This is a genomic window from Corynebacterium callunae DSM 20147, assembly GCF_000344785.1.
Taxonomy (GTDB): Bacteria; Actinomycetota; Actinomycetes; order Mycobacteriales; family Mycobacteriaceae; genus Corynebacterium; species Corynebacterium callunae.
On the sequence record NC_020506.1, the window covers coordinates 1,038,090 to 1,094,409 of the forward strand.

Genomic DNA, 56,320 nt, shown 5'->3' on the forward strand with positions numbered 1-56,320 from the left:
GCAGGCGTTGGATGGTGCCTGAGGTGAGTCCTTCGCGCAGTTGTACGCGCTTTTCGTGGGGGGTGCGGTTGCTGGAATATAGTCCACTCATTAGAGCAGTCCCTTCGGGGTTTCAGGTGCCTTGGCAAGAACTTCTGGGGCCAGCTCAATGTTGAGCTCGCGCAGGTCAGCAAGGTTTGGTAGTGATTGCACAGCGGTGAGGAAGCGCTCTTGCTCGGCTTCGGAGATAACGCCAGCAGCCAGGGTCTTGAACTTGTTGATGTACTGTTCACGAGCAAACGGGCGAGCGCCATATGGGTGAGCGTCTGCCACTGCGATTTCATCTTCCATGACACTGCCGTCCTTGAAGGTGATAACAGCGCGGGCGCCGAAAGCCTTCTCCTGAGGATCGGTGGAGTGATAACGCCTGGTCCACTCGGCATCTTCAACAGTGGAAATCTTCTTCCACAGCTCTATGGTCTCTGGGCGGTGTGCGCGCTCAGGGGAGTAGGAGGTCTCGTGGTGCCATGCCTGATCTTCGAGAGCTACTGCGAAGATGTACATGATGGAGTGGTCCAAGGTTTCGCGGGATGCATCTGGATCAAACTTCTGTGGGTCATTGGAGCCGGTGCCGATGACATAGTGGGTGTGGTGGCTGGTGTGCAGCACGATGGATTCGATCTGAGTGGTGTCCTCGATCTGTGCACCCATGCGGCGAGCTAGATCGATTGGTGCCTGGGACTGGTATTCCGCGGAGTGCTCCTTGGTGAAGGTATCCAAGATTGCGCGCTTTTCTTCGCCAGCTGCAGGCAGTGGAATGGTGTACTCATGGTCTGGTCCGGAGAGCAGCCATGCGATAACACCATCTTCACCTTCCCAAATTGGTGATGGTGCACCTTCGCCGCGCATTGCACGGTCAACAGCTTCAATAGCCATCTTGCCGGCAAATGCTGGGGCGAAAGCCTTCCAAGAGGAAATCTCGCCCTTGCGGGACTGGCGGGTGGCGGTGGTGGTGTGCAGTGCCTGGCCAATTGCCTGGTAGATGGTATCTACATCAAGGTTGAGCAAGGTGCCGATACCAGCTGCCACGGATGGTCCAAGGTGTGCCACGTGGTCAATCTTGTGCTCGTGCAAGCACATGCCACGAACCAGATCGACCTGGATTTCATAGCCAGTGGCAAGCGCACGGATGAGGTCTTCGCCGGTGGAGCCTGCCTGCTGCGCAGCAGCCAAGATTGGTGGAATGTTGTCGCCAGGGTGGGAGTATTCCGCAGCCAAGAAGGTGTCGTGGAAGTCGAGTTCGCGCACGGCAACGCCGTTGGCCAGGGCTGCCCACTCAGCGGAGAAGCTGCCGGGGATACCAAATACCGCAGCGCCGGAGGCAGAAACAGGGTGGGATTCTGCTTGTCGACGAGCCACTGTTACCGGGCGTCGCAAGACCGAAGCGGCGGATACCGCTGCATTGTCAATGATGCGGTTGATGATCATGTCACGGGTTTCTTCTGGAACCGCAACTGGGTCCGCAGCAACTTGTGCGATCTTATAGGCGAGGTGCTCGGACTTGGGGAAGTCTTCAGCGGAGCGGTGGGTTCGCACAGTGTGATCAATCATGTATCTCTCCTGCTTTAAAAGGTGGCGAATATGTTGTGCTCCATACTATGGCTAGGTTTTGTGTTGGCGATCACAGTAAAATGTGTGTAATCTAGCGTCATTAGATAGAACAACTTGCAAACCTTGTGGAACCTGCAGCTAGGGACCATGAAACAGGGAAAGAGGGACGATGGCCAAGCTTTTCGCGGGGGCAAGAATACGCACCCTGCGTAGGACAGCACAGCTCACCCAAGTGGAAATGGCTCGCCAATTAAGCCTCTCCACCAGCTATCTCAACCAACTGGAAAATGATCAACGGCCACTAACTGCAACCGTGCTCATGACCTTGACATCCAAGTTTGATGTGGAGGCTTCCTATTTTTCTCCAGATTCAGATGCCCACAGCATCGCTGATCTCCAAGGACTTTTTCCGCATGTTCCAGCAGAACAAATTAATGACATCTGTGCCCGCTACCCTGATTTAGTAGCCGAAATTATCGAGCTCACCCGCAGCGGCACAGACGATGAACAAGGCCCTTATGAAGCAGTTCGAGATTTCTTCTACGATGCCCACAATTACATCGATGAACTAGACCGCATGGGGGAGCAGCTGGCAGAAAAGCTGGGAGAGACACAATTCCGCCTGGCTCGAATGGCGCAAATCCTGGGTTCCGATGCCAATGTTTCCGTGCGTTTCCGCTGGCATAACACCGGACCTCGGCGCATTTTTAATCCAGATACCCGCGAGCTACATCTGCGTACCGGCCTGAGTGATACTCAAAGCCTCTTTGAGATCGCTTTGCAATATGCATTGTTGATGCACAATGACGTTCTAGAAAGAATTGCACAGACGCTTCCCGATGAAGCCTCCCGCAAGGTGGGCCGGCTCGGCCTGGCCCAGTATTTTGCTGCTGCCACGGTCTTGCCTTATGGACAAACCCTCAAGATCGCCGAAGATTATCACTATGACATTGACCGCATCGCCGCTCATTTTGGCAGCGGAATTGAGATGACATGCCACCGGCTTTCCACCTTGCAGCGCCCAGGGCAAAGAGCCATCCCCTTCTTTTTTATCCGCACTGATCGCGCCGGGAATATCTCCAAGCGACAGTCTTCTACCAGTTTTCACTTTGCGCGCTCGGGTGGGTCCTGCCCACTGTGGGTTATTCACCGTGCTTTTGAAACTCCCGGCAGGTTTACCCGCCAGGTGGCTACCATGCCAGATGGACGCAGCTATTTATGGATTGCGCGCACCGTGCATGGGGCGCAATTGGGATTTGGTATTCCGCGTAAAGAATTTGTGGTGGGGTTGGGCTGCGACTTAGACCAGGCGCATCGTTTGGTTTATAGCAATGGCCTGGACTTAAGTCCGGAATCAGCCACACCGATTGGGCCGGGTTGTACTCAATGTTCACGCACGAACTGCCCGCAGCGAGCTTTTCCACAAGCTCGGCAACCTCTGGTATTGAACTTTGATATCAGCTCCGAGGAGCGTTATCGCACCGCACAATCAGGGGATTAAGCAGCATTGGGATCTGGCTGTTGGATGCCAAAAACGTTTCCATCGGTATCGAGGAAATATCCCTGCCAGGCCATTCCGGGCAGCGCATATTTTTCCAGGGCAACTGTTCCACCAGCGGCAATGATCTTCTGGGCGATCCCATCAAAATCAGCAACTCCGAGGGTGAGCACTGCACCATTAATTGGAGCACCGCTTGGGCCAGCTTCGCCTTGACGCTGCATAATTGCGCCATTAATACCCATATCTTCTTCAGCGCCGGTCACCACACCCCAATAAGGCATGCCAGCAAATTCGGAATAGCGGAGTGACCAAAAGCGTTAAGGAAGATAGTTGATACTTCAAGTAACCTAAGGAGCTCTCATGAAAATCGGAATTATAGGCGCAACCGGCACTTCCGGACAGGCGTTTATGCAGAAGCACATAAGCGCGGCCACGAAGTTGTGGCGGTAGTACGCGACGGCGCTAAAGCCCGTGACCTCTTTGGTGAGGATGCTGTCATTATCGAAAAAGACGCACTGGAGCTTGCGTCCACTGATCTTGCTGGCCTTGAAGTAGTGGTAAATGCCTTTTCTACCAGCCCTGATACTGCGGAAAAGCATATTGAGCTCTCCCGCAATCTGGTAGCTGCAGCTAGTGCCAATACTCGATTGGTCTTTATCTTGGGTGCAGGTTCTTTGACCAATCCGGAGACCGGTCGTCCCTTTGTGGAGGTTTTGCGTGAGCTTCCTGACGCAGCAGCTTGGATTAACATTCCTGAGCAGCAGTTTAAACAGCTGGAATACCTGCGCACCGTGGACGATGTGCAATGGGTTGGCGTGTCCCCACAGGCACAGTACCCGGCAGAGGGTCCTGCAACCACTCCGCAGCTAGGCACTGATTCCCTGCTCCTAGCTGCAGACGGTCAATCTCATACCACTGCCGGCACCATGGCTATTGCGATTGTGGATGAAATTGAAAATCCACAGCACCGCAACACCCGCTTCACCGTTTCTGATGCCTAAGGTTTGCTAGTCCTCCAGCGGCACGATGTAGAGCTCTGTCATGTTTTCCATGATGTTCTCTTCCGCTAGTTGCTCCGAGATTTCTGGAGCAACAGGGCTGGTCTCTACCGTAATGACACTTTGGTCACCAGTGCGATCAACCTGCGGTGCCATGCTGCGCGCGGTGGGAGCAGTGTTAACAAGGCCAAAGAAGGTATCAAGACCCTTGACATTAAATTGGGTAGACATATAACGGCTATTATCACTTGAATTCCACTGTGAAACAATCAAATCCATATTGTCAATGGTGGAACCAGGCATAATATAACCACCATAAAGTTGCGTGAAATTGCTTGGAGTTTGTTCTGCGCCCCAACCGCCGGTACCAGCTACCACGACCTGAGCTGGGGTAATAGCGTTCCAATCGGCGGCGATTTCCTTGGAAATGCGCACCTCAATGGCCATGGTTTCCGCATTAAACATGGCTAGCACCCAATAACCATCGATATAACGCAGGGACATTTCTCCGGCGGCCATCTTGTCAGAGATCACGGGTGAATATGAATCACCCCAGGTTCCAGTGCGATCGGTAAACATGGAATAATGCTCCCAGGCATCACGATTGCCAAAGTCCGAGGGCTTAAAGCGGGTGAGGTAAACATCATCTGCCCGCTGGAATTCTGAGCTCATCATGTAGATGTATCCGTCTGGACCTTGTTCCCAGGTGATCAAATTGGCATAACCATCAAGATAGCTGGTGGGAATCGTAGTCACGGATTTCCAGGTTTTGCCCTGATCCGTGGACTTCCAAATTTGGGTATACAACACATTGCCAATGCCTTCATTCCACATGGCCTGCATATATAAGGTTCCATCAATGTTGATGACATCCGAGGGCAGTAGCGTCAAGCCACGCTCATTGTGAGAATAGTTGATTAATTGTTCAACGCTTTCGCCCTCATTAAGCGGTCGTTTAATAATGATTTTGCCGTTTTCATCTAGCTCGGCGATAACTCCTGCCGGGCTCATCCACTCACCTTGACCCAGATAAGCGCCACGGAAAGTATCGCCAAAAATAATGGCAAATTCTTCGCCAGTTCCCAATGAGGTCATAATTCCCAAGTCAGCAGCCAAGGCCCCGACATGATTTGAAATACCCTCGCCCAAAACATCACCAATGAGGTTGACCACCAAACCATCAGAGATTTCGGTAGCCCAAGGAGTTGCAGGGGTTGCCGCATCTGATTGCTCACTGGAGCCAGAACTACCGGAGGATCCCGAACTAAAAGAAGAAAAGGTGGAGGCATGTGCCACTGGGGTTAGCAAAAATCCTAAAGATAATGCGCTCAGTAGGGCAAGGGGAGTCTTTTTCAATTGCGTATCTTTTCATTGGGAATACTTAGAGGAGCGTTCAAAACTCTAACAGTAATGGTCTATTTTTGTGCCAAAAAATTCTATAGGGTCTATAGATATGCGCCGACACCTCACCGTCTTTGTAGCGTTTAGCGTGGCCATTAGCTCATGTTCCTCGACCCCCACTCAAGCTTTTAGCAGTTCCTCAAGCTCTAGCTCAGCTGTCACCAATACTGATTTCACTCGCAACCATAAAGCCACCATTAACAATGGTTGGGCGATGTCATTTTTGCCAGGCACAGACTACCTCGCTATTACCCAAAGAACTGGTGGGCTGCAGTTACTTAATCACCTCAACGGCGAGCTCAAAGCCATAAGTGGCACCCCGGAGGTATATACCGAAGGCCAAGCGGGAATGCATGACATCGTCCCCGGACCCACGTTCTCCAGCGATGGCACGGTGTACTTAAGTTGGGTGCGCGAACATCCTGCGGGTGCACAAGGTGTCGTAGGTACTGCCACCTTGGACACGTCCAACGGCAGCTTGAATAATCTCAACGTCATTTGGGAACAGGATCCCGCTCCAGGTAGTGGCCACTTTTCGCTACGTTTGCTCATCGCAGGAGAGTATCTTTTTGTCAGCAGTGGCGATCGCCAGCAAGGCGCGCCTGCCCAAGATATCAACTCAAATCTCGGCGGGCTGCTGCGGCTTACTCTAGACGGACAACCTGCAGCAGGAAACCCCTGGAACAATGAGCGCTGGACCATGGGAAATCGCAATATCCTTGGCCTGGCAGCTGCGGAAAATGGTGAGTTGTGGATAACTGAGATGGGACCCCAAGGCGGCGATGAACTGAACAAGGTGGTCGCCGGCGATAATTATGGCTGGCCACAGGCCTCAATGGGCAGTAACTATGATGGCTCCGATATTCCTGATCACCAATCCGGGGACGGATTCCATGCACCAGCTATTTCTTGGGTGCCTTCAATTTCACCGGGTAATTTGCTGATCTATTCAGGAGAGCTTTTCGACGCCTTCAGCCACTCAGCCCTCATCGGAGGCTTGAGCGGGCAACGCCTGGTGCAAGTCACCCTAGAAGAGCCTGCTGTGGAGCTTAATCAGTGGCCCATGGAAGCTCGCATCCGAGCCATCGCCCAAGCTCCTGATGGTGCAGTATGGGTTTTGGAAGATGGCGCAGCTGGCAACCTGTGGGAATTAAGGCCTTAATCGCGATAACGCAAATATTCACCCACCACAGCGGACCCCAAACCATCAAGGTCAGGAGCACTGACAGTGCCACCCACTCGATTAGCTAATTGGTTGAGAAAGTGCTCTAAACCTTGGTCATAGCCCAAGCGGAAAAAGGTGCTGTGTGCACTGCGTTTAGCGATCTTATCCAATTGCAACACTGTTTTGGATAGCGTTTCCGGGGTAGTGGGCCAGTTGAACCAGGCCTCGCCGTTGGGCTCGAGGTGTGCTGTTGGTTCACCATCAGTAACAATCAACAAGGTGGGTTGCATATGGGAGTTACGTGCAAAAAAGCGCTCTGCCAATAACAAAGCATGATGCAGGTTGGTGCCTTGTTCATGAACCGGAGGCAATCCAGTTAATTCCTCAATATCCATTGATTGCGCATAACGTCCAAAGCTAATCAGTGCTAATTCATCACCGCGGAACCTTGTGGAAATTAGGTGATGCAAAGCCAGTGCAGTTTGTTTCATCGGCACCCAACGGCCTTCCGCAGCCATGGAATAGCTGGTATCCACCAATAGCGCAACCGCATGTTGGGTGCGAACCTCGGTTTCCACCACTTCAATATCTGCCGCGGTGATCTTGAGCGGATCATTAGATCCTGCCGTGCGTTGCAAAGCATTATTAATAGTGCGTGTGACATCCCAGGGTTGGGTATCGCCAAATTCATAAGACCGCGAGGCGCCAGTTTGTTCACCACCGGCACCCGCAAAGCGGGAATCCCGTGACCCGCTGCGGGAGGAGAGGTGGGAGGTGGCGTCGTCAAGTAAAGTTTTTCCCAGTCGCCGCATGGCTTGGGGGCTGAGCTTTAGTGAACCATCTGCTTGTTTGCGCAACAATCCGCTCTCGCGCATGGCGCGGTCTAATTTGGCCAGCAGCTCGGCAGAAATTGCAGCGTCATCACCGAGCTGTCGGCGTAGCGCATCCAAATCTAGGTCGGTGTAATCATGGTTGAGCTGATCGGTGAGGTTATCTAGCTCTGCGAGGTCTTGCATCACGCCGGTGCCATCACCAAGTCCCATGCCTTGCTCACCGGAAAAGTCCTCTGAACTATTCCAATCAAGCTCCGGCCGCAAGCCTTCGAGGTTTCCAGCCAAATCGCCCAGAAGCTCCTGCAATTCGGTTGATCCAAATGCTTGGGCGGAAAGCTCCATTAATTCTTGGCGTTGCTCCGCGGACATTGAGTTGAGCATTCTTTGGGCAGCAGCTGAACGCGCAGCCAAGAGGTCAATGAGTTCTTTAATATCGCGAGGGTTCTCTGGGAAATTCTGGCCATGGCGGGCCATAAAGTCAGCAAAATCAGCCGGGGTATCTGTACCGGCTCGGTGTTTTGCCAGCAGCTCATTAAGGTCTTTAAGCATCTGCGCGATCTCAGCTTTATCCTCAGGCGTTGCGCCTTCGAGGGCTTGTTTCATGCCGGCGAATTGTTGATCAAGCATTTCGCGGCCTAGAAGATCTTTAATCTCCTCAAAGTTTTGCCGTGCCTCAGTGGATTGCCAATCATAGGTATTTAGCTCCGCTACCGCAGCTGCGGTTGACTGAGGGAGATTCTCCAAGGTCATTTCCCGAAACGCGCGATCAGTGTCATCTAAGTCAATATCGCGGGCTAGCTGGGCTCTTTCCGCCCGCAGGGCGGCGTCGAGAAGCTTTTTTGCCTCTTTTAGGGTGCCGCCGAGATTGTTTTTGCTCAGCAGTTCGCGGCGGCGTTCCATGGCTCGCCGGGCCAGATCATCAAAGCCTTCTTGGCCGCGGGCACCACGCCGTAAATATTCGCGTAATGCCTGTTCAGGGGAGTAGCCAGCCATAATATCTTGGGCAATCTCATCGAGTGCCTGGCGCAGATCAGCAGGCGGGGCTAACGGATCTGGGCCGCCAGAATAACGCCCATAACGGCTAAAACGTGGGCCCAAATGTGCAGACATGGCTGACTCCTTAGAACTGGCTTTTAGCCATAGATTGTTTCGCCTTCGCCGGAATCCTTGGCGATCTTTCGGGAAAGAAAGAGGCCTTCCAACGCAAGCTCAATTGCATTAGCGCGTTGACCTGGGGTTGTGGCCTCAAAAGCGGTTGCGATTTCTTCATAAAGGTCCGTATCGCCAAGCTCTGGCAGGGATTCCAAAAACTCCTCAGCAGAGACTTGCGCACCGGTAGAAACTGTGACGCTGCCATCAAGGGCTGCAATGAGCGCGGTGAGGTCAAGTGGGCGCAAACGTGGACGCAAGGTTTCCGCAGTGGCAGTACGGAGAATATAATCCAAGATTTCCCATTCGCGGCCTTCTTCACCGGCCTCAAATTCCACCTTGCCACCGAGTACCTCAACGGCTGCATCAACATCCACCAGGCGAGCAACTGCGTTTTCTTCACCGCGAATGGTGGCACGATGCAAGGCAGCTGCTGCAATGGTTTCTGCACCAGCAATAGCAAAACGGGCAGATACTCCGGCGCGCTGATTAACCGCAGATGATTCACGTAAAGCGCGGGTATAGCGGGCCAGGATTTCTAGCAGCACATCTGGAACTTCCGCAACCAGCTTGGCTTCCTGCTTAATCACGGCTATTTCATCACGTAGTTCGATGGGGTAGTGGGTGCGGATTTCAGCGCCAAAACGGTCTTTAAGCGGGGTAATAATGCGGCCTCGGTTGGTGTAATCCTCCGGGTTTGCCGAGGCTACTACTAAAAGATCTAGGGGCAAACGCAGCATATAACCGCGAATCTGGACATCGCGTTCTTCCATAACATTGAGCATGGCCACCTGAATGCGCTCGGCGAGGTCAGGTAACTCATTAATGGCTACAATGCCCCGGTTGGAACGGGGGATTAGGCCAAAGTGAATTGTTTCGGGATCCCCCAAACGCCGGCCTTCGGCAACGCGCATCGGATCAACGTCACCGATAAGGTCTGCTACGGACGTATCTGGGGTGGCTAATTTTTCCGCATAACGATCATCACGGTGGATCCAACTAATTGGCAGGGCATCACCTTCAGCTTTAATGCGCGCGCGGGTGGCTGCAGTAATTGGAGCGAGGGGATCTTCGCGCAGCTCCGAATCTGAAATAGCAGGGGTCCACTCGTCTAAAAGTGCAGTTAAAGAGCGCAGCAGGCGGGTTTTACCCTGGCCTCTTTCACCCAAAAGCACAATGTCATGCCCAGCAATTAAGGCACGCTCAACCTGTGGGATGACAGTATGCTGCAGGCCGTGTAATCCAGGCCAGGGATCTTCGCCCTTTTCTAGCTTGGCCAGCAAATTAGCGCGGATTTCTTGGCGCAGCGGGCGGTGGATATAGCCGGTGGCCTTAAGCTCACCGAGCGTGGACACATTTGGTGGGAGACTCACCCTTTTGAGGCTAGTCCTTTTTTCTACGGAAAGCTGTAGGCTGCGTGGCATGGAACACAATCGCAGCACCGTGGTCTTGCTTATTCGCCATGGTCAAACTCCCACCACTGGCCAAATTTTACCTGGGCGCACTCCCGGTTTACATTTGGCGCAGCGCGGAGAAAGCCAAGCTCAGGAGGTTGCGCAGCGTTTGCTTGGGCTAAAACTGGCAGCGATTTATTCCTCGCCCATGGAACGTGCCCGCGAAACTGCTGCACCCACCGCAGCCCAGCAGGGGTTAAATGTAGAGCTGGTAGATGGGTTAGTGGAGTGCGATTTTGGGCAGTGGACTGGCGAACGTTTGAGTGAATTAAATAAGTTGCCAGAATGGAAAGAGGTCCAGCATTCTCCTTCCACTTTCCGTTTTCCAGGTGGGGAAAGCTTTGTAGAAATGCAAGACCGCATGGTGGCTGCGATTAATAACATTGCAACGCAGCATCGCGGTGAGGTGGTTGCAGCCTTTAGCCATGCCGACACCATTAAGGCAGCGGTGGCGCATTTTGTGGGAACGCCTTTGGATTCCTTCCAAAAAATTCATATTGATACCGCCGCAATTTCCGCAGTGGAGTTTAATGGAGACAACCCGGCGCGGATGCTCCTGACAAACTCTCGTACCGGCAGCCTTGATTATCTCCGAGCAGAAAAATAGCCCATGATTACGCCTCCTTTTGAGCGCGAGCTTGCCTTACTCTCCACTGCTGAGCTGGGGATAGTGCAGCAGTTGGTGGAATCAAGCAATGTCGGTTTTGTAGTGGACCTAGAAATTCCCAACTCGACTGCGGATCCAGATTATGCCTGGGCAGTTTATAAACCCGAGCTCGGTGAGCAACCGCTGTGGGATTTCCCGCCAGGGCTTTATCGACGCGAAAGGGCAGCCTTTGTGTTGAGCAATCACCTGGGCTGGAACCTGGTGCCACCAACTGTTATTAGGCATGATGGTCCCGCAGGTGTTGGCTCTGTGCAGTGGTTTATCCACCACAATGGTGAGCATTATTTCCCGCTTTTTGATACCCGTCCTGATTTGCACGAGCAATTTTTGCAGATGGCAGTTTTTGATTTGCTGTGTAATAACACCGACCGCAAGTCTGGGCATGTGATGTTGGAGGGTGACCACATTTGGGGCATTGACCATGGCCTGTGTTTTTCCGCGGAGCCAAAGTTACGCACCGTAATCTGGGATTTTGCAGGGGTTGATATTCCGCAGCATTTGATAGATGCAGTGGAGCCGCTAATTGATGAAGTTCCGCCTGAGCTATCTGAACTTTTACACCCTGTTGAAATTGAAGCTGTGCAGCGCCGAGCCTCAAGAATTGTGCGCCTGCCTTATTTGCCACACCCACGTTCCCATCGGCAATTCCCCTGGCCACTGGTTTAAAAGCGAGAGAATCTGCCAGTCTTAGCTTTTAGCGCTAGGCTGGCGCTGACAAAAATCAATCCACTTTTTGAGGAGCTTATTTTGTCAGATGTCACTGCACTTGCAGCCCAATTTGCTACAGATCACGAGTCTGGAAACCTGCTAGTTTTGCCCACTGTGTGGGATACCTGGAGCGCCTCGGTTGCAGCCGAAGCTGGATTTAAAGGCCTAACCATTGGTAGCCACCCGGTTGCAGATGCCATTGGTAGTTCCGATGGTGAAAACATGGATTTCGCCGATTATCTGGATGTTGTAAAGAAAATTACGTCCTCTGTAGATCTGCCAGTGAGCGCCGATGTGGAGTCCGGCTATGGGCTAGACCCCGCAGAGCTGATTAATCGCCTACTTGAAGCTGGTGCTGTAGGCGCCAATATTGAAGATGTTGTGCACAAGGAAGGCGATCGTGTCCGCGAGGCACAGGAGCATGCTGATTATATTGCTGCAGCGCGCGCTGCTGCCGACGCTGCTGGCGTAGATTTTGTGATCAATGGTCGTACCGACGCCGTGCGCCTGGGTACTGCTGTTTTTGCTGATCCTGAGGCTGAAGCCATCAAGCGCATCCAGCTCCTCCAAGAAGCCGGTGCTCGCTCGGTGTACCCGGTGGCACTAAAGACTGAAGAGCAGGTTGCCCGCATGGTGGAAGCTGTTTCCATTCCGGTCAACGTCACTGCCCACCCGGTAGATGGACATGGTGCCGGCGACCTCGCCGCTTTGAAGGTACTCGGCGTGCGCCGCGTTAGCTTCGGCCCCACCTGGCAAAAGTGGCTGGGTGCCACTTCAGCTGAGCAGTTAAAGCACTGGGTCTAAAACCGCGCTTTTCGACGACAAGCCTCAGCAATGACACAATAGAGCCATGAACGAAACCCTCGTGGTGCATAACCTTGCTGGTGGCTATGGACACCGCACCCTCTTTGACAATCTCAACCTCACGGTCGCCGCTGGCGATGTCATCGGAGTGGTCGGTGTTAATGGCGCTGGAAAATCCACCTTCCATAAAATCTTGGCCGGGGTGGAAAAACCTTTGGAAGGCCACCTGACGTTATCGCCAGCCGATGCTTTTGTGGGCTGGCTGCCACAGGAACATGAACGTACCGCTGGTGAAACCATCGCGGATTATATTGCGCGACGCACCGGCTGCGCTGCTGCAACCAAGGCCATGGATGATACGGCTGCTGCCTATGGCGAAAACCCTGAAGACGCCGACTTGGCCGATGCTTATTCCATTGCACTTGATCGCTGGATGGCAAGTGGCGCCCCTGACTTGGAAGATCGCATCCCCGTAGTCCTTGCAGAACTGGGTTTTGAGCTGCCTATTTCCACTTTGATGGAAGGTCTTTCCGGTGGCCAGGCTGCGCGTGTTGGTCTGGCATCGCTGTTGCTTTCTCGCTTTGATATTGTGCTGCTTGATGAGCCAACCAATGACCTAGACCTCGATGGTTTGGAGCGCTTGGAGAAGTTTGTTCAAGGCCTGCGCGGCGGAGTAGTGCTGGTGAGCCACGATCGTGAATTCCTTGCCCGTTGTGTCACCAAGGTTGTGGAGCTTGATCTCCACCAAAATTCCACTCATGTTTATGGTGGTGGATATGAGTCCTACCTCGAGGAACGGGCCGTATTGCGCGACCATGCTCGGGAACAATATGAGGAATTTTCCGATAAAAAACAAGACTTGGTTTCACGTGCCAGGGTGCAAAGAGAATGGTCTAGCCAAGGTGTGCGTAATGCCATCAAAAAGGCACCGGATAATGATAAGTTGCGCCGTAACGCGGCCAGCGAATCCAGTGAAAAGCAGGCCCAAAAAGTTCGCCAAATGGAAAGCCGTATCGCGCGCCTTGAAGAAGTTGCTGAGCCTCGCAAGGAGTGGAAACTGCAATTTTCCGTCGGCCAGGCACCGCGTTCTAGCTCGGTTGTAGCAACTCTTAATGCCGCTACCTTTGAACAGGGAGATTTCACCCTGGGGCCGGTATCACTACAGGTAAATGCCGGTGATCGCATTGGTATTACCGGGCCCAATGGTGCTGGAAAATCCACCTTGCTGCGCGGGCTTTTGGGCAAACAAGAACCCACTAGTGGCTCCGCAACGATGGGCACCAGTGTGGAGATCGGTGAAATTGATCAGGCTCGCGGCATGCTTGATCCACATAAACCACTGATGGAAGCTTTTGAAGCCCAAGTGCCTGAGCTGCCTTTAAGTGAGGTTCGTACCCTGCTGGCTAAATTTGGGTTGAATGCCAATCACGTGGATAGGGACGTCGACAAGCTCTCGCCCGGTGAGCGCACGCGCGCTGGCCTAGCCCTGCTACAAATCCGCGGGGTCAATGTTTTGGTGTTGGATGAACCTACCAACCACCTGGATTTGGAAGCCATTGAGCAGCTCGAGCAAGCTTTGGAAACTTATGACGGTGCTTTATTACTGGTCACCCATGACCGTCGCATGCTCAGCGCCGTAAAAACTAATCGACGCTGGCATGTGGAAGCTGGTCAAGTTCAAGAGCTTTAATCTGTGTGAAGCTCTGTGTGGACTGCGATTCCTGGTTTGATGGAATTTTTTACCGCACAGAGCTTATCAATTTTCCGCAGGGTGCTTTCTTTGAGTTTCTCGCGTTTGCCTGCGGCTATCTCTGAAAGGTCAACCTGCAGCTCAAAGAGTAATTCTGTGAAAATTCCCTGACTAATAGTCGGCTTGATAGTTGCGGTGGCTGAAAAATCTGGCCCTAAAGAATGTGCCAACTGAGCCTCAGCTGCAAGTGCAGCGCATCCGGCCAAAGCTGCTTGTAGAAGCTCGCCCGGGGAGAAAGAATCCGGGGTGCCCGGGGGAGCAATCCGCAGCTGAGCGCCAGTTTCACTGATGACGGTGTATTCATCTGGAGCGGTGCGCTGTGCAGTGAGATTCGCAGCAGGATTAATTATCGCCATATCCCGCACACTAACATCTGGCACGGTAGAATTTCCTTCTTATGTCGCAACAATTACCTCCATGCCCAGAATGCGCCAGCGAATACACCTATGAAGATGGTGATCTGCTGGTTTGCCCCATGTGTGCACATGAATGGGTGGAGTCAGCTGAAGCTGCCGCACCAGAGACCGTTATCAAAGATGCCGTAGGAAATATCCTGCAAGAAGGCGATAGCGTCTCCATCGTCAAAAGCCTGAAAGTGAAAGGCGGCGGTGCAATCAAGATCGGCACCAAAGTCAGTGGTATTCACCTGCTTGAAGAGCTAGTTGATGGCCACGATATCGAAGCCAAGGTGCCAGGATTTGGGCAATTGCGCCTTAAGTCCAGCGTGGTCAAAAAGGCTTAGGGTCTAGGCCACGGTTGGCCTAGTTTTTCCTCCAAGCTCGTATTGTATTTTTTTAACAAGCGGACATAAGTGTCCACCTCCTCAGCTGGCCAATCTGCAATAACGCGGGCATGTCCAGCAGCGCGCGCAGCAAGTTCAACATGTAATTTTTCCAAGCCCAAGGGGCTGGGACGGTGCAGTTTTGCTGATGCGCCGGGGGAGTCGTCGACAAGCTCAATGAGGCCATGCCCCATGGCGGCCTTGATTTGACGGTGCACCGTCGAGGTATTTAACCCGAAGGCTTCGGCGAGTTCATTTACTGACATTGGGCCCTGCGCGTCGAGGCGGGCAAGCAAAACCAATGCACTGCGATCCATAATGGTGTCGCGGCCGTATGTGGGGAGATCTTGCACGCTATAGCGGGTGATGAGCATGTACTCATAAGCCAGATCTTCAAAAATGGACGAGCCTTCAGACAAAATCTTTCACTCCTAGCAACGATGGGTCTAAAGCGATCCTAGCAGGGGAGTTGCATAATGCAATCAATCTGATAGCGTGTGTGAAGAACTAATTGCATTATGCAATTTCGATTTTGACTTAAATTTTGAATAGGGAACATAGTGAACAATACGGAAGAGCCAAAGCTGCTCAGTCCAACTTTTGTTATGGGTTGGATCGCAAACTTTCTCCAATTTTTGGTGTTCTATTTTCTCATCACCACCATGGCACTTTATGCCATCAAAGAATTCCAGGCTTCAGAAACCATGGGTGGACTAGCCTCCAGCGCCTTTGTTATCGGCGCGGTATTCTCCCGCTTGGTATCGGGCTACATTATTGACCGCGTGGGACGGCGCCGCATCATGCTGATTGGCGTGGTAGCAACGACCATTGCCTGTGCCCTTTATTTCTTTGCGGATTCTCTGGAATTGCTTATTGCTGTTCGTCTTTTCCACGGACTGTCATATGCCTTTGCCGGAACCGCAATTATGGCCATGGTGCAAGAGATTATTCCTGCTGCCAGGCGTTCTGAGGGAACTGGCTACCTTGCCCTTGGCACTACAGTTTCCGCAGCTATTGGACCTGCAATCGCACTATTTGTACTGGGATCCTTTGATTACAACACGCTCTTTTGGGTTGTGATGGTAACTTCCCTCATCGGCCTTGGTGCTGTGATCTTTATGTACCTTAAAACTTCGGAGCCAGCTGCCGAAGGGGAGCCAGTTAAATTTAGCTTCCGCAGCATTATTACTCCTGCAGTGCTGCCAATTGGCCTCTTTATGCTGCTGGTGGCTTTTGCGTATTCCGGAGTTATTGCTTATCTCAATGCCTACGCTGAAGATCGCGATGTACTCGCCGGAGCAGGGCTCTTCTTCATTGCTTATTCCATTGCTATGTTCCTGATGCGTTCTTTCTTGGGCAAGCTGCAAGACCGCCGTGGTGACAATATTGTTGTCTTCTTCGGACTGATTTTCTTCGCTTTGGCCTTGCTGGTTCTTTCCTTTGCACAGCAGAATTGGCAGGTCGTGGTGGCAGGTGTGTTCGCGGGCTTGGGCTATGGAACCTTGATGCCAGCAGCGCAGTCCATCGCTGTTGGAGTAGTGGACCGCACACAATTTGGCTCTGCCTTCTCCACCTTGTTCCTCTTTGTGGATCTCGGCTTTGGTATCGGCCCAATTTTGCTGGGTGGCATTTTGAGCGCGATTGGTTTTGGCTCCATGTACCTGATTTTGGCCGGCGTGGTAGTGCTCGCAGCGCTGTTTTATCTTTTAACCCACGCTCAGCATCCCCGTGCAAAACAGGGATTTTTGCCAGAAGTCTAGTTAATTTTAGATCTCGGCTTTTTAGTGCGGGGAGAAGCTGGAACGCACCGTGGCAACTGCGCTTTTCAGCGCCTGCGCAGCAAAATCCACATCCTCCGGAGTGTGGGATGCTGAAAAAGTGAAGCGCACTGAGGTTCTGGCTAGATCTTCGGAATAACCGAGCCCAAGCAAAACATGAGAAACCTCGCCTTGACCGCAGGCGGAGCCGGGGGAGCAAATAACTCCCAAACGCTCCAACTCCAACAACACGGTTTCCGCACCGGTGCCCTCAAAAACAAAGGATGCATGTCCAGGTAGACGCATTGTCGGATGGCCACTAAGCTGCGCACCCTCAATCTCTAGCGCGGAAGTTATGAAACCGGAAAGGTCAGGAAAAAGCTCTTCCCGAGCCAGCTCCAAAGCGGTGGCAAAAGCAACTGCGCCGGCTACATTTTCGGTGCCGCTGCGTCGTCCTTTTTCTTGTCCGCCGCCATGAATAACAGGCTCCAAAGGCGCCTTAGACCATAAAGCGCCAATGCCTTTGGGTGCTCCCACTTTGTGTCCGGACAGACTAATTGCAGAAACATCCAAGTCAAGTGGTAAATGTGCGGCCTGGACAGCATCAACATGAAAAGGCGCACTGGTTGCTTGAGCAAGCTCTGCTATTGGCTGAATGGTGCCGATTTCATTATTGGCGTAGTGCACACTGACCAAGGTGGTGTCCTCGCGGCTGAGCTGTTTTAGCTCTTCCGCACTGACTTGGCCATAACGATCCGGAGTGAGCATGCTGATCTCAAAACCATGGAATCTTCGCAGATAATCCAAGGATTCCAAGACCGCTTTGTGCTCAAGAGGCGTGCTGATAATGTGCCGACCACGTGGATTTGCCAAGGCAATGCCCTTAATCGCCAAGTTATCGGCTTCGGTGCCGCCAGCAGTAAAAGTAATCTGCGTGGCTCTTTTGCCCAAAACCTTGGCGATTGTTTGGCGTGCGCCTTTGAGTCCCTCGGCCGCAGCCCGGCCAAAGGCATGGGGGCTTGAGGGGTTGCCAAAGGTGCCGGTGAGATAGGGCCACATCGCCTCAAGTGCTTCTCGACGAACCCCAGTGGTGGCTGCATTATCTAGATAAAGCATTTATGCGACATCCAAACCCAGATCCAAGGCCTTGATGGAGTGGGTGAGCGCACCCACCGAGATGATGTCTACACCGGTGCGGGCAATATCTGCCACGGTATTAAGGTTTACTCCGCCAGATGCTTCTACTAGAGCACGTCCTGCAATCTGAGCTACGCCTTTTTCCAGGTCAGCCAGGCTAAAGTTATCCAACATGATGGTATCCACACCTGCTGCAAGGACTGCATCAATTTGATCCAGGCGATCAACCTCCACCTCAATATGAGTGGTGTGTGGGATTTTTGCGCGTAGTGCTAGCAGTGCCTCGGTGACACTAATTCCCTCAGAGAGCAGACTCGCCAAGTGGTTGTCCTTGACCATCACGGCGTCGGAAAGCGTACTGCGGTGGTTAAAACCGCCACCATCGCGCACTGCTTGGCGCTCAATAAGACGCAGCCCAGGAGTAGTTTTCCGAGTATCCACAATACGAGCCTTGGTGCCAGCAATGGCATCCACATAACGGGCTGTCAAAGTAGCGATGGCAGAGGTGCGCTGCACAAAGTTCAAGGCAATACGCTCTGCTCGTAAAATTGCACGCGCGCTACCAGTAATGGTGGCCAAGGTATCGCCTGCATTAAAGGCAGCGCCATCGCGAATAAATAGTTCCACGGAAAGCGTCTGATCAACCTGGTGGAATGCAGTTTTTACCAGCTCAACGCCACTAAATACACCGGGCTCACGAGCGACCAGCCGTGCGGTCATGACCGCCGTGGCAGGAACCAGATTTTCGGAGGTGATATCTCCCCACGGCGCGTCCTCTTTTAAAGCTGCGCTGACAATTGCATCAAGAGAAGACCGTATCATTTGGTATTGCCATTCGCTAGTGGAACCACCGAAAGCATTCTCTCGAGAGCAACACGTGCAGGATCAGCAGTTGCTGCATCCACGGTGATTTGGTTGATGATATTTCCTTCTACCAGCTCCTCCAGGGCCCATGCTAAATAACCCGGGTGAATGCGGTACATAGTGGAGCAAGGGCAAATAACGGGATCCAGGCAGAAGATATGGTGCTGCGGGTATTGGGCAGCCAGGCGTTGTACCAGGTTAATCTCGGTTCCAATGGCAAAGGTGCTGCCAGCTGGAGCTGTCTGGATAGCCTTGACAATAAAATCGGTGGATCCCGCAGAATCGGCGGCATCAACAACTTCCATGGGTGATTCGGGGTGCACAATCACGTGCACATCAGGGAATTCCGCACGCGCTTTCTCAATCTGAGCCACATTAAAACGCTTGTGAACAGAGCAAAAACCATGCCAGAGCAAGACCTTTGCATTTTCCAACTCTTCGACAGTGTTTCCACCAAGCGGCTTATTAGGATTCCACAATGGCATTTGGTCAAGGCCAATTCCCATTGCTTTTGCGGTGTTGCGGCCCAGGTGTTGATCAGGGAAGAAGAGCACTCTTTGGCCACGTTCAAAAGCCCATTCCAATACAGCGCGGGCATTAGAAGAGGTACACACAATGCCACCGTGCTGGCCGACAAAACCTTTAAGCGCAGCAGAAGAATTCATATAGGTAACGGGAATGAGCACTTCATCGCCATAAATCTCGGTGAGCTGCTCCCAACAATCCTCCACCGAATCCAGGTCGGCCATATCTGCCATGGAGCAGCCAGCAGCCAGATTAGGCAAAATCACTGCCTGTTCAGGGGAGGAGAGAAGATCAGCAGTTTCAGCCATAAAGTGCACCCCGCAAAAAACAATGGCTTCTGCTTCCGGGCGGGTTTTAGCAGCGCGTGCGAGTTGGAAAGAATCGCCCACAAAATCAGCATGCGCAATGATCTCATCACGTTGATAAAAGTGACCAAGAATAACTACACGATCACCGAGCGTAGCTTTTGCATCGCGAATCTTTTGGTGCAGTTCTTCGTCGCTAAGCCCCTGGTATTTTGGCGGCAGCACCTGCTGGCGCGGGGAGTGGACCGGGATGGGGTCGCTTTGCGACGCCCCGGGGCCGTAGGTGTCAGGCATTCCGGGGGTGTCAAGGAACCAGGGGCCCTGCTTGAGGTCGGAATTGCAACTGTCCCCACTTTGAATGGCGTGGTTGACAGAAGGATCAATGGTTGAGGTCATAATAAGCCTGCTTCAGGTTCTTGTAGCGGAATAGTTTTGGAGGTCTGTGCGGGGTTCCCGTGAGGACTTCGCCGGTATCGATGAGCTCGGGTATGGTGGCCACGGATCTTCGAAAATTAGCGGCATCAAGTTTGTGCCCCAAAACCGCTTCATGAACGCTGCGCAATTGCGAAATGGTGAATTTCTCACCCAGGAATGAATGCGCAATATCGGCGTATTCCACCTTGGTTCTTAGTCTTTCCAAGGCGTATTCAACAATGTCATTATGATCAAAAGCCAGCTCAGGCAGGTGATCTGCAGGGAACCATTGCACATTATCGCCAGGGATTGCAGCAGCTACTTCATCTGCGCGCACTAACGCCCAATAGACCACAGAAATAACTCTTGCAGTGGGGGAGCGATCAACTTGGCCAAAGGTATAAAGCTGTTCCACATAACTTGGATGCAGGCCAGTAGTTTCTGCCAAGGTACGAGCCGCAGCTGTTTCTAATTCCTCATCTACTGGCAACCAGCCACCAGGGAGCGCCCATTTGTTCAGGTCGGGCTCTCGTGTGCGAGGAACAAAAGGCGTCCATAAACAGGGGACGTCATCTTTATTGGGGCGCATCGCAAAAATAACCGTAGACACGGCCATGCGAATTTTGGCACCTTGTGCCATGCAAACCCCTTAAGGTCTAAGTGACTTTAACTAGATGCACATCTTATAGTCATTCTGACCTAAAGGGAAGAGGTCTATTATGACTTTTAATTATTAAGACACAAAAGAAATGGTGGAAAACTGTGTTAGCTGTGCTCTTTGGGGTAGTGGTGGGCTCACTAATGCCGGTTCAAACCTCGGTTAATAATCGGTTGCGTTTTTCAGTTGGTGCGCCTTTGTTGGCCAGCTTCATTTCATTTTTTATTGGCACCATCACGCTGATCATTGCAACCTGGATGACCAGTGGCACTCCGATTCCAAATTTTGCAGCAACTAGCGGGGAACCCTGGTGGATTTTCACTGGTGGCGCACTCGGAGTGGTGTTGTTAACTGGCAATATTTTGCTCTTCCCACGCGTTGGCAGTGTTCAAACTGTCATTTTGCCCATCAGTGGCCAAATCCTCATGGGCCTGCTCATTGATGCTTTTGGTCTCTTTAATTCTCCTCAAACTCCACTTTCCCCGCTGCGTATTATTGGCGCAATGGCAGTAATGCTGGGCTCCCTCGCAGTGGTTGGCGTAGTAGGTGGGAGGGGGCGTCGAGAAGCGTCTGCAGTTCAGAGCCCGGCAATTTGGCTGTGGCGCGCATTGGGCGTGGTCATGGGTATGTGCTCGGCAACGCAAGTGGCAGTCAATGGCCGACTCGGGCGGATTTTAGGTTCGGCAGTGGAAGCCGCCCTGATTTCCTTCTGTGTGGGCACAACTGTGCTATTTGTCCTGCTCCTGGCCTCGCGCACACGCTGGCGTGGCCTCGGCGCCGGCCCTAATCCGTGGTGGATGTGGTTGGGCGGAGTGCTGGGTGCCACGATCATCTTCAGCATGGCCCTGTTAGGGCCAATTATTGGCACCGGGGTGACGGTAGTGGCAACGTTGCTGGGCATGATGCTCGCAAGTTTGCTTATCGACGCCTTCGGGCTGCTCAATAGCACCCGGCGCGAAGTTCGCCTCCCGCAGATTGTGGGCCTTTTGGTGATTATTGCAGGTGTGGCCCTAATTCGGCTTTAAATCTGGAAGGACTCTCCAACCTTTAAGGGCACATAGTTGGAGTTGTGCTCAGCGCCCAGCAGTGTGAGGAATTTCTTATTGATAGCCAAGCCGTAGTCATTGACAATGCCATCATGAATCCCGATGAAGTTCAACGGTGGATACTTCTTTAAGTATTCCTCGATATCAAGCATTTTTAGCCACGGCCCATTAACTGGTAGCAAAGCTAATTCCACGCCTTTGATGGGCGGAAAAGCATCACCCGGATGCAGAACCCGGCCATTAATTAAGTAACCAATATTCTCACCGAGGCCTTGAGAATGCAGCAGACGAGCATGCTGGGAACCAACAACCTCAATTCGGAAATCACCCACATTAAAGGTGTGGCCGTGGTCCACAATGTGCACCTCAATATTTAGTTGGTGTGCCACTGAACGGGGAGCGTAGATTTCCATGGACTTATCCAAAATCGCAGGGTCCAGGTGATCTGGGTGATTGTGGGTAAAGAGGATGGTGGCACCGCTGAGATCAGGAGCACCGAAACTGCCCGGATCAATAATGAGGCGGGAATCTTTGTATGCAATTTCCACACACGCATGAACATGCCGAGTGATCTTAATTGGAGCAGTTTCCATGGTTTCTCCTTATTATTTCAGCATTATTACCGTGGATGAGAAGAAGCTCCGCTGAGCTCAAAAGGAAACTCAGCGGATTGCTGACCATTAACTTGTAGCGCCAGAGTGTGAGTGCCATCGTAATAGCGACGAGTACTAATCGGCTTAAAAAGATGCTTGCGATTGAGGATCTTTACTTCGCCTGGCGCTAATGCCAGAGTGGTGAGCTTAAAAGTTTTGGGAGTGCGCTTGCCATTAGCTTTTTGATGGTTGATCACATAATCCACCGCCACCCGAGCAACTTCGGTGCCTTTATTGTGCAACTTCGCAGAAAATTCAACCGAGCCAGGAAATTCAATCTGCGTTTCATGCAGCTCGAGGTGCGTGATGTCTACTGCTTGGCTGTTGAATCCCAGCACTGCCAAAGCTCCCGGGTCTCCCTTTTTAATAAGCGTGCGCAAGGCATGCTTGACCAGCTTCTTGGTTTCCGCACTGGAATCTTTAGACCAAGACTCCACAGTCTTAACTACCTGCTCAGGGATGTCTCGGCTTAAGTCATTTAGATGATTGGCTACCGAACGCCGCACATATTCCGATTTATCCTGCTTGAGGGTTTCCAAGATGGGGAGGGTAATCCCCTTATTTTCCTGGAGCTCGGGAATCCGCAGCGCCCAGGGCGAATACGGCCGCGTACCTTCGCTTGCCAAGCGACGAATATGCTCATCCTCTGAGTTAGCCCAGCTTTGGGCTTTTTCCAAGGTCTGATGCAGATCAGCGCGCAGCATTAAACGCAGTGCAAACTCCGCAGTTAGCCGAGAAGTCAAGGAGGCCAAGAGATCCAGACCCTCATCAAAGGCCTGGGGAGAATCTGCTGTAATGGCGCGCCGGGCAGTCGCGACAGTAATAGGCCAAACCATCCACCCATCGAGACCTGGGGATACATCGCGGGCATTAATGATGATCTCCCTAAAAGGTGCCCACTCCAGAGGCGCATCTGCCAAAATGGCCGCGGCGAGATGATCGCTGCGCTCCCTCAATGCCAAGCCATCAAGCTGTTGGCTGGCAACGGCAAGCTGTGGAAATTCACCGGCTGGGTAGGCAGCATCAAGAATCTCGTGGAGGTCTATTACTACTTTTTGTCCCAGGAGCTCATCTGCAGTGGGCATTATTTTCCTTAATGGTGGTGCTAGTTGGCGATGGATTTGATGGGATCAAGGGACGCGCTTGGTCCACGCTTCAGTGGCGTATTTGCTGTCCACTAATTCTTGAACTGCCTGGAAATCTGCTTCACTCAACTCCGCAGGCTTGGCGCCATAACGGCTGCTAAAGGTGTTCTTCAGGGTATCGATGATTTCTGCGCGAGTGGCACCAGTTTGGCGGCGCAAAGGATCCACTCGTTTTTTCGCGCTGCGGATGCCTTTATCGGAAATCTTGACCTTGCCAATGCGCAAAACCTGCGTCATCATGTCTGCATCAATGTCATAAGACATGGTTACGTGGTGCAGGACCGCCCCGGCGCGCCGCTTTTGAGCAGCGCCACCAATTTTTCCACCGGTGGAAGTGATGTCATTGATCGGGACATACCACGCATCAACGCCATGTTGTTTTAATGCAGCAAGCACCCAGCGATCTAGATATTCATAGGACTGCTCATAACTTAAGCCTGCTACCAGTGATTCCGGAGCATAGAGAGAGTAGGTAATGCAGTTGCCACCCTCCATAAACATTGCACCACCACCAGAGATACGGCGCACTACCGTGACTCCATGTTCGGCAACACCGGCAGGATTAATCTCATTGACATAAGACTGATAACTGCCAATTACTGTGGCGCGGTCATTCCAGTTCCAAATTCGCATGGTTGGGCCACGTTGACCATTGACTACTTGATCAAGCAAAAGCTCATCAAGTGCAACGTTTACCGCAGTGGGCAGGGGACCGGGATCAAGGATTTCCCACTCAAAATCGGTGAAGTCTTGGGCACCGCTAATCGCACGGCGCACGGCGAGGGCAATATCGCTGCTGGAAAAACCGTGAAGCTCAACATTGTCGAATTGGCCTAAGGCTGCATCGATTCTGGCTGCTAAATCCTGGGCGCTGTCACTGGTAGAAGCACCTTTGAGGGATTGACCTAAAGCAAAGAAGGCTTCATCAGGCTCGAGGAAAAAATCGCCGGAAACCTGCACATTAGTAATGGTGTCTTCTTCGGTGGTGACATCAACAACCACCAATTTTCCACCGGGAACTTTGATTTCGAAATGATGTTTCATTATTCCGATAATACGCCGGTTTTTGGGAAGGTTGATATCTGCTAAATCCTGCGAGATGTGGGCCAAAAGGGTTACTTTAGCGAAGAATAAAATCCTGTCTTATTCTGGATGTTATGGCAGAAATACTTGGGGATAATACGTTGTTGACGCTGTTCCTGGTGATTGCGCTGGGAACGATTTTTGGGGCTATCCCATTTGGCCCTATTAGATTGAGCCCTCTTTTCAGGCGGCTTAACTTCAACGCCATCTTTGGCTCTGGCTCAGGAACAAACTGGATCTGATTTGCCTACAGTTGCTTATTCACTGGGTTATCCAACCGGCGTAGTTCTTGCGATTTTGTTGGTGGCTTTTACTATTGGTCGTTTTTAGAGAGCCAAGCATGATCAAGAAAATGCCAATGAGAAAGTATTGGTGCGCGCTCGAGTTTCAGTAACTAATGATGTTGATATGGTGGCCTTAGAATAAAACTCCTCGGATCAATTCCAGGTAGCAACGGTACGTCGGCAGGGCACAACCCGAATTGTGGGTGATACTTCTGATGGATAAAAAGGCGACATCGTTTCACTTATATCTACTAAAGCCGCATTGTCGCATCTGATTAAGGCTTTGGGGCGCGGTACCCCAACTCTGCCAGGTCGTGATAAGTATATCTCCTTGCAGCGTTTCCGTATTAGTAATCGCGATTTTGCCGGCAATCAGGTGGGAAACCTGCTTTTATTTGAGCTGTACAGCTCGACCATTACTAAGATCCGACGCGGCGACATTGTTGAAGTTGTCTACTCAGGTTCTCGACATGAGGAATTAACCACTTACTTTGGTGACTCAATTCAATCAATTTCAGAATTGGACTGGGTAGCAACTGCGGGTGGTCTTGCTATTGGTTTCCTCGTAGCACTTATTGAGGTTCCGCTTCCAGGCGGTTCTTCCTTCGCGCTCGGCGCAGCTGCCGGCCCTTTGATTGCCGGTTTGATTTTGGGTGCCCTGCAAAGGACTGGTCAGGTGGCTCGGCAATTGCCACGAGCGGCCAACTACACGCTCCGCCAATTGGGTCTTATGCTCTTCCTCGCCGCAGTTGGAGTTTCCTCAGGCACAGCGTTTACTAGCTCTGTATTTACCTTACAAGGACTGGTAGCAATAGTACTGGCAGGGGCAGTATCTCTAGCGGGGTGTGGATCCTTCTTGGTGTTTGTCTGGCTTATGGGTAAATCTGCAACTCGCGCCAATGGTGGTGTGGACGGCTTGTTGGGCCAGCCCGCAGTGCTGCAATATGCCCTTGAGAATTCTTCAGATTCCCGCATTATGTCTGGATATACGGCAACCTTTGCAGTGGCATTGATCTACAAGGTCGTGGTTATTCCTGTTTTGTTGGTGGTTTAAATGCCCTGGCTATTAGTGGTGAAATGATACTTAAATTCTTCAGAGCGGTGGATCGCAAATCGGAACCCGGTGGGCGCTCCACCTTTGGTAATAAATACTGTTTCAATGGCTAAGAGGGGAGTGCCTACTGACACTTGTAATCGTTCGGCCTGCTGAGTTGAGGCCGTTGTTACCCAGGCTTCATTTTCTGATTCCACTAGCTTGATACCAAAATCACGTTCAAGCAGTTCAAAAGCAGAGATTCCACCCTGAAGTTCCGATATATCAGGCGCAAATTCCACTGGGGTGCGCAGATAGATGCTGGAATGGGTGAGTGGAATATTGTCTACCGAAATGAGCCGTACAAAGTGCAATACAGATTCATTTACTTCCAACCCCAATTTCTTTTGCACATGGGGTGGCGGAAGGATTCGTGCCAGCTGCCCCACAGTGGTGGAGGTGTTAAGACCTTGGGCGGTTAATTGCTGAAAAAGAGCACCGGCTCGGGTATCGGCGGATCGATCAATTCGGCGCCCCGGTACCGGGAAGGTGCCTTTTCCTTGTTTTCTATAGACAAAACCTTCATCGCTGAGTTCTTTTAGGGCTTGGCGGATGGGCGCGCGGCTTACTTTAAAACGCTCGAGGAGCAAAGCTTCGGTGATGGGAGTAGCGGCATTTAGCGACCCTGCCGAAATTTCTGCACTCAGGATATCTTTAATTTGGCGATACAGCGGAACCCCGGTGCTGGGGTCAAGTTCTTTATTTAATGTAGCCATCGATACTCCTCATAATATTGTTATGTAAATCCTGCATTGCGGAGGTTATCAACGTCAAGATTCCACTTGTGAGGTCGGTCATAATCTGTACTATGGGGCTGGAAAATTCAACCTCAAACCTGGGAGCAAAACCATGGCAGGCACTATCTCCACCTACGTCACCTTCAATGGATACACTGCAGAAGTTCTTAAGCACTGGCAGGAAGTTTTCGGTGGTGAGCTTAATTTGCTCACCTACGCAGATACCAAGATGGAGGGCATGCCCTTCGAACCACCAGCAGATGCTTTGGCTCACGGCGTGCTCACCCTACCAGGCGGATTGATCTCCGGCGGTGACTCCATGGACGGTGAATACCCAATCCGTGATACTGCATATTCAATGCTCTACAACGCTGAATCTGTGGAGGATGCACGTGAGCGTATCGCCACCATGGTAGCTGCAGGCGGCGAAGAAACCATGAAGTTTGAAACCGCTCCTTGGGGCGGATCCTACGGTCAAGTTTTTGATAAATATGGTGTGATGTGGAGCTTCTCTGCAATGTAAGCATTCCTCAAAAACAAAGCAATAGCCTGGTGATCTTAAAAAGATCACCAGGCTATTTTTTAAGGGCGAAGTTAAATTGCTTCACCTACGCAAGGTTTTGGAGGTGGAGAAGATTAGCGCACCTAAGATTCCTACTGCCGCGAAAGCAAAGAAGCCCCAAGGATATGCCAGGTTTGCGCCGACCAAAAGGCCTCCGAGGATTGGGCCGGAGATTGCTCCCAAACGGCCAATTCCTGCAGAAAATCCCATCGCAGTTGCGCGCATTTTTGCTGGGTGGTTTTCGCCGGTGAAGGCATAAACCAGAACTTGAGAACTGAAAACAAAAATGCCGGTAAAAAGCACTGCAGCATATAGACCAACCAGTGGCATACGAATCGCCAATAGAGCTAGGAAAACTGCAGAGAATACAAACCACAACAAAGCGGTCTTACGTGGAGAATGTGTATCGGCCACTTTGCCAGCAATAATTAGGCCGATGACTGCACCGATATTGAGGACCATGAGGAATCCCAGTGAATTTCCCATGTCATAGTCGGCTTGACGCATGATTTGAGGAAGCCAGGTGTTTAGCCCGTAGACCAGCAGCAAACCCATAAATGAGGTGCCCCAAATAGCGATGGTGTTGCGTCGGAAACTTGGCTTGAATAGGGAGGAAAGTGAAGAGGACTCACCAATTTCCGCCGCATGAGTGGAACCTAGATTATCTTCAAGTGGCAGTCCATAAGTTGCTGCTACGCGCTGAGCTTCCTCAACTCGACCCGTGGATTTGAGGAATTGTGGAGATTCCGGCAGGAAGAAATATAGCAATGGGACCAAAATGAGGCCTGGAACTGCACCCACGATGAACATGGAATGCCAGCCAAATGCATCAATGAGGAACATTCCGAGCAAAGCGGTGGCAACTGCACCCACATGGTAACCAGTCATAAGTCTGGTTGAGGCTGAACCAGCTTTTGAACCTGGGCGAAATTCGGTGACCATCGCAATGGCTGTTGGTAGTGCGCCGCCCAATCCCACACCAGCTAAGAATCGCCACAGGGTAAAGAGCGGAATGCTAGAGGTAAAAGCAAGGAGCAGGGTAAATACAGAGAACACCGAAACTGAGAAAATCATGACTCGACGTCGGCCGAGGCGGTCAGTTAAGAATCCAATTGTAAGTGCACCAATGGTCATGCCGATTAGGCCAGTGGTGGAAATCTGGGTAGCCAACGCCGGGGTTAGATGCCAGTTTTTATCTTCCAACATGGCTGGGATGGTTGCTCCCAAAACCACGAGGTCAAAACCATCAAGCACAATTGCAAACCAGAGCAAAGCAAGTACACCAGAAACACTCTTTGAAGTAGCTGGGGGATTAAGTAGAGAAGAAGACATTGTTCTTAAACCTCAAATCGGGGTAGGTCACGGCCGACATACTGCTCAGCAATGTAGCGCTGGCCAGCTTCGGATCCGAGGACGGAATGCAATTCAGCAAAGCGGCGTTGGGTGGCAAAATAATCTTCATCTGGAACTGCATGCAGCATCGAGCTCATCCAATAAGAAAAGTGCTGCGCCTTCCAGACTCGGGGCAGTGCAAGTTTGGTGTAGTCGTCGAGAAGCGCACTGTCTTTTTTCTTTAATGCGCGCACTAACCCTGGTGCCAGCACAGAGACATCAGCCACCGCTAAGTTCAGGCCTTTGGCTCCGGTGGGCGGGACGGTGTGGGCTGCGTCGCCGGCCAGGAAGAGGCGGCCTTTTTGCATGGGCTCGGTAACTGCAGAGCGGAAGCGTAAAACAGCTTTATCAAAAATCTTGCCTTCAGAAACGGTGATGCCGGGGGAGTCTGCACGCAGGTGCAGCTGCTCCCAAATACGATCATCAGACCACATGTCAGGGGTGTCATTGGGGTCGCACTGCAGGTAGTAGCGTTGCACGGTGTCGGTGCGGGTGGAAATTAGTGCAAAACCTTCGGGATGGGTGGCATAAATGAGCTCTTTTTGGGTCTTGGCAGCTTCCACTAAAATGCCAAACCAGGCATAAGGATATTCGTGGCGGACGCGGACTCCACTGCCCTCGGTAATGATTTTGCGATAAGGCGAGCTGGAGCCGTCGGCGGCAATGACATAATCGGCGCTAATGGTGGTTGAGGAGCCATCAGCCTCGGTGTAAACCACTTTGACCTTGTCATTATCAAAACCTCCAGTGCCTCCAGTGCCTTCAACTGCATCAACTGTGGTGGAAAAGAGAAGCTCGCCGCCATCTTCTAAACGCTTCGCAATAAAGTCTTTGAGATATTCATGCTGTGGGTAAATGGCTACTTTATGGCCGGTGATTTCGGTTAAAGGAATACGGATTCTTTCCCCGTTGATGGAAATATCAATTGCTTCATCATGGTCGGCTTCAGCTTCCATTCGGGCGCCTACACCGGTTTCCCGCATGAGATTCAACGTGCCCTGTTCCAAAATTCCAGCGCGGACCGTTTCTTCGACTTCCTTGCGGGTGCGCTTTTCAAAAACGATGGACTCAATGCCCTGCAAGTGAAGCAGATGTGCCAGCGTAAGTCCCGCAGGTCCGGCGCCGATAATGGCAACGGGGATGTGGTTCATGGGGGAGAGTCCTTTCCTAAAGTGAGTCGGGCTAATTAAATCTGTCCAAGTGACATAGGCCTCAAATTATGGCAAAAGCGATATTGGGGCAAAGTGTTCACTCTGCGAACTTCAGGTATTTTTATGGCGAGTGTTACAAGCAGTGGGAACTCTATTATCCGAATCCGGATAAGGGGGTACCTAGGGGTGTGTTTAAGGGGAGGCTTTAAAGCTGAGAGGATTCAATAGGAATCTTGGATTCTGTCCGACCTATGAGTTAGGGTGATCGAGTACACAATTTTATAGGCACGGGTGCTCGGTGAAATTCCGGGCTGAGATGCAGCACAGCTGTAACCGTTGAACCTGATCCGGATAATGCCGGCGCTAGGGAGGAAAAAATGACTACCACTCGTATGTCCAAAAAGGCTTCACAATGGCGAGTTATTGATATCGTCATCGCGGCAGTGCTCGGTGTAGCCTGCGGCTTGATCTTTGTGGTGTGGAATTCCATTGGCTATGCCTGGACCACCGCTTTTGATGCCCTAACCCCAGGTCTCGGCGGCTTTGCTATCGGAATTTGGCTGCTCGGTGGAGTTTTGGGCGGACTCATTATCCGCAAACCAGGTGCAGCAATCTTTGTTGAAGTCCTCGCAGCCTGCGTTTCCGCAGCACTGGCCTCACAGTGGGGAATTGCCACCATTTACTCCGGCTTGGCCCAGGGAATCGGTGCGGAAATCATCTTCGCCATCTTCTTGTACCGCCGTTTTAACCTCTCAGTAGCAGTGCTTTCCGGTATGGGCGCCGGCCTGGGTGCAATTTTGCTCGAGCTTTTCTTCTACGGCAATGCTGCAAAATCCTTGGCCTTTAACGCAATTTATGGTTCCACCGTTTTGGTCTCCGGAGCGATTTTGGCAGGTGCTCTGGGCTGGTTCCTGGTGCGCGCACTTGCCCGTACCGGCGCCCTAGAGCGCTTTGCCGCTGGTCGCGAATACCGCCAGGAAGTCTAATGACCGTTGCGATCGGCACCCGCGTCATCGCGCGGAACTTCGGATATCGCCATGCCTCTCGCAAAAATCCGGCGCTGCAAAACATCAGCTTTGACATCGCACCCGGCGAGCGCGTCCTGCTCACCGGCGCCTCCGGCTCCGGCAAATCCACCCTGCTCGCCGCGTTGGCCGGCGTTCTCGGGGGAGGCGAGGAGGGTGAGAGCAGCGGTGAGTTGCTTTGCGACGCCTCCTCGGTGGGTTTGGTGCTCCAAGATCCAGACTCCCAGGTGATCGCCTCTCGCATTGGTGATGACGTAGCCTTTGGCTGCGAAAACATGGGAGTACCTCGGGCAGAAATCTGGCCTCGTGTGGAACAAGCCCTTGAAATGGTGGGCCTCAACCTGCCTTTAAGCCATCCCACGAAGTATCTCTCTGGTGGCCAAAAACAACGCCTGGCTCTAGCCGGGGTTATTGCCATGGGCGCGCGCCTTATTTTATTGGATGAACCCACCGCCAACCTTGATCCAGTTGGTCAAAAAGAAGTGGTGGCTGCGGTAAATAAGGTGGTCGCTGAAACCGGTGCCACTTTAATTGTGGTGGAACACCACCATGAACTCTGGCTGGATACGATCGACCGGATCATCAATATCACTGATGGTCAAGATCTCAGCCCAGCTGATTTACCTACCCTTGGCCACCTGCCACCGGCGCGACCTGCAACTTCAACATCTCTGATGCGTGGGGAGAATCTGCTTTGTGCCTGGGGTCCAGCACGCTCATTTTCACTGCCAGTAGCAGCATCCACAGTGATTACCGGCCCTAATGGCGCTGGTAAATCCACCTTGGCATTAACCATCGGGGGCTTGATTGCACCTAAAGCTGGAAAGCTTGAACTGGCAGAGCAATTAAGCCAAGGACTAAAAAAGCCACCGCATCGCTGGAAGTCCGCTGAACTAGCTCAACGCATCGGCACCGTTTTCCAGGATCCTGAACACCAATTTGTCGCCCGTACGGTCCGCGCTGAGCTGGAAGTTGGACCAAAGGTGATGCAGGTTGATACTGCTCAACGGATTGAAGAGCTTCTTGATCGCTTGCGTTTGCGTCACTTGGAAAATGCGAATCCCTATACCTTAAGCGGTGGAGAAAAACGTCGCCTCTCAGTAGCAACGGCGTTGGTGGCAGCGCCACAACTCTTGGTGCTGGATGAACCGACATTTGGACAAGATCCAGAAACCTTTAAAGAATTGGTGTGGATGCTGCGCGAGCTCACTGACAACGGAACCACGATCGTGTCAGTAACCCATGATCCTGATTTCATTGCAGCCTTGGGCGATCATCATATTGAGGTGAGTGCTAAATGAACCTGCTTGCTGGCATTAATCCAGTTACTCGCATCATTGCACTGATGGTGCTCACCACTCCTTTGCTGCTCAGTGTGGATGTGGTCTCTGCAAGTATCGCTTTGGTCGCAACCATTATCCTTGCTCCTCTTGCTGGGGTGAGCTGGAAGATGCTCTTTAAAAGGGGATGGCCACTTTTGGTGATGGCACCTCTGGCTGCAACCTCCATGGCGCTTTATGGCAGGCCTGAAGGTAAGGAATATTTTAGTTTTTTGCTTGCTCATGTCACCGATAATTCGCTCGCCTTGGCCCTGGCCATTGGGGTGCGTGTTTTAGCCATTGGGCTCCCGGTAATTGTCCTCATTGCGCGCATTGATCCCACCGAACTTGGTGATGGTCTTTCCCAGATTCTGAAACTGCCGGAGAGATTTGTAATCGGTGCAATTGCTGGCAGCCGATTGATGACTCTTTTCCAAGAGGATTGGCATTCCATGGCCCGTGCCAGAAGAGCCCGTGGCATCGCAGATCAAGGTCGCCTTAAGCATTTCTTCACCATGACCTTCGGCATTTTGGTGTTGTCAATTAGACGTGGTTCCAAATTGGCAACAGCGATGGAAGCCCGTGGTTTTGGTCGCTCCACCCAACGCACCTGGGCGCGTGAGTCACGGGTGGGGACACGCGATTTAGCCCTCGTATTGGTGTGTTTGGCTATCTCTGCCGCAGCTATTCTTATTGCTGTTTATACCGGTTATTTCCGCTTTTTGGGCACATGATCACTGTTTTAATTGACGGACAATCCGGCTCTGGAAAAACCACGTTGGCAGCAGAAATAGCGGAGATCACCGGCTTTCAGCTAGTCCACCTCGATGATTTTTATCCGGGGTGGACCGGCCTTGCTGGAGCCTCACGCATGGTGGCAACAGATGTTTTAGATCCGCTTAATCCTGGCTATTACAGATGGGATTGGGAGAAAAATCAACCTGCGCAGTGGGTTGCTTTAAAGCCGGGCCACAGCATCATCGTGGAAGGCGCTGGGGCGCTGAGTGCGGCGTCGAAAAGCAGCGCTTTAAAGCTGGGCACCCTGGTGACGGTGCGGATTAGCGCTCCGGAATCACTGCGCAAGGCTCGGGCATTAAAGCGTGATCCAGGCTATGAACCCTATTGGGAAATGTGGGCTGAGCAGGAGCGTAAGCACCTGGATTTCAGCATCCCGGCGGATGTGGAGATTGTGCTAGATTCGAATGGAGTTGCGGGAAAACCCTAAACGATTGGAATTAGGGATATGCCGTTATTGTCCAGAGTTGATTATCTGCGTCTGATTTTTGGGTGGCTGGCAGTGGTGGGGCTGGGGTGGTTGCCTGCACCAACGGTGCAGCTCATTGTTGTTGTGGCGATCATCATTTTTTGCGCCTTTGGCGTGGTCAAAATGGCTGAATCGCTAGCCCATTTACTTGGCGATCCACTTGGCTCTCTGTTGCTAAGCCTGTCCATCGTGGTCATTGAAGTTATTTTGATTTCCGCTGTCATGCTGGGGCCTGCACACTCGGCAACGATTGCCCGTGATTCTGTGCTGGCTGTGAGCATGATTATTTTGGCTCTGGTTATGGGACTAGCGCTGCTCATCGCTGGAATCAAGTTTGGCAGCTTGAAACATAATGGAATCGGTGCACCTACCTATATGGTGATGATCTCCACGCTAATTGTCACAAGCTTTGGAACACCTGTAGTTTTAAGCGGCCTCTCGGCGATACAAGCGATTCTAATCGCCCTTTTCACCATCGTGCTCTATGGGTTTTTCCTTTATCGCCAAACCGGTAGCCAAGCCGTAGATTTTCAAGAGCGCGGACAAGAACACCAGAAAACCGACTTTAAAGCCCGCGATGTAGTGCTGCGGGTAGTGATCTTGCTGCTCATGGCGATTCCGATTGTGTTGTTATCCCATGACATGGCTAAATCTTTGGATCAAGTACTTAGTCTTATCCAGGCACCGCCAGCCTTAGCTGGACTAATTATTGCCTGCATTGTCTTTTTGCCCGAAACCATTACTTCCTTACGTGCAGCATGGGGCGGAGAAGTCCAGCGCCTGAGCAATTTGGTGCATGGAGCTTTGGTATCAACTTTGGGTTTAAGTATTCCCAGTGTGTTGCTTATCGGAGTGGCCACCGGACAAGAGGTGAACCTGGTCCCAGAATCGCGGGAAATACTTTTTGTCGGCGCAGCAATCGCCATCAATGCCATTGCCTTTAACGTCAAAAGAGTTACCGCAATTCATGGCGCTGCCTTGTTAATGCTCTTCGGGGTTTATCTGCTGGGAATGTTTAACTGATTTCCCATAGGCTTGGTGCCATGAGTGAACTAGAAACCCTAAATTGGCAGGACTGGGATAGCGTCCTGGTTGTTGTGGCCCACCCAGACGATGCAGAATACGGCCTTTCAGCTGCAGTAAAAGAGTGGACTGATGCGGGAATAGAGGTCTCCTATTTGCTGCTCACCCACGGAGAAGCAGGAATCCAAGGCCTTGATTCCGCTGAAACTGGACCGCTGCGCGCCGCAGAGCAGCAAACAGCCTGCGATATTGTCGGCGTTAATAACCTCACCATCTTGGATCACCCAGATTCCATGCTGGTTTATAACCTGGAATTGCGTAAAGAAGTTGCCCGGGAAATTCGCATCCGCAAACCAAATGCCGTTGTGCTCAGCAATTTTGAGGTAGAAGCCTATGGTGGACTTAATCAAGCAGATCACCGCGTAGCTGGATTAGCAGGCATTGACGGCACCCGTGACGCCGCCAATCCGTGGGCACAGCGTGAGCTTTTGGATGAAGGCCTGCAACCTTGGATCACCAGCCTCATTATTATTACCGGCCACGATGAACCCACTCACACCATGGATCTCAATCCCGAATCAGTGGCAGCAGGTGTGGCATCTTTGGAGGCACATAAGCGTTACCTCGAAGCACTGCCACACCACCCCAAACCTGTGGAGTTTATTCCGGAGGTTCTGCGCACCGAAAACGGCTTTGCCAAAACCTTTAGAGTTTTTGGAGTCTAGCTCACGTATTTCTTCAGGTGACGGGCAGTAGGAGTATCCGCTTTAATTAACTCGGCTGGGGTACCTTCAAAAACAATTTGCCCGCCATCTGAACCTGCGCCAGGGCCAACATCAATAATGTGATCGGCATGGGCAAGAACCGCTAGATGGTGTTCAATTACGATCACTGACTTGCCCGCATCAACAAGCTGATCAAAAAGCGCGAGCAAGGTTTTAATATCGGCCAAGTGGAGGCCCGTAGTGGGCTCATCCAAAATAAAAGTGGTGGCCTTTTCAGCCATATGAGTAGCTAACTTCAAACGCTGACGCTCACCACCAGAAAGCGTACTTAAAGGCTGACCAAGGGTGATATAACCGAGTCCGACATCAACCAACCGCTTGGCGATCTTTGCTGCAGGCAGCACTTTGGATTCTGCAGCAGAGAAAAACTCTAAAGCCTGCTCTGCAGAAAGCCCCAGAACTTGGGAAATATCCTTGCCGCCAAAGTGATAATCCAAGACGGCTTCATCAAAACGCTTGCCCTCACACACCTCACAGGGCGAAGACACTCCCGCCATCATGCCCAAATCCACATACACCGAGCCTGCGCCCTTACAGTTGGGACAAGCACCTTCAGAATTGGGGGAGAAAAGCGCAGGTTTTACATCATTTTCCTTGGCAAAAGCCTTGCGAATAGAATCCAGCATGCCGGTATAGGTTGCAGGATTGGATCGATTTGAACCATGAATCGAAGACTGATCAACAAAAACCACCGACTCATCCCGCGGAATCTCCTTAATCAAAGAAGACTTACCCGAACCAGCCACCCCAGAAATGGCCGTGAGCACGCCCAATGGAATATCCACATCCACATTTCTTAAGTTGTTGCGCTGCGCATTTCGGATTTCCAACGCGCCAGAGGCACGTCGAAATGCCTCTTTTAACTGGGCGCGGTCATTAAAGTGGCGGCCCGTCACGGTGTCACTGTCTTTAAGCTTTGCGACGGATCCTTCGAAGCGAATTTCACCACCACTAGATCCCGCGCCGGGACCCAAATCAATAACATGATCTGCAATTGCGATGGTTTCAGGCTTATGCTCCACCACCAACACGGTATTTCCCTTATCGCGCAGATCCAGCAAAAGCTTATTCATCCGCTCAATGTCATAAGGGTGCAAACCAGCAGTAGGTTCATCAAAAACATAGGTCACATCCGTTAGCGCCGAACCCAGATGCCTAATCATTTTGGTGCGCTGCGCCTCACCGCCGGAAAGTGTGCTCGCAGGACGATCAAGCTGGATATATCCCAAACCGATCTCCACAAAATTATCCAGGGTATCGCTGAGAGCTTTAAGCAAAGGGGCAATGGAGGGAGCTTCTACGGACTTAATCCAGGTAGCTAGGTCACGTACCTCCATGGCACAGAGCTCTGCAATATTTTTGCCATTAATCTTGGAATCCAAAGCATGGGGCGCCAAACGAGTGCCACCACAGGCAGGGCAGGGGATAAAAGCTACTGCTCGGTCCACAAATGCGCGGATATGCTTTTGCATTCCTTCGCGATCCTTGCTGAGCATGGACTTTTGGATGCGTGGAATAAGGCCCTCATAGGTCATATTGATGCCAGCAATTTTGAGCTTGGTGGGCTCCAAATAAAGGAAATTATGGCGTTCTTCATCGCTGAGATCTTTGATGGGTTTATCAGGATCAAAGAGACCAGACTCTGAATACATTCGATAACTCCACCCGCCTTGCGTGTATCCCGGAATGGTTAGCGCACCTTCGTTGAGCGAGAGGTTTTCGTCGAAAAGCTCCTTAAGGTCAATGTCTGAGGCCCTGCCCATGCCCTCGCACTCGGGGCACATGCCACCGGTGCGCTTAAAGGTGGCTTTTTCCTTTTTGGTTTTGCCACCTTTTTCTACGGTGATTGCGCCGGCCGCTGAAACTGAAGGCACATTGAAGGAATATGCGCCCGTGCCACCCGCATTGGGTTCAGCGATTCGAGAGAATAAAATGCGCAACATCGCAGTGGCATCAGTAGCAGTTCCTACCGTGGAGCGCGGATTGGCTCCCATTTGCTCCTGATCCACAATAATTGCCGTGGTGATTCCCTCTAGATGATCCACATCGGGCCGTGCCATCGACGGCATAAAGCCCTGCACAAAGGTGCTATAGGTTTCATTAATAAGGCGACGAGATTCAGCAGCAATAGTGCCAAAAACCAGCGAGGATTTACCCGAGCCGGACACTCCCGTAAAAACCGTCAGGCGGCGTTTCGGAATCTCAACAGAGACATTTTTCAAGTTGTTTTCATGAGCACCGTGGACGCGAATCCAATCATGGGAATCAGCTTTTTGCATAGGGTCAATCCTATCTTTTAGAAAGGTTTTCGACACTGCACTTTCAGCGGTGACCTCTTAAATTCGCCGTGCCTGAGCTGAAAAGCCCGGTACTCCCAGGATATGACGGTGGTGCTGGCAGAGGGAGTAGTTTTCTGCTTAGGATGGTGGTCATGGCTACAACTCATTTTCAAGGTACTGAAACCCCAACTTCCGGCGAACTTCCTGCAGTCGGCGCAAAGCTAGCAGATTTCTCCCTCGTCACCACCGATCTCTCTGAGACCTCTCTTGAAGAGTACAAGGGTCGTCGTGTTGTCCTGAACATTTTCCCATCTGTTGATACTGGCGTTTGTGCAGCATCTGTTCGCAAATTTAATGAAGAAGCAGCACAGCTGGAAAACACCACCGTGCTGTGTATCTCCAAGGACCTGCCATTCGCATTGGGCCGTTTCTGCTCCGCAGAAGGCATTAAGAATGTCACCGCAGCATCTGCCTTCCGCTCCAGCTTTGGTGAGGATAATGGCCTGATCCTAGAAGGCTCCCCACTAAAGGGTCTGCTGGCTCGCAGCGTTGTTGTTCTTGATGAAAACGGTGAGGTTATCTACAGCCAGCTCGTTGATGAAATCACCACTGAGCCTGATTACGAAGCTGCAATTGCAGCTTTGAACTAAATTCTCCTGACAAACCACAAGGGCGAGATTGCAACTAGTGCAATCTCGCCCTTGTGGTTTTCCATTTAAGGAGTGGGCTCTGTTGCCTCAGCGGTAGCCACCTCTGAAGTATCTGCTGTTGAAGTATCCTCCGCAGCGAGTTCTGAAGGTTTAACTTCAGTTGTCGCCACTGGTTCAGAAGGCTCGGTTGTAGCTACCGGCTCTGAAGGCTCCGAAGTAGTGGGTACTTCGGGGAGGTCCGTCGTGGGTTCAGAATCATCATCAGGTTCATCAACTACCGGGGGATCTGACTCCGTGCGGATGCGAGTGGCATCGGGCAAATCTAAAGTAATCGGCGCGCCTGGCAGAATATCTTCCGGATTTGGTGCATTTGTCACTGCAGTGGATTCCGCAGCCCGCTGATCTGCTTCGCCAGCTTGGTCGAGCGCAATGGAATGAGGCTCAGTACCAAGTGCCATCAGTGGTGAATCGATTATGGAAATCTCTGAGCGGGCGTTTTCCGTGGCATCTTGGCGTGTAGAATTCGCCTGGGATTCGCTTCCCGCAAGTTCTGAACCTGCGATAATGAGCGTGCCATGCTCATCGAGGGGTCGGTTGTCAGAGCCACCAAATAAGCCACCCGATTGGCTTGGCTCTGTGGTGATTGGCGGGGAAGCAATCAGTATTTCGAAGGGAATACTGGAGAGGGTGGTTAAATCTGCATTTTTAAAGCTGCTTACAGACTCTGAGGAATCAACAAAAAGCCCAATATTGGCAAAAACCACTGATGGAATAGTAATTCCTAGTGCCAAGGGAGCAATAAAATCCCAGTATCTTGGTGCAAGCTTGAACTCGGAATCAGCACTACGGCGGTAGAGCACCCATGCGGAGATAACTACGCCAACAAGGCCTATGCCCAAGAAGCCAACCGCACCGCGGGGGCTAAAACTGCTGAGGTGAATTCCCAAAATAATACTGAGCAGACCTAAGAAAAGCGCGAGAAAAGGCGTAACCCTACAGACCCGAGGAAACTTCAGGGAGGAATAAGAAGGTACTGGTGGATGATCTTCCACGGTGTTGCTTAAAGCGGATAGCCCAATGCGATATTCACGGGGATTCTGTGCATAAGGTACCAGCGCTGGGATGGGTTTTACTTGTAGCTGACAAGAGTCCCATTCTTGAATTGGTAGGGCATCGATGGCAAAAGTGATGGCATCAGATTCAGCTTCACGATCAATAAAGGCACGTACCATGGGTAGGACCTTGTGATCGCGGCTAAAACTCAATGTATCAAGCAGCGCAATGGCGGAATCCACATCCAAGATTCCACATTCTTCCCGATCGAGGAAGACATAAACCAAGCCTTCAACGGTGCGTAACTCACAGAGCACGGTTGCTTGGGCGGAGTATTTCTTAAAAGGGGAGAGCTTGGTGGGTTCCACAGACCAAGTCCGGCCGCTGGGCAGTAGAGTCCAGTCCTTTAGAGGTACGGAGTTAGCTACAAAAGAACGCTCCGGATCACCTATTTCAATGTGCGCCAAATAGGATTCACCAAGAGTAATACGCAGTGCGCAGCTGACTAGGCAGCCGGAAGCAAAAACCCGAGAAATTTGTGAATCCTGAATAAGCTCAGGATTGCGGAGAGTGCCAATTTCCTCTCCACAGACATAGACCTTGAAAGAAGAGCCACCATCCGCCGGCACTAGAACCGCAGTTACAGAACAATTTTGCTTGTTTGCAGCTGCGAATTTTTCGAGACGTTCGCGTTGAATATTTTCTACCGGGATGGTGTGAATGATTTCTCCAGATCGTGGAATTGCCAGCGGAAATACTGGAGGGTGGTCATGAGAATTTGGGGTTGGGGACGTGGTGGACTGGGTAATTGTCTCAGTCATCATCCCTCCAAACTCTTCATGCCGAAATAGTAGACGCGATGGTGCAGCTTCCGAGATGATAGCAGGGAGCTTAACGCTTAAAGAAATTGTACCTTTTTATGCGTCTACCTGGGCATTTCTGAGAAAATTAAGGGAATTATTGGGTTGCTTCAGACTTCTTAGGGATCAATGCCTTTACCAAGAAAATTACTGCAACGATAATTGAACCCCAGATCAGGCCAAATACGAAGGAGCCGACAGTATTACCAAACCAGCCAAGTACGCTGCCGCCGAGGTGATGTGCCCACTCTTCAAGACCGTGAACCAAGTGGTAGGGAAGTTCCCAACCAAGTTCTTCAGTGCCAACAACCATGATGTGTCCACCGACCCACAGCATGGCAAAGATGCCAACCACAGAAATTACCTGCAAAATAATTGGCATTGCCTTAACCAATCCACGGCCAAATGCCTTGGCACCTGAGGAATCACGCTTACTAAGCGCAAGTCCCATATCGTCCATCTTGACCAGGAAGCCAACAACTCCATAAACCAAAGCGGTAATGCCTACGCCAACAATAAAGAGCACTGCTGCCTGCATCCAGACACTTTGGTGGGCAATTTCATTTAGTGAAATAACCATGATTTCCGCTGACAAAATGAGGTCAGTAGTGATCGCACCTTTGACAAGTTGGTCTTCCGATTGTGGACTTTCTTGGGACTTTGGCTTAGTGGAGTGCTCTTCATGAGTAATTCGGTGCTGTACTGAGTGCAGAATCTTCTCAGCACCTTCAAAACATAAATAGGAACCGCCCAACATAAGAATGGGGGTAAGTGCCCAAGGTGCAAAAGCCGAAAGCAATAGTGCGATGGGCAAAATAATGATGATCTTATTAACCAATGAGCCCTTGGCAATGCGCCAAATCATGGGAAGTTCCCGTGAAGGATTAACTCCATGCACATATTGTGGGGTGACCGCAGCGTCATCAACAACTACGCCCGCTGCTTTCACGCTGGTCTTGCCGGCCATTGCAGTGACGTCGTCGATGCTGGCTGCGGCGGCGCGTGTGATGGCCGCTACGTCGTCTAAGAGTGCTGCTAATCCACCAGCCATTATGACTCCTTATTAATTGGGGGTAATGCGTTCATATGATACTAGTGCTGGGGCATTATGGCAGACATGAAGATTGCGATTATTGGTGCAGGTGCAGTGGGCGGATACTTTGGAGCCCGTCTAAAAGAGGCTGGAAAAGATGTCACTTTGGTAGCGCGGGGTGAAACTCTAGAACGACTGCGTAGCAGTGGGGTAGCTATTCAGGATCCAGCAGGCAGCAGAATTGTACAGGTTCCCGTTGTGGCGAACGTGCAAGAGCTGGAGGAGGTCGATGTGGTGTTGGTGGCAACCAAAGCCTTAGCCAATAGTTCAACTGCGAAGGAATTATTGGCGGATATTTCACCACAGGCAATAATCGCTACTACTCAAAATGCTGTGGAAGCACCAATGCAAGCTGCCTCAGTTGTGGGCGAACAACGGGTATGGCCCGGGGTCGTGCGCGGGTTCTTTGTGCACACCGGACCCGCGCAGGTTGAGTTTCGGGGCGGACCAATTTCTTTTACCTTCAAAGACGATGGTCCAAAAGCTCAGGAATTTGCGCAGATTTTGCAAGATGCAGGAATTGATGGAGTGGCTCATCCCAATATTTGGGTCGATATTTGGGAAAAGGCGATGTTTGTGACGGCATTCGGGGGCTTGGGGGCCTTCGTCGAAAAGCCTTTAGGGGTGTTGCGCACGCACTTCCGGACCTCTTTGGAGGCGCTGATGGAAGAGATTTACCAGGTGGCGCAGGCATCCGGCGTTGAGATGCCAAGCGATTCTGTGGCGCGGACCATGGACTTTGCCGATCACATGCCATCGCAATCTACAAGTTCAATGCAAAGAGACTTATTGGAAGGTCGCGCCAGTGAACTGGATGCGCAGCTGGGAGCAATCTGTCGAGCAGGTGAGAAGTTTCATATAAAAACTCCTTTTCATGATCTACTTTATGCAGGTCTAGCGCTTAAAACAGAGAATATTGCGCCATAAGGATACAATATTACTTATGATCGTTTCTTCTACGGCCCGTGTCAGTCTTGATCGTCCTGGGCGATATGCAAAGCAATTGACCAGCCATTTGGGAGAGAAACTCACTACCACCTGGGATAGTGAAGCAAGTCGTGGCTCCATTGTCCTTAAAGGTCACGGGGCTGATTCTGAGGATCAGGCCCTAGCTTTTGATGGTGCCGCTTCCTGTGACCTCGTTGCTGGTGATGGTGTGTTGTTATTGCACATTGAAGCGCCGGAAGATTTGGTGGAGCGCTTTGAAAGCGTGATTGGCCGCCACCTAGTTGGGTTCGGTCGGCGCATTGACATGCGCATTGCTTTTCGACGCGGCGACGGTAGTCAGGGGTTAGTGTTTGAGTCCGAGCATGTCGCAGACTAAAGATATCCGCATTGCTGCGGTAATTTTCCATAATGTAAAGGGCGAAATCTTAAGCGTTCGCAAGGCTGGCACTAGCTCATTTATGATGCCTGGTGGAAAACTGGAAGGTGAGGAATCACCGCTGGCTGCAGCCATACGTGAAATTGCCGAGGAGCTTCACCTTGAGTTAGCCGAAAGTGAATTGGAACATCTGGGTCGCTTTGCTGCACCTGCTGCCAATGAAGTTGGTTTTAACGTGGATTGTGATGTGTTTGTGTGCAGTACAGCCCTAACTGAACTTCCCGAAGTTTATGAAGAAATCGCTGAAGCTCGCTTTTTTCCTGCGCATTCCCAGTCCGCTGAGCTCGCACCATTGAGCAGAGACGTTGTATTTCCCCAGCTTTAGGACACAAAAACTAGGAGCGGGATGGCTGTAAGCAGCATCAATACTCCAATGAGCATGAGGAAAACTCGAGCGGTAGATTCGCCACGCGAGGTATAAGGCCGCACAATGGTGGGATCATTTTTATGAACCCTAAGCAAAATTAATTCCCCAGGTTTCATTACTGGTTGGGGTGTCGTCTTGTGCAACACTCCAAAAACTTCGTGGCCATCGTGGGAAAAACGATACTGCGTTTGATATCGCTCATCTTTATCTTGGATAAACCCGGTTACCTCGGCGGTAACCTTATAAGATACTGCCCTAAAACGACGGTCACGAAAACCTAAATAGAGTGCGAGCCCGATGCAGACTACTCCCGCGGCAAGCACGATCAGCAGCGATGCCCCCATAAATTATGCGGAACCCGCAGCCCAGCTTCGGATAAATCCATCAAGTGTGGCAATGCCGGTAGATGGAATATTTTGGATGCGAGCCTGCGGGATGAAGGTCGGTAATGCAGTAGCGTCTACTAATGGTGCTGGTGCACCAGTAATCGCTGGAATGGATTTACCGCTATAACGAGAAATCCAATCTGCATATTCAGCTACTGGCACATACCATCCAACTGTTCCTGCTTGGCTTGCCGCTCCTTCCACTGCGGTGGACATACTCAACACGCCTGCCAACTGGCCATTCACAAATAGCGGTCCGCCAGAATCGCCTGGCATTAGTCGACCATTGGAAATCTGACCCTCCAACAAGATGGCGCTTGGATCAGGGCCTTCTAGATTGTTGACGCGGCGTTGCACGCTGACATCGGCTGCTTGGGCAATCTGCTGATTCTGAATGGCATATCCACCCCAGCCCTCGGTGGTACCAGCATTTCCTGCTTGAACATGGGATGCATAGATATCAGCAGTGACTGAGTTATTAGGAGTGTAAAGCTCGACCAATGCTAAATCAGCAGTGGGGTGAATAATTGCTTGGCGCACAGCCTCAAAGGAGCTCAAGGTGCTAGAACCGATAGCTGCTCCGGCATTGCCAGATTCTGGAATGCAATGGCGTGCAGTAAGGATCCACGTGGGCGTGATGAGAGTTCCAGTACACGCGGTGCTACCAATTTGAAGATGCACCAGGGGAGAGGAGCTTCCAAAAGATGAGAGTGCAGAGCTGGAGACAGCATTGCGACCATCGGCAATTGCCTGTGCCGGGGCCGCGCCGATAATGCTGGCGCCAACCAACGCCGAACTCAGGGCCGCAGCAGAAATAGTACGAGGCAATGCTTTAGACATGGTTGCTAGTGTAGTTGCTCGCGGGTGGATCTGTCTCAAACAGGGGTTATAGAATTTCTTCTATACCAGAAATTTTAGGGCGCGCTATGCGTGCCCCTTTCTCCGTTGCCACAATGGGGCGTTGTAGCAGCTTGGGATGGGTGAGGATCGCGTCGATAAGCTCAGTTTCGGGGGTTTCAGGACTGAGTCCTAGCTCCTTATATTCAGCCTCTTTGGTGCGGATTCCGGCATGGACGGGGATGCCAACTTTGTTAAATAGGTCTGTTAATTCTGCAGCGCTCAGAGGCTGTTTTAGGTAATTAATTACAGTTGGTTCGATTCCTTGTTCCTGGAGGTACTTAAGGGTATTTCGAGAGGTGGCGCAACGTGGATTGTGGTAGATAGTGACGTCCATAACTTTGAGCCTACTAATGTTCAAGGCATGATTCTTCAAATATTCAGAGTTGCCTTCGCATTTGTGGGCATTATTGTGGGCGCAGGTTTTGCGTCTGGACAAGAAGTGATGCAGTACTTTGTGGCCTTTGGTGTTGATGGCATCTGGGGAGTTGTGCTCTCTGCAGTTGTCATGACCATCATGGCCTTGATCATTTTGCAATTGGGAAGTTATTTCAACGCCGGCGAACACGGTGAAGTTTTCCGTCGTGTCAGCCACCCCATCTTTTCTAAAATCCTTGATATCGGCGTAGTCATCACGCTTTTTGCAACCGGCTTTGTGATGTTCGCCGGTGCTGGCTCCAACTTGAATCAGCAGTGGGGCTTGCCACTATGGATCGGTGCCGTAATCATGGTGGTTTTGGTGCTGGCTGCCGGCATGCTCGACGTTGACAAAGTCACCACCGTTATTGGTGCCATCACTCCATTTATCATCATCTTCATTACTGCGGCGTCAATTTACACCTTGGTTGAAGGCAACTTCAGTCCAGTTGAGCAGCTTGATTCCGCTGCTTTGGCAGTGGGAACCACCCTGCCACACTGGGCAATCGCTGCTATCAACTATGTGGGCTTCAATATGATGGTTGCTGTTTCCATGGCAGTTGTTATCGGTGGCTCCATGTTTAACCCACGTGTTGCTGGCCGTGGTGGCCTGCTCGGTGGTGTCATTCTGGGCTTTTTGATCATCATCAGTGCACTGACACTTTTTGCCACCGTTGAAACTGTGGGACATGATGACATGCCAATGCTGACGATTATCAACAATCTCAGCCCAATTGCTGGCCAAGTTATGGCTGTAGTTATCTACGGCATGATCTTTAACACCGCGCTTGGCATGTTTTATGCGCTGGGACGCCGTTTGACTGCAACTAAGCCAGAGCGCTTTAGGCCCGTTTACGTGGTGACCGTGTTGGTCGGATTTGTGCTCAGCTTCCTTGGCTTTAAAAACCTCGTTGGCTGGGTATATCCGATTCTTGGATATATCGGACTGCTGCTCATCGCTGTCATGATGGTGGCATGGTTCCGAGGACGTGTACGCATCTACAAGGAATCTGAGCGCCGTATGCGCATTGTTGATCTACTGCAGATCGGCCACGACGGCGCACTAAACGAAGCGGAGCGTAAGGCACTGCAAAAAGACATCCAAGATTCAAATCTGAATGAAGAACAAATTAGAGCGGCAACCTCTAAATAATTTCTAATGCCTCTAGGAAACTAGAGGCTTTAGCTTATTCAGCTGGTACTAGCTCAATTGAGCTGGCATCAGCCCAGGTAAGTTCAATTCCCTTGGAGCGCAACCACTTCATGGGATCATCGCCGTGGCGGGTAATTCCTTCTACGGCGTTCAGCGTTGCGTCGATAGCCTTTTCGGCATCATCTGCAGTAATCAGCCCTGCGGAAGTAGCGGCCGCCAGCTCATCGATATCGAGCACAGTTACTGGCTGACCCACATTGGAAACGAGGTCGACATAAAGATCGCGGGTGGTCCAGACATTATCTTCAACCTGAATTTCAGCAACATCGATGTAGAAATCTTGTTGCTCATTAACACCTTCGCGGAAGTGGAAAATATTGGCGCGCAGGCCCAATTCTGGCAGTAGCCAGCTTTCCAAATAGCCAAACCGGGGATGGTTGGCTCCGCGTGCCATATAAAGGCCAAAGTCAGTGACCTTGTAGGTGTCTACCTGGCGGAGAAAACCTTTAGGGTCAGTGTTAACAGACTCTTGGGTGTTAAAAGTCTCTTGTTTTACTGGGTGAAGATCAGTCATTTTTTCTACCTCACATCAAAGACGACAGCGGTCGGGGCGAAGTTGCACTGGGCCTGACCGCCTTCTGTAGAAGTGCTTAGTCCGCCAGACATAATTGCGACAATAATTCCGGTACCTGTATCGGCTACTCCGGAAATCGTGGAAGGTCCTGCGGGATTAATACCGGTATTTCCCAAAGTTGTTGTGCCATACCTGAGAGTGCTCAAGTTGGCCCATTCCACTTTCATAGTGCTTTGTTGTTCTGGGGCGAGGGCACCGGTGCCCAGGGCGGTAAACACAAAGGATGATTGCCCAACGCCGGCTCCTGGAAGTGGGAGAGCGGCAGGGCCAGGAACTGCGAATGCAGAACCTACAGAAGCTGAATTGCCATTGATGCAATTCTCGGCGCGGGTAGGCCAGAAGAACTGAGCAATGCGGGGAGCGTCTTCAGGAATTGCTACCTCTGATTCAGTGGGGGTCTCACTAATTAGACCCAGAGCTTGGGATGCAATGTTTTTAACTTCTTGCGGAACCCAAGGTTGGTTTAGTGCCTGCTGAATTTGCTGACGTACCTGCTCATTGGGGCGACCCCATTGATCAAGAGGTAGGCCACTGGCGAGGCTTGAAGAGTAGTTGAAGGCTTGCTCAACCGGGCTAATAGCGTGCGCTGCGGGAGTGGCAAAGGCGACGGTGGCGGCCAATGCGACTGCAGTGATTCTCTTAATCACGGTTGTTTTACTTACCTTTCAACGACGGAGGTTAAACCTGAACACTAGTCACATTAGTAACTTGAGTTAACTTTCATTCCTCCTGTCACAGTAATCGCAGAATTTTTAGTGTCAATATGAGTTCAACAAATCTTCATATGTAATTCTTAGACACTTATTCTTTGATTCTCGCGAATACCAAATAATTGCTTAAGTCAGCTTCTTGATTAGCCTGTCGCCATAAATTGCTGATTTGTTACCAAATTAAGAAAATACTTAGATTGTTGAGTCAAAAACGTCCGGGTTTTTAGGGTGGGTGTGTCGCGGAAACCGTCCTGAACAGCCCATCTAGAAAAAACTTTGAGTATTTTGGCTCACAATGTGCGCATAGCACCTAATTGCGAGTACGCTTATACCGTTCTAAAACAAAGGGCACTTGAAAATTAAGTGCCTTCCATATTTATCCGGCAGGAGATTGCCCCCAGTGACCCATCCAGAGTTTCGTAACGTAGCGATTGTCGCGCACGTTGACCACGGAAAAACCACACTCGTTAACGCAATGCTTGAACAGTCTGGCGTCTTCGGCGACCACGGCGAAGTAGCAGACCGTGTGATGGACTCCGGTGACCTGGAGAAGGAAAAGGGCATTACCATCCTTGCCAAGAACACCGCGATCCGTCGTAAGGGTGCTGGCAAAGATGGCAAGGACCTGATCATCAACGTCATTGACACCCCCGGCCACGCCGACTTCGGTGGCGAAGTTGAGCGCGCGCTGTCCATGGTTGACGGCGTTGTCCTCCTTATTGATGCTTCTGAAGGCCCATTGCCTCAGACCCGCTTCGTTCTTGGCAAGGCTCTTGCAGCCAAGATGCCAGTGATCATTGCTGTTAACAAGACCGACCGTCCAGATGCTCGCATCGACGAGGTCGTTGAAGAGGCACAGGATCTGCTTCTTGAACTTGCTGCTTCCCTTGATGATGAGGATGCAGCTCAGGCTGCAGAGCAGCTGCTTGACCTTCCAGTTCTTTATGCTTCCGGCCGTGAAGGCAAGGCATCTTTGGAGAACCCAGGCAACGGCAACGTTCCTGATTCTGAAGACTTGATGCCACTGTTCGACACTCTGTACAGCGTCATCCCAGAGCCAGCTGCAGACATTGAAGGTCCACTGCAGGCTCACGTCACCAACCTTGACTCTTCCTCCTTCTTGGGACGTATCGGTCTGGTTCGCGTACACGCAGGTACCTTGCGTAAGGGCCAGCAGGTTGCTTGGATCCACTACGATGAACAGGGCAACCAGCACACCAAGACCGCTAAGATTGCAGAACTTCTGGCCACCGTTGGTGTGACCCGTGTTCCTGCAACCGAGGTTGTTGCAGGCGACATCGCCGCAATTTCCGGCATTGAAGACATCATGATTGGTGACACCCTGGCTGACCTGGAGAACCCAGTTGCTTTGCCACGTATCACCGTTGATGAGCCTGCACTGTCCATGACCATTGGTGTTAACACCTCCCCAATGGCTGGCCGTGGCGGCGGAGACAAGCTGACCGCTCGTGTTATCAAGGCCCGCCTGGAGCAGGAGCTCATCGGTAACGTGTCCATCAAGGTTCTTCCTACTGAGCGTCCTGACGCTTGGGAAGTTCAGGGCCGTGGCGAAATGGCACTGTCCATCTTGGTTGAAACCATGCGTCGTGAGGGCTTCGAGCTCACCGTTGGTAAGCCACAGGTTGTTACCCAGACCATCGATGGCAAGCTGCACGAGCCTTATGAGATCATGGTTATCGACGTTCCTTCCGAGTACCAGGGCAACGTTACCCAGCTCATGGCAACCCGTAAGGGCCTCATGCAGTCCATGGCAACCACCCCAGGTTCCGACTGGATCCGCATGGAATTCCGCATTCCTGCACGTGGCCTCATCGGCTTCCGTACCACCTTCATGACTGAAACCCGTGGTACCGGTATCGCTAACTCCTACTCCGATGGTATGGATCTGTGGGCTGGCGAAATCAAGGGCCGCCCACAGGGCTCCCTGGTTGCTGACCGTGCCGGCAAGATCACTGCATTCGCACTGACTGCACTGGCAGACCGCGGTAGTTTCTTCGTTGAGCCAGGCACCGAGACCTATGAAGGTGTCGTTGTTGGCGCGAACAACCGCGAAGAAGACATGGACATCAACCCAACGAAGGAAAAGAAGCTCACCAACATGCGTGCAGCTTCTGCAGACACCACCGTCACCCTGGCTAAGGCTCACAACCTGACCCTGGATGAGGCCCTGGAGTTCTGTGGATCTGACGAGTGTGTTGAGGTTACTCCTGAGGTTCTGCGCGTGCGCAAGGTTATTCTTAACGCTACTGAGCGTGGACGCGCTCGTTCCCGTGCAAAGAGCTTGAACAAGTAATTTTCTTTGCCAAGCGCTGGCCCACTGTGTCCTTTGGACGCGGTGGGCCAGTAGTATTTTCAGGGTGAGATTAAGCCTGCGGATTCTAAGTGTCTTTGCCAGTTCAGCTCTCTTGGTAGCCTGCCAAGCCAATCCCGGCCCGGCGCCGGTGGAGGAAGCTGCAACTGCAACGACTACTGCCACCACGACAACGACGGTGGAGGCAGAAGAACCTCAAACTTCCCGCAGCACTGTCAACATTGGCATCGATCCTTTGCGCAATGGTTTTAACCCGCACTTGATCGCCGATGACACCGCCGTGGTGCGCGATATCGCAGCCTTGGTGCTGCCCAGTGCGTTTGTGGGCAACCAGATGAATTCTGATCTTTTGGATAACGTGGAGCAGCTGGACACTGAGACAGTGCGCTATACCATTGCCCAAGAAGCGCAATGGAGCGATGGCACTCCGATCACCGGCTCGGATTTTGACTATCTTTGGCGATCAATTACCTCTACCAAGGGTGCGATGGATGCCGCTGCTTATGAGTCAATCTCCGAAATTCGTACCAGCGGTGGCGGTAAAACGGTTGATGTAGTTTTTGAAACTCCCGTAGCCGATTGGCATTTGCTTTTTAATAATTTGCTGCCCAGCCACCTATTTTCGGGAACAGATACCTTCCAAACCGCGCTTTATGATGCAATTCCAGCCTCGGCGGGGCGCTATATGGTGCGTTCCATTGACCGTCAGCGTGGCATAATCACGCTCTCACGCAATGATCGCTTCTGGGGTAAAAACCCGGCAGAGGTCGAAGTTTTGACCATGACTAGCGTATCGTCCGCTTCTCGGGCAGGGGAGTACCTGCGTACCGGCCAGAGTTCCTTTATGAACTTGCGCCCCTCAGAGACCCTGGTTGATACCCTCAATTTGGTCCCCGATACCGAGGTCCGTGTCTCTGACACCACCCGCACCTTGGAAATGGTTTTTAATGCCAGCCGTTTAAGTCCTGAGCAAAGAACTTATTTAAGTTCGCTTATCGACGTGCCCCTCGCCGCGCGCTTGGCCGCCGCGCGCAGCTCCAACCTGAGCGTAGCGACCCCAATCCTGCGGGAGGGCGTCGCAAAGCCCGAAATACCTGAATTAAAATTGGCGGTTGACCCGGCCGATGATGCTGGTGTGGCAGCTGGGCGGGCCATCGTCGATATGCTTGCACAAGCTGGTGTCAAGGCTACAACCGTGACAACTGATATTCCTTCCGCCATTGGCACAGATTATGATGCGATTATTACATGGACGCGCAATGCCACCGATGCGATGAGCTTGGCGGATCGTTATACCTGCGAGATTAACCTGGCTAGCTGGTGTGATGCGAACACCACAACCTATATCGCAGCTTTATTGTCCGGGGAACTAAGCTTTGATCCGAACTGGGAAACAGAATTTAATCGAGCCAATTCCATACGAGTGCCGATTGTGCGCGAAACGCGCGTAGAGGCAAAAAATAATGGCATTACCGGCCCGGATGCAACAACCTGGCCGGGAGGCATCGCCAGTGCCGCAAATTGGAGGAAAAATGACCTTGAACAATGACCTTGTTGGCGCCCGTGTGGTGGCTGTCCATGCCCATCCTGATGATGAAGCAATTACCACCGGTGGAGTGCTGGCAGATCTAGCCGCGCGCGGTGCCGACGTTACCGTTATTACTTGCACCTTAGGTGAACAAGGCGAGGTGATTGGCGATACTTTCCAACAGCTGGTTAATGGCGATGCCGATCAGCTAGGCGGCTTTAGAATCCATGAGCTTTATTCCTCCTTATCCATTTTGGGTGTGCGTGGCATTCACCTTGGCGGTGCTGGCTGCTGGCGTGATTCCGGCATGGTGGGCGATCCTGCAAATGAGCATCCTCGTGCCTTTATCCACTCCGGAGACAAAGCTGTAGCGCAATTGGTGGAGCTTTTGCAGGATTTGCGCCCGCATCTGCTCATTACCTATGGTCCAGACGGTGGATATGGCCACCCAGACCATATTCGGGCCCATGAGATCACCCATGCTGCCGCTGAAAAGGTGGGCGTGCAAAGGATTCTGTGGGCTGTTACCGACCGCACTGAGCTGGAAGCAGGCTTAGCGGCAATTAACGTCATTCCAGCAGGCTGGGACAGGGGAGAGATTGCTGCGGTGGATTCCATCGACCTCAGCGTGGAGCTTTCCGACGCCGCCTATGCAGCCAAAGTTGAGGCGATGCGGGTGCATGCAACTCAGTTGTGGATCGCAGATGGATCAGTCTCTCTGACTAATCCGCGCGCCGCCTATGCCAGCACCACCCAAGAAAATGTGAAGATTTGGGCGCTGTCTAATTTGATCGCGCAGCCCATTATGCGCCATGAGCACTACCAACTCGGTGCTGGCTCGGCATTGCCTGAAAATGCCAATGGACCATTAGATGGATTGGACCTAGCCTAAGCTCATGAGTGCAAAAGATGGCGTGCGCAATCAGAGTTTCATTCATCGAAATGTGGGCATTGGAGAGAAAATCGGGGGTATTTTCTGGCTCAGCTTGGGTGCATTAATTTCAGTGCTGCTGGAGGTTATTTACCTCGGCACGAGAGTTAACCTGCCCGGTGGGACATCGATTGCAGTGCCCTATACAATAGTTATTGCTTTCCTTTTTAATATGGTCTTGACCAGGACTTCTATGCTGTGGACCAGGCATTGGCTCGCTGTTTTTATCCCACTTTTTAGTTGGATTGTGGGATTCTTTGCGCTGTTGATGTGGAATGCAGTGGTGGGGGATCAAATTGTGCCCTCAAATATTCGGACAGTTCTGCTACTTTTCGCTGCTTTAGCCGGTGGAATTTGGCCTATGGTCAAGGCGAAGTAGCATAATAAAGCTATAAGATTTTCCCTTTCCAGCAATTTACTAGCTCAGGAGTTTTCGAGAACCAATGACTTATACAATCGCACAGCCCTGCGTTGACGTCTTGGATCGTGCCTGCGTTGAAGAATGCCCCGTCGACTGCATCTACGAAGGCAAGCGCATGCTCTACATCCACCCGGATGAGTGTGTTGACTGCGGTGCCTGTGAGCCGGCTTGCCCTGTTGAGGCAATCTTCTACGAAGACGATGTCCCAGATGAGTGGATCGATTACAACGATGCCAATGCGGCATTCTTTGATGATCTGGGATCCCCAGGTGGCGCAGCTAAGCTCGGACCACAAGATTTTGATCACCCAATGATCGCAGCGTTGCCACCTCAGGCATAATCTAAACGCATGACCCCAAGAACCTCGCTTGCTTCCGTATTGCCCGATTTTCCCTGGGATTCCCTCGCCTCCGCAAAGGCTAAGGCACAGTCCCATCCGGATGGAATCGTGAACCTTTCTGTTGGAACTCCGGTTGACCCGGTTGCTCCAAGTATCCAGATCGCACTCGCCGAAGCAGCGGGGTTTTCTGGTTATCCTCAAACCATTGGCACCCCGGAACTCCGCGCTGCCATTAGGGGCGCCCTAGAGCGCCGCTATAACATGACAGAGCTTGTCGACGCCTCCGTGCTGCCGGTCATCGGCACCAAAGAGGCAATTGCTCTGCTGCCTTTCACCTTGGGCCTGTCGGGCCAGACTGTAGTTATTCCTGAGGTTGCCTACCCCACCTATGAGGTATCTGCAGCTGCCGCTGGTTGCAAGGTGCTGCGTTCTGATTCTTTGCTCAAGCTGGGACCTGAGCGTCCAGGTTTGATGTTTATTAACTCTCCTTCCAACCCCACCGGCAAGGTGCTGGGAATTGAGCATCTGCGCAAGGTTGTGAAGTGGGCTCAAGAAAATGATGTGATCCTCGCCGCTGATGAGTGTTACCTAGGCTTGGGCTGGGACGATGACAAGCAGCCAATTTCCATTTTGGATCCTCGGGTTTGCGATGGCGATCACCGTAACCTCTTGGCTATTCATTCCTTGTCCAAGACCTCCAACATGGCGTCCTACCGTGCTGGTTACTTGGTGGGAGATACCGCGCTTATTTCCGAGCTCACCGAGGTCCGTAAAAACCTTGGCCTGATGGTTCCTTATCAGATTCAGCAGGCCATGATCGCGGCTCTCAATGATGATGACCAAGAAGCCGGACAGAAGCTCATTTATGCAAAGCGTCGCGCTAAGTTGATGCGAGCACTGTTGGAAGCTGGCTTTAGGGTTGATGACTCTGAGGCAGGCCTTTATCTCTGGGCGACTCGTGACGAGCCCTGCCGCGATACCGTGGATTGGTTTGCGCAGCGTGGCATTTTGGTAGCTCCTGGTGATTTTTATGGTCCCCGAGGTGAACAGCATGTGCGTGTAGCAATGACCGAAACTGACGAGCGTATCGACGCCTTCGTTTCTCGCTTGGGATAACTAGGACTAAAGTAAAAACCTAAAGTTTAAAAATACCCATGAAAGAGGCGTGTTGAGTTCCGAACAAAAAACTTGGAGCTTCCGTTTTGTGAGAGCTACCAGACAGTTCATCAAGTTCGGAATAGTAGGCGGCTCCGGCACCCTAGTAAACCTAGTTGTCGCAGCACTGTCTAAAAAGATCGCCGGCTGGACCGCTGGGATTCATGAAAGTGATGCTTTTATGAATCTCCTCGGTACCGATTTCCATATCCGTTGGTATCACGTATTTATGACCATTGCTTTCTTTGTTGCAAATACGTGGAATTACCAGCTCAATCGCATGTGGACCTTTAAATCCGCAAAGATTGTTTCTTGGTGGAAGGGCTTCTTCCCATTCTTGGCTACCGGTTTGGTGGCCTTTGCAGTTAGCCAGATTGTGGCAACGCTTTTGATGAACGAGAATTCACCAATTGCATTGTCCTCTGAAATTTTTGATGGTTCTTCAGGACTGCGCACCAAGTTCTACTGGGCCTTGGTTATCTCGATTTTTGTTTCTATGCCAGTGAATTTCTTGGTGAACAAATATTGGACCTTCCGCAAACCGAAGTCCAAGATAATTATCGCTGCAGAGCCTTCCTAAGGGTTTTCTCAGGCCACGTCGTATTTTCCGACGTGGCTTTTTTAGAACCTAAGAATCGAATAAATGTTTGAAATAACCCTTGAAAGATGTCCACTAAGCAAGGCAAACTAGGTCTTAAGTACATCAGGTTTTCAGGGGGAAACATGATCACAAAAGTCTATTTTAGCCACCTCAACCCAAGCGATCCTTGGGTTCATCTCAACATTGAACTCATTAAAACTGCTCACCAAATGTGGGTCTCGCTCTTAGTTAAATCAGAGGAATTCGATGCGGATTCACTTATCACCGAGCTCATGCGTATCACTGGTTATTCCAGGCGCGAAGTAAATAATGGAATAAATGCTATGGCAGCCATGCAGAACTTACCTCTACTCCGTGAGATTCAAGAGCGCTATTACTTTCTTAATATTTACTACTTATCAGCGATAATGCTCGCCGTTGCCAAGGGATCTAAAGAAATTTGGCCCGAGCTGGATCGCCGCATCGTTGATGCGCTAACACCGGCTGTGGCAGATGAAGCCATGATGCAGTCTGCTACCTTGGCTCGACATATTAAGCGATGGATTTATGAGCTGGATCCCACGCCACCTAAGCCACCTGATGCGAAACGGGATTATGTGCGCGCTCAGATGAAGGACGATGTCACCTACGCCCAAATTCGACTCAGTGGGGCCAACAGACAGCGCTTTAATGATCTCCTGCGGCATTGGTCAGAAAAGGGGACAGACCTTGTAAACGGCTTGGTAGACATCCTCAAGGAAAATAGTCAGGTCAAAATAAATAAGTACCTCTACACGCCACATGAGGAGAGTGAAGTCGGATGGATGCCAGATGCTGGCTTCTGCAATATCGGTGACTACCTCGATTGTGAGATGTCAATCCCGAAAGACCTCGACAAATTTAAGGGGAGGGTAGAAGAAGGATATCGCCCCAGTGAGGGACTGATTGCGCTGGTACGAGCCCGAGATGGTCACTGCAGATTTCCCGGCTGCTGTGTGCCAGCTAGTAAATGCCAGGTGGATCATATTGTGCCGTGGAAGGAAGGGGGCAAAACCGTGGACTGGAATCTCCAGCTGGTTTGCCAACGCCATCACAATATGAAAACCGATGCCCGCTTTAGTGCGGAAATCAATGGACTAGCGGAGGTGAAGTGGATTGGACCATTGGACGTGCCAATGGTAACCAAACCCACCGGTCCGCTAGCGCCGATAATGCCACGGGGGAGGTGGGGCCAGATCTTGAGGGATCGGATGCAAGCTCGATTTGAAAGAATCAGAGATCAGCATCGCGATACTTAGAACCAGCCCACCTTGGGGGATTAGTTGGCGTGGAGATCGGCGTTAAGCTCGATAACCTTGGTATTAGGAACTACCACAACCTGGCCGCTCACAGAGTCGCGTCGGAAGATGAGTCCATTGCGCCCGCTGAGTTCTGCTGCCTTCACAATCGCGCCGTCGAAAAGCACCTTGGTGCCAGCGGTGACGTACAAGCCTGCCTCGATGATGCAGTCGTCGCCCAGTGGGATGCCACAGCCGGAGTTAGCGCCGAGCAAGCAACGCTTGCCCAGGGAGATGACGTGCTGTCCGCCACCGGAGAGGGTGCCCATGATGGATGCGCCGCCGCCGATGTCGGTGCCGTCATCGATGGTAACGCCAGCGGAGATGCGGCCTTCCACCATGGAAGCGCCGAGGGTGCCAGCATTGAAGTTAACAAAGCCCTCATGCATAACGGTGGTGCCCTCGGAGAGGTATGCACCTAGGCGCACGCGGTCCGCATCGCCAATGCGTACACCTGAAGGCACGACGTAATCGACCATGCGAGGGAACTTATCGACGGAATGCACCGCAACCTGTCCACGGCGGGAAAGGCGAGCGCGGGTGAGCTGGAAGCCTTCTACTGCGCAAGGGCCGAAGTTGGTCCATACAACGTTTTGCAGCAGGCCAAAAACGCCATCAAGGTTGAGGCCGTGGGGGCGAACCAAACGGTGGGAAAGTAGGTGGAGGCGCAGCCATGCGTCATAAGAATCAGCAGGTGCATCATCCAAGGATTCAATAGTGGTGGTGACGACCTGACGGGTTACGCCGCGGTCTTCATCAGCGCCTTCGAGGGCTGCAAGTTCAGCAGCAA

Annotated in this window: 59 protein-coding genes and 1 riboswitch (2 of these 60 only partly in view); of the genes, 32 read left to right on the forward strand and 27 right to left on the reverse strand. The window is 51.6% G+C overall.

Translation table 11 applies throughout. The features are described from left to right. Both prpB and prpD read right to left on the reverse strand, forming a co-directional pair. Positions 1-91, reverse strand: the start of a protein-coding gene (prpB, locus tag H924_RS04960) for a methylisocitrate lyase (RefSeq protein ID WP_015650862.1). It extends 833 nt beyond the left edge of the window; 91 of the gene's 924 nt are visible here — the first part of the coding sequence; the start codon lies at positions 89-91; its stop codon lies off the left edge, out of view. Further along, a complete protein-coding gene (prpD, locus tag H924_RS04965; RefSeq protein ID WP_015650863.1) occupies positions 91-1,590 on the reverse strand; it encodes a 2-methylcitrate dehydratase PrpD in 1,500 nt (499 codons plus the stop codon). Before prpD ends, prpB begins: the two co-directional genes overlap by 1 nt. A 169-nt stretch (positions 1,591-1,759) precedes the next feature. Between prpD and H924_RS04970 the strand changes: the two genes are divergently transcribed. Continuing rightward, the gene (locus tag H924_RS04970) at positions 1,760-3,091 is read left to right on the forward strand and encodes a short-chain fatty acyl-CoA regulator family protein (RefSeq protein WP_015650864.1); all 1,332 of its coding nucleotides are present in this window, start codon (positions 1,760-1,762) and stop codon (positions 3,089-3,091) included. Here the strand turns inward: H924_RS04970 and H924_RS04975 are convergent. Beyond that, complete coding sequence (locus tag H924_RS04975) at positions 3,088-3,372, reverse strand: VOC family protein (protein ID WP_015650865.1); 285 nt, start codon at positions 3,370-3,372, stop codon at positions 3,088-3,090. The two genes, H924_RS04970 and H924_RS04975, sit on opposite strands and share 4 nt — an antisense overlap. Positions 3,373-3,417: 45 nt before the next feature. Between H924_RS04975 and H924_RS04980 the strand changes: the two genes are divergently transcribed. After that, on the forward strand, positions 3,418-4,092 hold the full coding sequence (locus H924_RS04980; protein ID WP_282705366.1) for an NAD(P)-dependent oxidoreductase: 675 nt from the start codon (positions 3,418-3,420) through the stop codon (positions 4,090-4,092). Positions 4,093-4,098: 6 nt separating this feature from the next. On the opposite strand, the gene H924_RS04985 is transcribed toward H924_RS04980, so the two are convergent. Beyond that, positions 4,099-5,445 carry a DUF4185 domain-containing protein gene (locus H924_RS04985; RefSeq protein WP_029703187.1) on the reverse strand — a complete coding sequence of 449 codons (1,347 nt, stop codon included), beginning with the start codon at positions 5,443-5,445 and terminating at the stop codon, positions 4,099-4,101. A 97-nt stretch (positions 5,446-5,542) separates the two neighbouring features. Here H924_RS04985 and H924_RS04990 point away from each other — a divergent pair, with 97 nt between their 5' ends. Then, on the forward strand, positions 5,543-6,652 hold the full coding sequence (locus H924_RS04990; RefSeq protein ID WP_015650869.1) for a PQQ-dependent sugar dehydrogenase: 1,110 nt from the start codon (positions 5,543-5,545) through the stop codon (positions 6,650-6,652). Here H924_RS04990 and H924_RS04995 read toward each other — a convergent pair. Together H924_RS04995 and H924_RS05000 are read right to left on the reverse strand one after the other, a co-directional pair. Beyond that, entirely contained in the window at positions 6,649-8,598 is a 1,950-nt protein-coding gene (locus H924_RS04995) for a vWA domain-containing protein (RefSeq protein ID WP_015650870.1), read from the reverse strand. The two genes, H924_RS04990 and H924_RS04995, sit on opposite strands and share 4 nt — an antisense overlap. Positions 8,599-8,621: 23 nt before the next feature. Continuing rightward, a complete protein-coding gene (locus H924_RS05000) occupies positions 8,622-10,010 on the reverse strand; it encodes a MoxR family ATPase (protein WP_029703185.1) in 1,389 nt (462 codons plus the stop codon). Positions 10,011-10,059: 49 nt separating this feature from the next. Here H924_RS05000 and H924_RS05005 point away from each other — a divergent pair, with 49 nt between their 5' ends. From H924_RS05005 to abc-f, 4 genes are all read left to right on the forward strand, one after another. Beyond that, positions 10,060-10,698 carry a histidine phosphatase family protein gene (locus tag H924_RS05005; protein WP_015650872.1) on the forward strand — a complete coding sequence of 213 codons (639 nt, stop codon included), beginning with the start codon at positions 10,060-10,062 and terminating at the stop codon, positions 10,696-10,698. A gap of 3 nt (positions 10,699-10,701) precedes the next feature. Continuing rightward, positions 10,702-11,424, forward strand: a complete 723-nt coding sequence (locus H924_RS05010) for an SCO1664 family protein (protein ID WP_015650873.1) — start codon at positions 10,702-10,704, stop codon at positions 11,422-11,424. Positions 11,425-11,505: 81 nt separating this feature from the next. Further along, positions 11,506-12,270: an isocitrate lyase/PEP mutase family protein gene (locus H924_RS05015; protein WP_015650874.1), complete on the forward strand. Its 765-nt coding sequence runs from the start codon at positions 11,506-11,508 to the stop codon at positions 12,268-12,270. Between the two features lie 46 nt (positions 12,271-12,316). Then, positions 12,317-13,960, forward strand: a complete 1,644-nt coding sequence (gene abc-f, locus H924_RS05020) for a ribosomal protection-like ABC-F family protein (RefSeq protein ID WP_015650875.1) — start codon at positions 12,317-12,319, stop codon at positions 13,958-13,960. On the opposite strand, the gene H924_RS05025 is transcribed toward abc-f, so the two are convergent. Further along, positions 13,957-14,376 carry an OsmC family protein gene (locus H924_RS05025; RefSeq protein ID WP_029703182.1) on the reverse strand — a complete coding sequence of 140 codons (420 nt, stop codon included), beginning with the start codon at positions 14,374-14,376 and terminating at the stop codon, positions 13,957-13,959. The genes abc-f and H924_RS05025 overlap by 4 nt on opposite strands. A gap of 41 nt (positions 14,377-14,417) precedes the next feature. Between H924_RS05025 and H924_RS05030 the strand changes: the two genes are divergently transcribed. Further along, complete coding sequence (locus H924_RS05030) at positions 14,418-14,762, forward strand: zinc ribbon domain-containing protein YjdM (RefSeq protein WP_029703181.1); 345 nt, start codon at positions 14,418-14,420, stop codon at positions 14,760-14,762. Here the strand turns inward: H924_RS05030 and H924_RS05035 are convergent. Next, on the reverse strand, positions 14,759-15,220 hold the full coding sequence (locus tag H924_RS05035; protein ID WP_015650878.1) for a MarR family winged helix-turn-helix transcriptional regulator: 462 nt from the start codon (positions 15,218-15,220) through the stop codon (positions 14,759-14,761). The two genes, H924_RS05030 and H924_RS05035, sit on opposite strands and share 4 nt — an antisense overlap. 186 nt (positions 15,221-15,406) lie before the next feature. Between H924_RS05035 and H924_RS05040 the strand changes: the two genes are divergently transcribed. Next, positions 15,407-16,561: an MFS transporter gene (locus tag H924_RS05040; protein WP_404825332.1), complete on the forward strand. Its 1,155-nt coding sequence runs from the start codon at positions 15,407-15,409 to the stop codon at positions 16,559-16,561. Positions 16,562-16,582: 21 nt separating this feature from the next. Here the strand turns inward: H924_RS05040 and H924_RS05045 are convergent, their stop codons facing one another. From H924_RS05045 to H924_RS05060, 4 genes are read right to left on the reverse strand one after another with little or no spacing between them, the layout of a single operon-like run. Next, a complete protein-coding gene (locus H924_RS05045) occupies positions 16,583-17,674 on the reverse strand; it encodes a cysteine desulfurase family protein (RefSeq protein WP_015650880.1) in 1,092 nt (363 codons plus the stop codon). Next, positions 17,675-18,514, reverse strand: a complete 840-nt coding sequence (gene nadC / locus H924_RS05050) for a carboxylating nicotinate-nucleotide diphosphorylase (RefSeq protein WP_211208120.1) — start codon at positions 18,512-18,514, stop codon at positions 17,675-17,677. Further along, entirely contained in the window at positions 18,514-19,785 is a 1,272-nt protein-coding gene (nadA, locus tag H924_RS05055) for a quinolinate synthase NadA (protein ID WP_015650882.1), read from the reverse strand. The genes nadC and nadA overlap by 1 nt, the downstream gene beginning before the upstream one ends. Beyond that, positions 19,769-20,443, reverse strand: a complete 675-nt coding sequence (locus tag H924_RS05060; RefSeq protein ID WP_015650883.1) for an NUDIX hydrolase — start codon at positions 20,441-20,443, stop codon at positions 19,769-19,771. Before H924_RS05060 ends, nadA begins: the two co-directional genes overlap by 17 nt. A 122-nt stretch (positions 20,444-20,565) precedes the next feature. Between H924_RS05060 and H924_RS05065 the strand changes: the two genes are divergently transcribed. After that, positions 20,566-21,486, forward strand: coding sequence for a DMT family transporter (locus tag H924_RS05065; RefSeq protein WP_015650884.1), 921 nt, complete (start codon positions 20,566-20,568; stop codon positions 21,484-21,486). On the opposite strand, the gene H924_RS05070 is transcribed toward H924_RS05065, so the two are convergent. Genes H924_RS05070 through H924_RS05080 form a run of 3 tightly spaced genes read right to left on the reverse strand, consistent with a single transcriptional unit; the run spans position 21,483 to position 24,349 of the window. Then, positions 21,483-22,100 carry an MBL fold metallo-hydrolase gene (locus H924_RS05070; RefSeq protein ID WP_015650885.1) on the reverse strand — a complete coding sequence of 206 codons (618 nt, stop codon included), beginning with the start codon at positions 22,098-22,100 and terminating at the stop codon, positions 21,483-21,485. The genes H924_RS05065 and H924_RS05070 overlap by 4 nt on opposite strands. Positions 22,101-22,126: 26 nt before the next feature. Beyond that, positions 22,127-23,245, reverse strand: coding sequence for a heat domain containing protein (locus tag H924_RS05075; RefSeq protein ID WP_015650886.1), 1,119 nt, complete (start codon positions 23,243-23,245; stop codon positions 22,127-22,129). Positions 23,246-23,290: 45 nt separating this feature from the next. Then, positions 23,291-24,349, reverse strand: a complete 1,059-nt coding sequence (locus tag H924_RS05080) for a lipoate--protein ligase family protein (protein WP_029703178.1) — start codon at positions 24,347-24,349, stop codon at positions 23,291-23,293. Positions 24,350-24,598: 249 nt separating this feature from the next. Here H924_RS05080 and H924_RS14545 point away from each other — a divergent pair, with 249 nt between their 5' ends. After that, positions 24,599-24,718 carry a hypothetical protein gene (locus tag H924_RS14545; protein WP_015650888.1) on the forward strand — a complete coding sequence of 40 codons (120 nt, stop codon included), beginning with the start codon at positions 24,599-24,601 and terminating at the stop codon, positions 24,716-24,718. Positions 24,719-24,934: 216 nt separating this feature from the next. After that, positions 24,935-25,726, forward strand: coding sequence for an aspartate-alanine antiporter-like transporter (locus H924_RS05085; protein WP_015650889.1), 792 nt, complete (start codon positions 24,935-24,937; stop codon positions 25,724-25,726). Here the strand turns inward: H924_RS05085 and H924_RS05090 are convergent. After that, on the reverse strand, positions 25,723-26,481 hold the full coding sequence (locus H924_RS05090; protein ID WP_015650890.1) for a GntR family transcriptional regulator: 759 nt from the start codon (positions 26,479-26,481) through the stop codon (positions 25,723-25,725). The two genes, H924_RS05085 and H924_RS05090, sit on opposite strands and share 4 nt — an antisense overlap. A gap of 133 nt (positions 26,482-26,614) precedes the next feature. Here H924_RS05090 and H924_RS05095 point away from each other — a divergent pair, with 133 nt between their 5' ends. Then, the gene (locus H924_RS05095; RefSeq protein WP_015650891.1) at positions 26,615-27,025 is read left to right on the forward strand and encodes a VOC family protein; all 411 of its coding nucleotides are present in this window, start codon (positions 26,615-26,617) and stop codon (positions 27,023-27,025) included. 81 nt (positions 27,026-27,106) lie between these two features. Here H924_RS05095 and H924_RS05100 read toward each other — a convergent pair whose 3' ends face one another. Together H924_RS05100 and H924_RS05105 are read right to left on the reverse strand one after the other, a co-directional pair. Further along, the gene (locus H924_RS05100) at positions 27,107-28,396 is read right to left on the reverse strand and encodes an MFS transporter (protein WP_015650892.1); all 1,290 of its coding nucleotides are present in this window, start codon (positions 28,394-28,396) and stop codon (positions 27,107-27,109) included. Between the two features lie 5 nt (positions 28,397-28,401). After that, on the reverse strand, positions 28,402-29,607 hold the full coding sequence (locus H924_RS05105; protein ID WP_015650893.1) for a 4-hydroxybenzoate 3-monooxygenase: 1,206 nt from the start codon (positions 29,605-29,607) through the stop codon (positions 28,402-28,404). Positions 29,608-29,884: 277 nt separating this feature from the next. Then, a riboswitch (TPP riboswitch) is annotated at positions 29,885-29,994 on the forward strand. On the opposite strand from H924_RS05105, the gene H924_RS05110 reads away from it, so the two are divergent. The 6 genes from H924_RS05110 to H924_RS05135 all read left to right on the forward strand — a co-directional run bounded on the left by H924_RS05110 (position 29,985) and on the right by H924_RS05135 (position 34,963). Further along, complete coding sequence (locus H924_RS05110; RefSeq protein ID WP_015650894.1) at positions 29,985-30,593, forward strand: ECF transporter S component; 609 nt, start codon at positions 29,985-29,987, stop codon at positions 30,591-30,593. (Overlaps the previous riboswitch by 10 nt.) Next, positions 30,593-31,933: an ABC transporter ATP-binding protein gene (locus tag H924_RS05115; protein WP_015650895.1), complete on the forward strand. Its 1,341-nt coding sequence runs from the start codon at positions 30,593-30,595 to the stop codon at positions 31,931-31,933. Before H924_RS05110 ends, H924_RS05115 begins: the two co-directional genes overlap by 1 nt. Next, positions 31,930-32,685 (forward strand): energy-coupling factor transporter transmembrane component T family protein, encoded by a 756-nt coding sequence (locus tag H924_RS05120; RefSeq protein WP_015650896.1) that lies wholly within the window; start codon positions 31,930-31,932, stop codon positions 32,683-32,685. The genes H924_RS05115 and H924_RS05120 overlap by 4 nt, the downstream gene beginning before the upstream one ends. Next, positions 32,682-33,176, forward strand: coding sequence for a nucleoside/nucleotide kinase family protein (locus tag H924_RS05125; RefSeq protein ID WP_015650897.1), 495 nt, complete (start codon positions 32,682-32,684; stop codon positions 33,174-33,176). The genes H924_RS05120 and H924_RS05125 overlap by 4 nt, the downstream gene beginning before the upstream one ends. A gap of 18 nt (positions 33,177-33,194) precedes the next feature. After that, positions 33,195-34,238, forward strand: coding sequence for a calcium:proton antiporter (locus H924_RS05130; RefSeq protein WP_029703174.1), 1,044 nt, complete (start codon positions 33,195-33,197; stop codon positions 34,236-34,238). Positions 34,239-34,258: 20 nt separating this feature from the next. Further along, positions 34,259-34,963, forward strand: coding sequence for a PIG-L deacetylase family protein (locus H924_RS05135; RefSeq protein WP_015650899.1), 705 nt, complete (start codon positions 34,259-34,261; stop codon positions 34,961-34,963). On the opposite strand, the gene H924_RS05140 is transcribed toward H924_RS05135, so the two are convergent. Beyond that, the gene (locus H924_RS05140; protein WP_015650900.1) at positions 34,960-37,302 is read right to left on the reverse strand and encodes an ATP-binding cassette domain-containing protein; all 2,343 of its coding nucleotides are present in this window, start codon (positions 37,300-37,302) and stop codon (positions 34,960-34,962) included. The genes H924_RS05135 and H924_RS05140 overlap by 4 nt on opposite strands. A 152-nt stretch (positions 37,303-37,454) precedes the next feature. Here H924_RS05140 and tpx point away from each other — a divergent pair, with 152 nt between their 5' ends. Next, positions 37,455-37,952: a thiol peroxidase gene (gene tpx / locus H924_RS05145; RefSeq protein WP_015650901.1), complete on the forward strand. Its 498-nt coding sequence runs from the start codon at positions 37,455-37,457 to the stop codon at positions 37,950-37,952. 65 nt (positions 37,953-38,017) lie between these two features. Here the strand turns inward: tpx and H924_RS05150 are convergent, their stop codons facing one another. Beyond that, entirely contained in the window at positions 38,018-39,829 is a 1,812-nt protein-coding gene (locus H924_RS05150) for a hypothetical protein (RefSeq protein WP_015650902.1), read from the reverse strand. A gap of 133 nt (positions 39,830-39,962) precedes the next feature. Next, entirely contained in the window at positions 39,963-40,916 is a 954-nt protein-coding gene (locus H924_RS05155) for a DUF808 domain-containing protein (protein WP_015650903.1), read from the reverse strand. A 66-nt stretch (positions 40,917-40,982) separates the two neighbouring features. Between H924_RS05155 and H924_RS05160 the strand changes: the two genes are divergently transcribed. The 3 genes from H924_RS05160 to H924_RS05170 are packed head-to-tail and all read left to right on the forward strand — an operon-like array spanning position 40,983 to position 42,667. Then, positions 40,983-41,885 (forward strand): 2-dehydropantoate 2-reductase, encoded by a 903-nt coding sequence (locus H924_RS05160; RefSeq protein ID WP_029703170.1) that lies wholly within the window; start codon positions 40,983-40,985, stop codon positions 41,883-41,885. A 16-nt stretch (positions 41,886-41,901) separates the two neighbouring features. Further along, a complete protein-coding gene (locus H924_RS05165; protein ID WP_015650905.1) occupies positions 41,902-42,282 on the forward strand; it encodes a DUF2218 domain-containing protein in 381 nt (126 codons plus the stop codon). Continuing rightward, positions 42,269-42,667 carry an NUDIX hydrolase gene (locus tag H924_RS05170; RefSeq protein WP_015650906.1) on the forward strand — a complete coding sequence of 133 codons (399 nt, stop codon included), beginning with the start codon at positions 42,269-42,271 and terminating at the stop codon, positions 42,665-42,667. Before H924_RS05165 ends, H924_RS05170 begins: the two co-directional genes overlap by 14 nt. Here H924_RS05170 and H924_RS05175 read toward each other — a convergent pair. Genes H924_RS05175 through arsC form a run of 3 tightly spaced genes read right to left on the reverse strand, consistent with a single transcriptional unit; the run spans position 42,664 to position 44,329 of the window. After that, the gene (locus H924_RS05175; protein ID WP_015650907.1) at positions 42,664-43,053 is read right to left on the reverse strand and encodes a DUF3592 domain-containing protein; all 390 of its coding nucleotides are present in this window, start codon (positions 43,051-43,053) and stop codon (positions 42,664-42,666) included. The two genes, H924_RS05170 and H924_RS05175, sit on opposite strands and share 4 nt — an antisense overlap. Positions 43,054-43,056: 3 nt before the next feature. Further along, positions 43,057-43,935, reverse strand: a complete 879-nt coding sequence (locus H924_RS05180; RefSeq protein ID WP_015650908.1) for a S1 family peptidase — start codon at positions 43,933-43,935, stop codon at positions 43,057-43,059. Between the two features lie 46 nt (positions 43,936-43,981). Beyond that, a complete protein-coding gene (arsC, locus tag H924_RS05185; RefSeq protein WP_029703168.1) occupies positions 43,982-44,329 on the reverse strand; it encodes an arsenate reductase (glutaredoxin) in 348 nt (115 codons plus the stop codon). Positions 44,330-44,356: 27 nt separating this feature from the next. On the opposite strand from arsC, the gene H924_RS05190 reads away from it, so the two are divergent. Beyond that, the gene (locus H924_RS05190; protein ID WP_029703166.1) at positions 44,357-45,562 is read left to right on the forward strand and encodes a YkvI family membrane protein; all 1,206 of its coding nucleotides are present in this window, start codon (positions 44,357-44,359) and stop codon (positions 45,560-45,562) included. Between the two features lie 34 nt (positions 45,563-45,596). On the opposite strand, the gene H924_RS05195 is transcribed toward H924_RS05190, so the two are convergent. Both H924_RS05195 and H924_RS05200 read right to left on the reverse strand, forming a co-directional pair. After that, positions 45,597-46,136, reverse strand: coding sequence for a DUF402 domain-containing protein (locus tag H924_RS05195; protein ID WP_015650911.1), 540 nt, complete (start codon positions 46,134-46,136; stop codon positions 45,597-45,599). A 5-nt stretch (positions 46,137-46,141) separates the two neighbouring features. Beyond that, on the reverse strand, positions 46,142-46,843 hold the full coding sequence (locus tag H924_RS05200; RefSeq protein ID WP_015650912.1) for an Rv1157c family protein: 702 nt from the start codon (positions 46,841-46,843) through the stop codon (positions 46,142-46,144). Positions 46,844-47,306: 463 nt separating this feature from the next. Between H924_RS05200 and typA the strand changes: the two genes are divergently transcribed. The 8 genes from typA to H924_RS05240 all read left to right on the forward strand — a co-directional run bounded on the left by typA (position 47,307) and on the right by H924_RS05240 (position 55,491). Further along, positions 47,307-49,220, forward strand: a complete 1,914-nt coding sequence (typA, locus tag H924_RS05205) for a translational GTPase TypA (protein WP_015650913.1) — start codon at positions 47,307-47,309, stop codon at positions 49,218-49,220. Between the two features lie 64 nt (positions 49,221-49,284). Next, complete coding sequence (locus tag H924_RS05210) at positions 49,285-50,787, forward strand: ABC transporter family substrate-binding protein (RefSeq protein WP_042392522.1); 1,503 nt, start codon at positions 49,285-49,287, stop codon at positions 50,785-50,787. Continuing rightward, on the forward strand, positions 50,771-51,658 hold the full coding sequence (gene mshB / locus H924_RS05215; RefSeq protein WP_015650915.1) for an N-acetyl-1-D-myo-inositol-2-amino-2-deoxy-alpha-D-glucopyranoside deacetylase: 888 nt from the start codon (positions 50,771-50,773) through the stop codon (positions 51,656-51,658). Before H924_RS05210 ends, mshB begins: the two co-directional genes overlap by 17 nt. A 4-nt stretch (positions 51,659-51,662) precedes the next feature. Next, positions 51,663-52,076: a hypothetical protein gene (locus H924_RS05220; protein ID WP_015650916.1), complete on the forward strand. Its 414-nt coding sequence runs from the start codon at positions 51,663-51,665 to the stop codon at positions 52,074-52,076. A gap of 64 nt (positions 52,077-52,140) precedes the next feature. Continuing rightward, positions 52,141-52,458 (forward strand): ferredoxin, encoded by a 318-nt coding sequence (gene fdxA, locus H924_RS05225; protein WP_015650917.1) that lies wholly within the window; start codon positions 52,141-52,143, stop codon positions 52,456-52,458. Positions 52,459-52,467: 9 nt separating this feature from the next. After that, the gene (dapC, locus tag H924_RS05230) at positions 52,468-53,574 is read left to right on the forward strand and encodes a succinyldiaminopimelate transaminase (RefSeq protein WP_015650918.1); all 1,107 of its coding nucleotides are present in this window, start codon (positions 52,468-52,470) and stop codon (positions 53,572-53,574) included. 49 nt (positions 53,575-53,623) lie between these two features. Further along, entirely contained in the window at positions 53,624-54,193 is a 570-nt protein-coding gene (locus H924_RS05235; protein ID WP_015650919.1) for a GtrA family protein, read from the forward strand. Between the two features lie 143 nt (positions 54,194-54,336). Beyond that, a complete protein-coding gene (locus H924_RS05240) occupies positions 54,337-55,491 on the forward strand; it encodes an HNH endonuclease signature motif containing protein (protein ID WP_029703159.1) in 1,155 nt (384 codons plus the stop codon). Between the two features lie 20 nt (positions 55,492-55,511). On the opposite strand, the gene dapD is transcribed toward H924_RS05240, so the two are convergent. Then, positions 55,512-56,320, reverse strand: partial view of a 2,3,4,5-tetrahydropyridine-2,6-dicarboxylate N-succinyltransferase gene (dapD, locus tag H924_RS05245; protein ID WP_015650921.1) — the 3' portion only. Its footprint extends 112 nt past the window's final position; the window shows 809 of its 921 coding nt (coding positions 113-921); its start codon lies beyond the right edge, outside the window; it ends in the stop codon at positions 55,512-55,514.

Bases quoted from the DNA above. Each gene is read 5' to 3' on its own strand.
- H924_RS05120 (WP_015650896.1), top strand. From the start codon at position 31,930: ATGAACCTGCTTGCTGGCATTAATCCAGTTACTCGCATCATTGCACTG.
- H924_RS05095 (WP_015650891.1), top strand. From the start codon at position 26,615: ATGGCAGGCACTATCTCCACCTACGTCACCTTCAATGGATACACTGCA.
- abc-f (WP_015650875.1), top strand. From the start codon at position 12,317: ATGAACGAAACCCTCGTGGTGCATAACCTTGCTGGTGGCTATGGACAC.
- H924_RS05010 (WP_015650873.1), top strand. From the start codon at position 10,702: ATGATTACGCCTCCTTTTGAGCGCGAGCTTGCCTTACTCTCCACTGCT.
- H924_RS05135 (WP_015650899.1), top strand. From the start codon at position 34,259: ATGAGTGAACTAGAAACCCTAAATTGGCAGGACTGGGATAGCGTCCTG.
- H924_RS05165 (WP_015650905.1), top strand. From the start codon at position 41,902: ATGATCGTTTCTTCTACGGCCCGTGTCAGTCTTGATCGTCCTGGGCGA.
- H924_RS05060 (WP_015650883.1), bottom strand. From the start codon at position 20,443: ATGGCACAAGGTGCCAAAATTCGCATGGCCGTGTCTACGGTTATTTTT.
- H924_RS05005 (WP_015650872.1), top strand. From the start codon at position 10,060: ATGGAACACAATCGCAGCACCGTGGTCTTGCTTATTCGCCATGGTCAA.
- H924_RS04995 (WP_015650870.1), bottom strand. From the start codon at position 8,598: ATGTCTGCACATTTGGGCCCACGTTTTAGCCGTTATGGGCGTTATTCT.
- H924_RS05040 (WP_404825332.1), top strand. From the start codon at position 15,407: ATGGGTTGGATCGCAAACTTTCTCCAATTTTTGGTGTTCTATTTTCTC.
- H924_RS05100 (WP_015650892.1), bottom strand. From the start codon at position 28,396: ATGTCTTCTTCTCTACTTAATCCCCCAGCTACTTCAAAGAGTGTTTCT.
- prpD (WP_015650863.1), bottom strand. From the start codon at position 1,590: ATGATTGATCACACTGTGCGAACCCACCGCTCCGCTGAAGACTTCCCC.
- H924_RS04990 (WP_015650869.1), top strand. From the start codon at position 5,543: ATGCGCCGACACCTCACCGTCTTTGTAGCGTTTAGCGTGGCCATTAGC.
- H924_RS04975 (WP_015650865.1), bottom strand. From the start codon at position 3,372: ATGCCTTATTGGGGTGTGGTGACCGGCGCTGAAGAAGATATGGGTATT.
- H924_RS05140 (WP_015650900.1), bottom strand. From the start codon at position 37,302: ATGCAAAAAGCTGATTCCCATGATTGGATTCGCGTCCACGGTGCTCAT.
- H924_RS05170 (WP_015650906.1), top strand. From the start codon at position 42,269: ATGTCGCAGACTAAAGATATCCGCATTGCTGCGGTAATTTTCCATAAT.
- H924_RS05080 (WP_029703178.1), bottom strand. From the start codon at position 24,349: ATGAAACATCATTTCGAAATCAAAGTTCCCGGTGGAAAATTGGTGGTT.
- H924_RS05110 (WP_015650894.1), top strand. From the start codon at position 29,985: ATGACTACCACTCGTATGTCCAAAAAGGCTTCACAATGGCGAGTTATT.
- H924_RS05030 (WP_029703181.1), top strand. From the start codon at position 14,418: ATGTCGCAACAATTACCTCCATGCCCAGAATGCGCCAGCGAATACACC.
- dapC (WP_015650918.1), top strand. From the start codon at position 52,468: ATGACCCCAAGAACCTCGCTTGCTTCCGTATTGCCCGATTTTCCCTGG.
- H924_RS05160 (WP_029703170.1), top strand. From the start codon at position 40,983: ATGAAGATTGCGATTATTGGTGCAGGTGCAGTGGGCGGATACTTTGGA.
- H924_RS05105 (WP_015650893.1), bottom strand. From the start codon at position 29,607: ATGAACCACATCCCCGTTGCCATTATCGGCGCCGGACCTGCGGGACTT.
- H924_RS05075 (WP_015650886.1), bottom strand. From the start codon at position 23,245: ATGCCCACTGCAGATGAGCTCCTGGGACAAAAAGTAGTAATAGACCTC.
- H924_RS05175 (WP_015650907.1), bottom strand. From the start codon at position 43,053: ATGGGGGCATCGCTGCTGATCGTGCTTGCCGCGGGAGTAGTCTGCATC.
- arsC (WP_029703168.1), bottom strand. From the start codon at position 44,329: ATGGACGTCACTATCTACCACAATCCACGTTGCGCCACCTCTCGAAAT.
- H924_RS05025 (WP_029703182.1), bottom strand. From the start codon at position 14,376: ATGGCGATAATTAATCCTGCTGCGAATCTCACTGCACAGCGCACCGCT.
- H924_RS05240 (WP_029703159.1), top strand. From the start codon at position 54,337: ATGATCACAAAAGTCTATTTTAGCCACCTCAACCCAAGCGATCCTTGG.
- H924_RS05125 (WP_015650897.1), top strand. From the start codon at position 32,682: ATGATCACTGTTTTAATTGACGGACAATCCGGCTCTGGAAAAACCACG.
- H924_RS05070 (WP_015650885.1), bottom strand. From the start codon at position 22,100: ATGGAAACTGCTCCAATTAAGATCACTCGGCATGTTCATGCGTGTGTG.
- tpx (WP_015650901.1), top strand. From the start codon at position 37,455: ATGGCTACAACTCATTTTCAAGGTACTGAAACCCCAACTTCCGGCGAA.
- H924_RS05190 (WP_029703166.1), top strand. From the start codon at position 44,357: ATGATTCTTCAAATATTCAGAGTTGCCTTCGCATTTGTGGGCATTATT.
- H924_RS05155 (WP_015650903.1), bottom strand. From the start codon at position 40,916: ATGGCTGGTGGATTAGCAGCACTCTTAGACGACGTAGCGGCCATCACA.
- H924_RS05220 (WP_015650916.1), top strand. From the start codon at position 51,663: ATGAGTGCAAAAGATGGCGTGCGCAATCAGAGTTTCATTCATCGAAAT.
- H924_RS05045 (WP_015650880.1), bottom strand. From the start codon at position 17,674: ATGCTTTATCTAGATAATGCAGCCACCACTGGGGTTCGTCGAGAAGCA.
- H924_RS05130 (WP_029703174.1), top strand. From the start codon at position 33,195: ATGCCGTTATTGTCCAGAGTTGATTATCTGCGTCTGATTTTTGGGTGG.
- H924_RS05090 (WP_015650890.1), bottom strand. From the start codon at position 26,481: ATGGCTACATTAAATAAAGAACTTGACCCCAGCACCGGGGTTCCGCTG.
- H924_RS04970 (WP_015650864.1), top strand. From the start codon at position 1,760: ATGGCCAAGCTTTTCGCGGGGGCAAGAATACGCACCCTGCGTAGGACA.
- H924_RS05180 (WP_015650908.1), bottom strand. From the start codon at position 43,935: ATGTCTAAAGCATTGCCTCGTACTATTTCTGCTGCGGCCCTGAGTTCG.
- mshB (WP_015650915.1), top strand. From the start codon at position 50,771: ATGACCTTGAACAATGACCTTGTTGGCGCCCGTGTGGTGGCTGTCCAT.
- fdxA (WP_015650917.1), top strand. From the start codon at position 52,141: ATGACTTATACAATCGCACAGCCCTGCGTTGACGTCTTGGATCGTGCC.
- H924_RS05195 (WP_015650911.1), bottom strand. From the start codon at position 46,136: ATGACTGATCTTCACCCAGTAAAACAAGAGACTTTTAACACCCAAGAG.
- H924_RS05150 (WP_015650902.1), bottom strand. From the start codon at position 39,829: ATGATGACTGAGACAATTACCCAGTCCACCACGTCCCCAACCCCAAAT.
- H924_RS05115 (WP_015650895.1), top strand. From the start codon at position 30,593: ATGACCGTTGCGATCGGCACCCGCGTCATCGCGCGGAACTTCGGATAT.
- nadA (WP_015650882.1), bottom strand. From the start codon at position 19,785: ATGACCTCAACCATTGATCCTTCTGTCAACCACGCCATTCAAAGTGGG.